The organism is Paraburkholderia sp. J63 (genome assembly GCF_905220245.1).
Lineage (GTDB): Bacteria > Pseudomonadota > Gammaproteobacteria > Burkholderiales > Burkholderiaceae > Paraburkholderia.
On record NZ_CAJMZF010000042.1, the window covers coordinates 1 to 56483 of the forward strand.

At 65.7% G+C, this 56483-nt stretch carries 50 protein-coding genes and 6 pseudogenes (1 of these 56 running past the window's edge); 31 read left to right on the forward strand and 25 right to left on the reverse strand.

Annotated features, from left to right (window positions below; all coding sequences use genetic code 11):
* Positions 1-607: 607 nt before the first annotated feature.
* From U5775_RS31075 to U5775_RS31095, 5 genes are all read left to right on the forward strand, one after another.
* Positions 608-1417, forward strand: a complete 810-nt coding sequence (locus U5775_RS31075) for a hypothetical protein (protein ID WP_322061960.1) — start codon at positions 608-610, stop codon at positions 1415-1417.
* A gap of 4 nt (positions 1418-1421) precedes the next feature.
* Positions 1422-2195, forward strand: a complete 774-nt coding sequence (locus U5775_RS31080) for a hypothetical protein (protein ID WP_322061961.1) — start codon at positions 1422-1424, stop codon at positions 2193-2195.
* Positions 2196-2458: 263 nt separating this feature from the next.
* Entirely contained in the window at positions 2459-2740 is a 282-nt protein-coding gene (locus U5775_RS31085) for a hypothetical protein (protein WP_322061962.1), read from the forward strand.
* Between the two features lie 53 nt (positions 2741-2793).
* Complete coding sequence (locus tag U5775_RS31090) at positions 2794-3048, forward strand: hypothetical protein (protein WP_322061963.1); 255 nt, start codon at positions 2794-2796, stop codon at positions 3046-3048.
* A gap of 123 nt (positions 3049-3171) precedes the next feature.
* A complete protein-coding gene (locus tag U5775_RS31095) occupies positions 3172-3510 on the forward strand; it encodes an H-NS histone family protein (protein ID WP_322061964.1) in 339 nt (112 codons plus the stop codon).
* A 61-nt stretch (positions 3511-3571) separates the two neighbouring features.
* Here U5775_RS31095 and glmS read toward each other — a convergent pair.
* From glmS to U5775_RS39570, 5 genes and pseudogenes are all read right to left on the reverse strand, one after another.
* Positions 3572-5253, reverse strand: a pseudogene (gene glmS / locus U5775_RS31100) (glutamine--fructose-6-phosphate transaminase (isomerizing)).
* Between the two features lie 11 nt (positions 5254-5264).
* Positions 5265-6589 (reverse strand): annotated as a pseudogene (locus U5775_RS31110) (hypothetical protein).
* Between the two features lie 330 nt (positions 6590-6919).
* Positions 6920-7957 (reverse strand): annotated as a pseudogene (locus U5775_RS31115) (glycosyltransferase); the annotation flags it as partial.
* A gap of 104 nt (positions 7958-8061) precedes the next feature.
* Positions 8062-9495 (reverse strand): annotated as a pseudogene (pgaB, locus tag U5775_RS31120) (poly-beta-1,6-N-acetyl-D-glucosamine N-deacetylase PgaB); the annotation flags it as partial.
* A gap of 36 nt (positions 9496-9531) precedes the next feature.
* Positions 9532-10128, reverse strand: a complete 597-nt coding sequence (locus U5775_RS39570) for a hypothetical protein (protein ID WP_415913691.1) — start codon at positions 10126-10128, stop codon at positions 9532-9534.
* Here U5775_RS39570 and U5775_RS39575 point away from each other — a divergent pair.
* The 7 genes and pseudogenes from U5775_RS39575 to U5775_RS31150 form a co-directional block, all read left to right on the forward strand.
* A complete protein-coding gene (locus U5775_RS39575) occupies positions 10121-10459 on the forward strand; it encodes a hypothetical protein (RefSeq protein ID WP_415913692.1) in 339 nt (112 codons plus the stop codon). The two genes, U5775_RS39570 and U5775_RS39575, sit on opposite strands and share 8 nt — an antisense overlap.
* A 3-nt stretch (positions 10460-10462) precedes the next feature.
* A complete protein-coding gene (locus U5775_RS39580) occupies positions 10463-11536 on the forward strand; it encodes a hypothetical protein (RefSeq protein ID WP_415913693.1) in 1074 nt (357 codons plus the stop codon).
* Between the two features lie 7 nt (positions 11537-11543).
* Positions 11544-11873: a hypothetical protein gene (locus tag U5775_RS31130; protein WP_322061968.1), complete on the forward strand. Its 330-nt coding sequence runs from the start codon at positions 11544-11546 to the stop codon at positions 11871-11873.
* Positions 11874-12026: 153 nt separating this feature from the next.
* Positions 12027-12350, forward strand: coding sequence for a metalloregulator ArsR/SmtB family transcription factor (locus U5775_RS31135; protein ID WP_322061969.1), 324 nt, complete (start codon positions 12027-12029; stop codon positions 12348-12350).
* An 89-nt stretch (positions 12351-12439) separates the two neighbouring features.
* Positions 12440-13501, forward strand: a complete 1062-nt coding sequence (locus U5775_RS31140) for an alkene reductase (RefSeq protein ID WP_322061970.1) — start codon at positions 12440-12442, stop codon at positions 13499-13501.
* Positions 13502-13731: 230 nt separating this feature from the next.
* Complete coding sequence (locus U5775_RS31145; RefSeq protein WP_322061971.1) at positions 13732-13929, forward strand: DUF3562 domain-containing protein; 198 nt, start codon at positions 13732-13734, stop codon at positions 13927-13929.
* 261 nt (positions 13930-14190) lie between these two features.
* Positions 14191-14400: pseudogene (locus U5775_RS31150) on the forward strand (DUF2866 domain-containing protein); the annotation flags it as partial.
* 204 nt (positions 14401-14604) lie between these two features.
* On the opposite strand, the pseudogene dapA reads toward U5775_RS31150, so the two are convergent.
* From dapA to U5775_RS31170, 4 genes and pseudogenes are all read right to left on the reverse strand, one after another.
* A pseudogene (gene dapA, locus U5775_RS31155) lies at positions 14605-15459 on the reverse strand (4-hydroxy-tetrahydrodipicolinate synthase).
* A gap of 354 nt (positions 15460-15813) precedes the next feature.
* Positions 15814-16242, reverse strand: a complete 429-nt coding sequence (locus tag U5775_RS31160; RefSeq protein WP_322061972.1) for a polymer-forming cytoskeletal protein — start codon at positions 16240-16242, stop codon at positions 15814-15816.
* Positions 16243-16309: 67 nt separating this feature from the next.
* The gene (locus U5775_RS31165) at positions 16310-16672 is read right to left on the reverse strand and encodes a hypothetical protein (protein WP_322061973.1); all 363 of its coding nucleotides are present in this window, start codon (positions 16670-16672) and stop codon (positions 16310-16312) included.
* The gene (locus tag U5775_RS31170) at positions 16665-17705 is read right to left on the reverse strand and encodes a M23 family metallopeptidase (protein ID WP_322061974.1); all 1041 of its coding nucleotides are present in this window, start codon (positions 17703-17705) and stop codon (positions 16665-16667) included. The genes U5775_RS31165 and U5775_RS31170 overlap by 8 nt, the downstream gene beginning before the upstream one ends.
* A 299-nt stretch (positions 17706-18004) precedes the next feature.
* Between U5775_RS31170 and U5775_RS31175 the strand changes: the two genes are divergently transcribed.
* On the forward strand, positions 18005-19297 hold the full coding sequence (locus U5775_RS31175) for an aspartate carbamoyltransferase (protein ID WP_322061975.1): 1293 nt from the start codon (positions 18005-18007) through the stop codon (positions 19295-19297).
* Between the two features lie 129 nt (positions 19298-19426).
* Here U5775_RS31175 and U5775_RS31180 read toward each other — a convergent pair whose 3' ends face one another.
* Positions 19427-20503 carry a zinc-binding dehydrogenase gene (locus U5775_RS31180; RefSeq protein WP_322061976.1) on the reverse strand — a complete coding sequence of 359 codons (1077 nt, stop codon included), beginning with the start codon at positions 20501-20503 and terminating at the stop codon, positions 19427-19429.
* 91 nt (positions 20504-20594) lie between these two features.
* Here U5775_RS31180 and U5775_RS31185 point away from each other — a divergent pair, with 91 nt between their 5' ends.
* The 5 genes from U5775_RS31185 (at position 20595) to U5775_RS31205 (ending at position 26584) form a co-directional block, all read left to right on the forward strand.
* On the forward strand, positions 20595-21548 hold the full coding sequence (locus U5775_RS31185) for a LysR family transcriptional regulator (RefSeq protein WP_322061977.1): 954 nt from the start codon (positions 20595-20597) through the stop codon (positions 21546-21548).
* Between the two features lie 382 nt (positions 21549-21930).
* Complete coding sequence (locus tag U5775_RS31190) at positions 21931-22635, forward strand: (2Fe-2S)-binding protein (RefSeq protein WP_322061978.1); 705 nt, start codon at positions 21931-21933, stop codon at positions 22633-22635.
* A 16-nt stretch (positions 22636-22651) separates the two neighbouring features.
* Positions 22652-23665 carry a xanthine dehydrogenase family protein subunit M gene (locus tag U5775_RS31195; RefSeq protein ID WP_322061979.1) on the forward strand — a complete coding sequence of 338 codons (1014 nt, stop codon included), beginning with the start codon at positions 22652-22654 and terminating at the stop codon, positions 23663-23665.
* Positions 23662-25893 carry a xanthine dehydrogenase family protein molybdopterin-binding subunit gene (locus U5775_RS31200; protein ID WP_322061980.1) on the forward strand — a complete coding sequence of 744 codons (2232 nt, stop codon included), beginning with the start codon at positions 23662-23664 and terminating at the stop codon, positions 25891-25893. Before U5775_RS31195 ends, U5775_RS31200 begins: the two co-directional genes overlap by 4 nt.
* Positions 25894-25996: 103 nt before the next feature.
* Positions 25997-26584 (forward strand): nucleotidyltransferase family protein, encoded by a 588-nt coding sequence (locus U5775_RS31205; RefSeq protein ID WP_322061981.1) that lies wholly within the window; start codon positions 25997-25999, stop codon positions 26582-26584.
* A 44-nt stretch (positions 26585-26628) separates the two neighbouring features.
* Here U5775_RS31205 and U5775_RS31210 read toward each other — a convergent pair whose 3' ends face one another.
* Both U5775_RS31210 and U5775_RS31215 read right to left on the reverse strand, forming a co-directional pair.
* On the reverse strand, positions 26629-26853 hold the full coding sequence (locus U5775_RS31210) for a hypothetical protein (protein WP_322061982.1): 225 nt from the start codon (positions 26851-26853) through the stop codon (positions 26629-26631).
* An 84-nt stretch (positions 26854-26937) separates the two neighbouring features.
* A complete protein-coding gene (locus tag U5775_RS31215; protein WP_322061983.1) occupies positions 26938-27102 on the reverse strand; it encodes a hypothetical protein in 165 nt (54 codons plus the stop codon).
* Positions 27103-27197: 95 nt separating this feature from the next.
* Between U5775_RS31215 and U5775_RS31220 the strand changes: the two genes are divergently transcribed.
* Positions 27198-27347: a hypothetical protein gene (locus U5775_RS31220; RefSeq protein ID WP_165976784.1), complete on the forward strand. Its 150-nt coding sequence runs from the start codon at positions 27198-27200 to the stop codon at positions 27345-27347.
* Between the two features lie 237 nt (positions 27348-27584).
* Positions 27585-28817 carry a PepSY-associated TM helix domain-containing protein gene (locus tag U5775_RS31225; RefSeq protein ID WP_322061984.1) on the forward strand — a complete coding sequence of 411 codons (1233 nt, stop codon included), beginning with the start codon at positions 27585-27587 and terminating at the stop codon, positions 28815-28817.
* 82 nt (positions 28818-28899) lie between these two features.
* Here the strand turns inward: U5775_RS31225 and U5775_RS31230 are convergent, their stop codons facing one another.
* The 6 genes from U5775_RS31230 to aepX all read right to left on the reverse strand — a co-directional run bounded on the left by U5775_RS31230 (position 28900) and on the right by aepX (position 35400).
* Entirely contained in the window at positions 28900-29607 is a 708-nt protein-coding gene (locus U5775_RS31230; protein WP_322061985.1) for a hypothetical protein, read from the reverse strand.
* Between the two features lie 4 nt (positions 29608-29611).
* A complete protein-coding gene (locus U5775_RS31235) occupies positions 29612-30049 on the reverse strand; it encodes a hypothetical protein (protein ID WP_322061986.1) in 438 nt (145 codons plus the stop codon).
* 64 nt (positions 30050-30113) lie between these two features.
* A complete protein-coding gene (locus U5775_RS31240) occupies positions 30114-30932 on the reverse strand; it encodes a TIGR04255 family protein (RefSeq protein WP_322061987.1) in 819 nt (272 codons plus the stop codon).
* A 445-nt stretch (positions 30933-31377) separates the two neighbouring features.
* Positions 31378-32445: a 2-aminoethylphosphonate aminotransferase gene (locus U5775_RS31245; protein WP_322061988.1), complete on the reverse strand. Its 1068-nt coding sequence runs from the start codon at positions 32443-32445 to the stop codon at positions 31378-31380.
* A 10-nt stretch (positions 32446-32455) separates the two neighbouring features.
* A complete protein-coding gene (gene aepY / locus U5775_RS31250; protein ID WP_322061989.1) occupies positions 32456-33664 on the reverse strand; it encodes a phosphonopyruvate decarboxylase in 1209 nt (402 codons plus the stop codon).
* Entirely contained in the window at positions 33661-35400 is a 1740-nt protein-coding gene (gene aepX, locus U5775_RS31255) for a phosphoenolpyruvate mutase (RefSeq protein WP_322061990.1), read from the reverse strand. Before aepX ends, aepY begins: the two co-directional genes overlap by 4 nt.
* 418 nt (positions 35401-35818) lie before the next feature.
* On the opposite strand from aepX, the gene U5775_RS31260 reads away from it, so the two are divergent.
* From U5775_RS31260 to U5775_RS31270, 3 genes are all read left to right on the forward strand, one after another.
* Positions 35819-37366 carry a methyl-accepting chemotaxis protein gene (locus tag U5775_RS31260; RefSeq protein WP_322061991.1) on the forward strand — a complete coding sequence of 516 codons (1548 nt, stop codon included), beginning with the start codon at positions 35819-35821 and terminating at the stop codon, positions 37364-37366.
* Positions 37367-37492: 126 nt separating this feature from the next.
* Positions 37493-39220 carry a penicillin-binding protein 2 gene (locus tag U5775_RS31265; protein ID WP_322061992.1) on the forward strand — a complete coding sequence of 576 codons (1728 nt, stop codon included), beginning with the start codon at positions 37493-37495 and terminating at the stop codon, positions 39218-39220.
* Between the two features lie 238 nt (positions 39221-39458).
* Positions 39459-40088: a LysE family translocator gene (locus tag U5775_RS31270; protein ID WP_322061993.1), complete on the forward strand. Its 630-nt coding sequence runs from the start codon at positions 39459-39461 to the stop codon at positions 40086-40088.
* A gap of 95 nt (positions 40089-40183) precedes the next feature.
* Here the strand turns inward: U5775_RS31270 and U5775_RS31275 are convergent, their stop codons facing one another.
* Together U5775_RS31275 and U5775_RS31280 are read right to left on the reverse strand one after the other, a co-directional pair.
* On the reverse strand, positions 40184-40537 hold the full coding sequence (locus U5775_RS31275; protein WP_322061994.1) for a DUF4148 domain-containing protein: 354 nt from the start codon (positions 40535-40537) through the stop codon (positions 40184-40186).
* 176 nt (positions 40538-40713) lie between these two features.
* Entirely contained in the window at positions 40714-41427 is a 714-nt protein-coding gene (locus U5775_RS31280) for a Crp/Fnr family transcriptional regulator (protein ID WP_322062020.1), read from the reverse strand.
* 246 nt (positions 41428-41673) lie between these two features.
* On the opposite strand from U5775_RS31280, the gene U5775_RS31285 reads away from it, so the two are divergent.
* Both U5775_RS31285 and U5775_RS31290 read left to right on the forward strand, forming a co-directional pair.
* The gene (locus U5775_RS31285) at positions 41674-43344 is read left to right on the forward strand and encodes an acyl-CoA synthetase (RefSeq protein WP_322061995.1); all 1671 of its coding nucleotides are present in this window, start codon (positions 41674-41676) and stop codon (positions 43342-43344) included.
* A gap of 322 nt (positions 43345-43666) precedes the next feature.
* On the forward strand, positions 43667-43987 hold the full coding sequence (locus tag U5775_RS31290; RefSeq protein ID WP_322061996.1) for a hypothetical protein: 321 nt from the start codon (positions 43667-43669) through the stop codon (positions 43985-43987).
* Positions 43988-44331: 344 nt separating this feature from the next.
* Here U5775_RS31290 and U5775_RS31295 read toward each other — a convergent pair whose 3' ends face one another.
* Positions 44332-44934, reverse strand: a complete 603-nt coding sequence (locus U5775_RS31295; RefSeq protein ID WP_322061997.1) for a response regulator transcription factor — start codon at positions 44932-44934, stop codon at positions 44332-44334.
* A 278-nt stretch (positions 44935-45212) separates the two neighbouring features.
* On the opposite strand from U5775_RS31295, the gene U5775_RS31300 reads away from it, so the two are divergent.
* From U5775_RS31300 to U5775_RS31325, 6 genes are all read left to right on the forward strand, one after another.
* The gene (locus tag U5775_RS31300; protein WP_322061998.1) at positions 45213-45893 is read left to right on the forward strand and encodes a TetR/AcrR family transcriptional regulator; all 681 of its coding nucleotides are present in this window, start codon (positions 45213-45215) and stop codon (positions 45891-45893) included.
* A 44-nt stretch (positions 45894-45937) separates the two neighbouring features.
* Entirely contained in the window at positions 45938-46942 is a 1005-nt protein-coding gene (locus U5775_RS31305) for an HlyD family secretion protein (RefSeq protein WP_415913695.1), read from the forward strand.
* A complete protein-coding gene (locus tag U5775_RS31310; protein ID WP_322062000.1) occupies positions 46939-47937 on the forward strand; it encodes an ABC transporter ATP-binding protein in 999 nt (332 codons plus the stop codon). The genes U5775_RS31305 and U5775_RS31310 overlap by 4 nt, the downstream gene beginning before the upstream one ends.
* Positions 47937-49082, forward strand: a complete 1146-nt coding sequence (locus U5775_RS31315; protein WP_322062001.1) for an ABC transporter permease — start codon at positions 47937-47939, stop codon at positions 49080-49082. The genes U5775_RS31310 and U5775_RS31315 overlap by 1 nt, the downstream gene beginning before the upstream one ends.
* A 10-nt stretch (positions 49083-49092) precedes the next feature.
* A complete protein-coding gene (locus U5775_RS31320; protein WP_322062002.1) occupies positions 49093-50622 on the forward strand; it encodes an efflux transporter outer membrane subunit in 1530 nt (509 codons plus the stop codon).
* Positions 50623-50858: 236 nt separating this feature from the next.
* A complete protein-coding gene (locus U5775_RS31325; RefSeq protein ID WP_322062003.1) occupies positions 50859-52361 on the forward strand; it encodes an amidase in 1503 nt (500 codons plus the stop codon).
* A gap of 90 nt (positions 52362-52451) precedes the next feature.
* On the opposite strand, the gene U5775_RS31330 is transcribed toward U5775_RS31325, so the two are convergent.
* The 4 genes from U5775_RS31330 to U5775_RS31345 form a co-directional block, all read right to left on the reverse strand.
* Positions 52452-53291: an ABC transporter permease gene (locus U5775_RS31330; protein ID WP_322062004.1), complete on the reverse strand. Its 840-nt coding sequence runs from the start codon at positions 53289-53291 to the stop codon at positions 52452-52454.
* Positions 53292-53305: 14 nt separating this feature from the next.
* Positions 53306-54583 carry an ABC transporter permease gene (locus U5775_RS31335; protein WP_322062021.1) on the reverse strand — a complete coding sequence of 426 codons (1278 nt, stop codon included), beginning with the start codon at positions 54581-54583 and terminating at the stop codon, positions 53306-53308.
* A gap of 118 nt (positions 54584-54701) precedes the next feature.
* Positions 54702-55745, reverse strand: a complete 1044-nt coding sequence (locus U5775_RS31340; RefSeq protein WP_322062005.1) for an ABC transporter substrate-binding protein — start codon at positions 55743-55745, stop codon at positions 54702-54704.
* A gap of 47 nt (positions 55746-55792) precedes the next feature.
* Positions 55793-56483, reverse strand: the 3' portion of a protein-coding gene (locus tag U5775_RS31345; protein ID WP_322062006.1) for an ABC transporter ATP-binding protein. Its footprint extends 422 nt past the window's final position; only the last 691 of its 1113 coding nucleotides appear in the window; its start codon lies beyond the right edge, outside the window; it ends in the stop codon at positions 55793-55795.

The window sequence follows — 56483 nt, forward strand, 5'->3', positions numbered from 1 at the left end:
GCAATTCGTCTTAATCGCTTCGTTTTCGTTCGCAGCGATCAGCGAAGGAGGCGAATTATGCGGGTCATTCCCGAAGCCGTCAAGCATCTTTGCGAAAATTTTTTCGGGCCATATTTTTGTGCTTGTTGCCCGCCCCCCGGAGCTAGTCCAGACCGCAGCCGGCGTCCGAGGTTAAAGGCTTGCTTCATGCACCCTGGCGCCAGGTAGCCAGGCGAGTTGCTGGACCACTTGGGCAGACAAGGCGCTCGATTCCCCACCATTCAATCAAGCTCCTGGCGTGGCGCATGGAGGCAAGTCCATGTTCGCCCGGGTATTCGTCCCGGAAGCGCCCCGTGTGACTTTCGACTTGTTGCCGGCCGCTCCGCCAGTTTGCGCAGCCGGCTCACGAGATAGTCGGCTTGATGCCCCGATTGCCCAGCAACTGAAAAACGTGGGGCTCAGACATTCACGATTGCACCCTGTCTATTGGCAGGGCGATCGGGACATCACTTGTCCCAACCGCCCCGTATCATGAGGCCCACGCCAGCACGCCATCGACAGAGTCCGGGAACACCACTCGACAGAAGCCACCTGATCAATACCAACTGAACAACGCAAAAGAAGAAATATGAAAACAAAGACCTTTAGCAACTCGGAACTTTCACGCTACTTCGCGTCTTTCTGCGGAATGGATGGCGGCAATCCGGAGGCAAAGCTGTGGATTTGCGGAATTGAGCATGGCTCCGATGCCGAGGAGTTGTGCAACATCGAGCCGGAAAACCAGCCTGGAGAGTGGAACGCCGAGAAGCGCAGCTCATACGCAGCAGAATATCGAAAGTGGCCGTACTGGCGAAATGCAGCCAAAATAGTCGTCGGCACTCAGCGAGCCGTGTTGGCTAAAGCCGGATTAACCTCGAAGAGCCCGGATTGGCGTGCGTATAGAGACGAATTCCTGTACACGCGCCACGGCTGGGACTTCAAGCTCAATCTCTTCCCCCTTTCTTCTCCCCGCGTCAGCAGTGACCAGTGGACGAAGGCCCACGGGCTCCAGCCCGCGCTTGTTGACAAGGAAACATACCGCACACTTTGCCGCGAAGGTGGCCGTTTCGCCTTCATGCGTCGGCTTCGGGCCGAACGTCAACCCAAGGTCATCCTCGCAACCGGCGTGGGAAGTCGTGGCGATTTCGTACACGCATTCGGGTTCGAAGGTTGCGAGGAGAAAGCGGTCGTCATTGGGCGCGAGGCCGCACAACGCCGACTGTATGTCTACGTAGACCGCTATGCGGACGACCGTCATAGCGTGCTCGTGGTTACGCCGTTTCCAGGCTCGCCCAGTGGCCTCAATTCGACGTCGCTCATCGGAGAACTCGCCGCTTACCTCGCTTCGTGGATGTCGCCATCGGACTTTCATGCACTATCCGGACGAGGCGCAGAGTAGAACGATGAAGCCACGCTTGTCTGACGAAACACTTTCAAGCCCGACTGGCGGCGCGCAGCCACGCCATCCATTTCCGGCCGTGCTCATCGATCCGCACGGCTTGTGGAGCGCGCCCCTTGATGTGCTGCCATCTTTCGACGGACGCGTCCAATGGCTAAGATCGACGACGCCCTGGCCGCCGGAGACGGATGGATTGAGTATCCGGCTTGCGAATAGTTCGGCCGAATGTCAGTCGGGTGCGGAACTGCGGACGGGCTGCGTCACGGTGCTCGTCGACGCGGCCGTTCCCATTGGTTTGCATGGATGCGGCGCTATCCTGGCCTGCTCCCACGACACGATGTCCACAGCCGTCGTAGCCATGGCAACCGCGATACTCACGGTCGCACTCGCAAATCACATCGCTCACTTCGGGTGGAGCGACGCGCGGGAAATCATTTCCCGCGACGTGCTGATGGTTGCCACCTCCATGCATGCCACTGACCCCGACACCATCTCCGGTTGTGCCGCCCGCACACTGGGTTATTTCCAGGGCACAAGTCGCATTGAACCTGAAGCCGTCATACTTGGTGTCATCGCCTCGGACAAGGAACCGCCATGCCTGCGCGACATGACAGACTTCGCATATTCCATACGGTCGATATCGGGCCTGAATTGTTATCAGATAGTGGCGTGCCACCTGTCAAAGCAGGCACACGCAACCGCTTTCCTGCTAGCGACTTTTCCCATCCCTGTTCTGCCGGGCCAACGCATCCGGACTCGAAGACGCTGGCCAACATGACGCGTCGCCTAACTTCTGCAATCCTGTCTAAATCACCGATTCGCTCGAGGCTAAACTAATACAGCTGCCCTAGCCCTCCCATTTGAATCCCAATGGCAAACGGCCGACAGCATCGACCGCTAATCCCCCCTCACCACGCATAGTTCCTAAATAACGCGCCGTTACCAATCTCGCATCGCCGTTGCACCTGTGTCCGAACTTGCCGCCTACACTCCGAACCGTACGCACCATGAACGCACGCAGTATGCGAAGGAGTAGCGGAAATGAACAAAACGATTCTCGGAATGATAGTGGGCGTAGCGGCACTGGCGGCGTCCACCGCGGCAAGCGCTCACGTGGATGTTGCCTTGGGAGTTGATGTTCCCGGCGTAGCCTGCGCCCCAGCTCAACCAGTATATGTCGCGCCGCCTGCGCCAGTCACAGTCGCGTGGCGCGGAGACGATGACTGGCGTGCGCGTGAATGGCGGGAACGCGAATGGCGAGAGCATGAGCGGCGCGAGCACCAACGGCGCGAATGGCACGACCATGACCGCTGGGACCATTGAATCAGTACCGATGCTCAACTCCGATACGCTCAACTATCACGCAGATGCCAGTCATGAACATTAATCGCCGAATCGGGATATTCGCTGCCGCCGTCACATTAAGCCTGGCGGCAGCCGGAACAGCAAATGCGGCCGGCTGCCTGAAAGGCGCAGTCGTGGGCGGTGTCGCCGGACACTACGCGGGCCACCACGCAGTCGTGGGTGCAGTCGGCGGCTGCATCGTCGGACATCACGTTGCCGCGAAGCATGCGGAGGAACGGGCCGCGCAACATCAAGCCATCCGCGAGCATCAGCTTGCCACGGGATAACCGGCTGGGCATGGGTATTTATCCGCGGCTATCAATAACGCCCATTCGAGCTGTGCTATTCTGGCGAAATGCAACTTGAACTTATCTGCTTACGGGTTGCATTCCTACCGAATGCATAACTAGATGGACGAAAGAAAACGCGACAGCATAGTGGCCTACCTGCGCCGCAGGATGGCTGAATTTGGAATCGAGCCGGACGATATCGCCGCGTCAATTGCAGCAGACCACGAGAAAACGCGAGCGGCACGATACCGCGACGCCAGCGGCAATACGTGGGACGGTAAAGGCGATGCTCCGCAATGGGTCATCCAGGCGACGAGCGCAGGACAATCGCTCGAGCATTTTGCAATTGGCGAAACGCCCGAGCAGCAGCCTGCCAAACACGCGAGTGTCGACTGGCGGCAGGACCCCTTCGCCGGCAGCCGTTTGGCAACTGTAAGAACCGAGCGCCCCGCCGCTTGACGGCATTATCGTTACGGGCGTTATTAACTATTAATTCTGCCGCCACTTACAACCCCCACCCCTATTCCACCGTAACCGACTTGGCAAGATTACGAGGCTTGTCGATATCGGTTCCGCGCAAGCACGCCACGTGATACGCGAGCAATTGCAGCGCCACCACGTGAAGCACCGGCGAAAGCGCTCCGAACCAGGCCGGCATGTGTATCAGGCGCAGGCCGGATTCCACCGTCAAGCCCGTGTCCGAATCGGCGAGCACGAAAAGGCGTCCGCCTCGCGCGCGCACTTCCTCCATATTCGATTTCAGCTTGTGCAGCAGCGTATCGTTGGGCGCCGTCACGATCACGGGCATCGCATCGGTCACGAGCGCGAGCGGCCCGTGCTTCAATTCGCCGGCGGGATACCCTTCCGCGTGGATATAGGAAATCTCCTTGAGCTTGAGCGCGCCTTCCAGTGCAATCGGATAATGCGTGCCGCGCCCGAGGAACAGCGCGTGATCGGATTGATAAAGCGCTTCGGCCCACGCCATGATTTCGGGCTCGCATGCCAGCACATTGCGCATCGCGTCCGGTAGCACAGCAAGCTGGCGCATGTAGCTTGCCGCTTCGCGCTCGCTCACGTGCCCGCGCTGCCTGCCCATCTGGATCGCGAGCAGAAAGAGCGCAACGAGCTGCGTCGTGAAGGCCTTGGTCGACGCCACGCCCACCTCGGGACCGGCCTGCGTGATGAACGCCCAGCGGCACAGCCTGACCATCGCGCTCGCCGCCACATTGCAGATCGCGAGGGTGCGCCGCTCGCCCATCGACTGCGTATAGCGCAGCGCGGCAAGCGTATCGGCCGTCTCGCCCGATTGCGAAACCGCGACGACCAGCGTATTGCCCGGCGCAACATAGTCGCGATAGCGATATTCGCTGGATATCTCCGCGCGCGCGGCCACGTTGGCAAAGCGCTCGAACCAGCCGCAAGCCGTCAATGCCGCGTAATGGCTCGTGCCGCAGCCGAGCATCAGCACGTTCGTCACGTCGGCCAGTTCTTCGGGCCGCGGCATGGCCGCTTGCTGCGATTCGCCGTCAGCGACCGTGCGCGCAACGGCAACCGGTTGCTCGAAGATTTCCTTCTGCATGAAGTGGCGATAAGCACCCAGCTCCGCATCGGACGCATGGCGCACGAAGGCAATCTCGCGGCACGTGACGGGCTGCCCGTCCTTGTCGATGATCTTGACGTCTTTGCCTTCGATATTGACGAGATCGCCTTCGTCGAGATAAACGAATCGCTCAGCGCTACCGGCAAGCGCGAACGTATCCGAGGCAAGAAAAACGCCTTCAGCGCCAAGACCCACGACGAGCGGCGAACCAGGTGCGCGATCACTTCGGTATCGGTCTGACTGGTGAACTCATAACCTTTCTCGCGCAGCGACTGGCGCAACTGCTCGTGATTCTCGATGATGCCGTTGTGCACGACGGCGATCTGCTCGCCGGAAAAGATCGGATGCGCATTGTCGATTACGGGCATGCCATGCGTCGCCCAGCGCGTATGCGCGATGCCGGTCGCGCCATCGAGGTCGACCGCGCGCGCATCAGCCTCCAGCGTGCACACGCGCGAAAGCGTGCGAACCCGGCGCGCTTCGCCGCGCTGGAGCACCGCAACGCCACAGGAGTCATACCCCCGGTACTCGAGCCGCTTTAATCCTTCCAGCAACGAAGGCACGATGTTGCGCTGGGACACGCCCGCTACGATTCCGCACATGATCGACTCCTTTAATCGTTCGCCGATACGTTCGCCTGCTTTTGTGCGCCTGCGACGCCACAGCGATCCGATGCGGAAGGCGGCACCTCGTTGCGCACGTTGAAGTTCGCCTCGCGCAAACCCACCGGCGAAAGCGAAACGAAATGAATGGCACCCGGACCATAAGGAATGCCGATCGCCCCCGTGTTGCCCCACGCGAACGGCGCGCGCATCAAGCCGCGCAGGTCGATCGAGTCGCCGGTCAGCGCCAGCGCCATCAAGCGGCCGTCGCGCGTGGACGCGTACGCGACGTTGTCATCCACGGCGATGCTCGACTCGCGCACGGAGGCCGGCAGACATTCGAGTTTCGCGGTGACGTGCCCCGCTTCGTCGACCTCATAGATCGAAGTGCGCTCGTTTTCCAGCGTCGCCTCGATCACGAAGCGGTTCACGGCCGGCACCCAGGCGGCCGCATAGGTGTAGTACTGCACGCGTCCAACATCGACGCCATCATCGGGCCGCTCGCGCTGGCCGCTCTCCGGATCGTACACGGCGAATTCCAGTTGCGCGACGAGCTGGCCGGGATGTACTTCTGCCAGACGAGCAGCGCCTTCGTCGACGAACCCGCCACCATGGGCCACCACTGCCGGTCGTGCGCCGCCACATCCGCGTGCCGAAGCAGCTTGCCCGAGCCGTCATAGACCTTCACATAGACGCCTTTTCCGCTGCCCAGGTTGCCGACGCCGCCGCCATCGACCCAGCCTTCCGAATAGAACACGACGAAGTGGTCGCCGACCGCGGCCACGTGACCGGAATGGCCGCCCGATAAAACATCGTTCGGATAGGGCTTGATGGGCGAGAGATTCGAACGATAGACGCCATAGCGCTGGCTCACTTCGTTCGGTGTATTCCAACCGTCTTCGAAGGTGACGAAGATATTGCCCACCGTATTCTGCGCAATGGAGACGGGCTCCTGCGCTTCCGGCCGCGTGATGAAAATGTGCACGTCGGACAGGCGCTGCTGCGTGGGCGACCATGCGCCGACATAAACGTCATGCGGCCAACTGCCGTCGCGATTCGCGCCGCGCGGCGGCAGACCCGAGCTGCTGAAGAAGACCCACCTCTTGTCGTCGCCGGCGCTCGCCCAGCCGATGCCGTGCATGAAGCGCCGCTCGTCGCCGAGACCGGGCGCGGGCACCGCCACAACGGCCGCTGGCGGCGCTTGATGGGCGTTGACCACCTCTGCACCGACGTCATCGCCGGAAGGCGGATACGCGGCGGCCGAGAGGAAAAGGCCCAGCGCCAGCAGCCAGCCGGATCGGCAGCGGCGCCCAGCATGCGCGATTGTGCGATTCATGTCGGCGTCCGCTTGGCCCGAGTATGGCGTCGGCCTGTCGACTCAATGCCGCGTCGTCGGGCGCGATGACGCGACCGGAGACGAATACATCATCTGCTTGCCGCTGCCGTAGGCACCGGCCGTGACCTTGGGCTCGCCCGCGCCGCCGCTGCTTGCCGGTCCCGTGACGGACAGCACCCGCAGCGCCGCGATCAGCCCATTGGCGTCATGCGAGGCCACGAACACCCGCGCCACGGCATTGAGTTCGCGAGACACGGCGCCCGCGAAGGGACCCGGCTCGACCGTCAGCCCCGCATTCCGGCGCAGCAGGCGCTGCGTACGCGACTTCGAAGCAAACGGGTGGGCCACGCGCGCGAGTATCATCCACATCGTCAAGACCGAGGCGATGGCGCCGATCACGCAACCGACGATGATCTGCAGCACGCAGGTCGCCACCAGCAGCATGCCGTGCCAATGCGGCAGCAACGAGACGTGCCAGTCCGGTGGCAACTTGTAGACCGCGTTGAGCAGCGCGAGCAGCAGAATGAACGCCATCGAATAGGCCCACGCGATGCCGAGCGCGTACTCGACGAAAAGCGGCCACATCACCAGGCGCGGCCCGAACAGCAGCCTGCCAGCGTATTTGAACAGCACCTGGATTCCGCCCTTGGCCCAGCGCAGACGCTGCCTGTAGAGGCCCTTGATCGTCTCGGGCATCAGGATCCAGCTCAGCGCATGCGGCTCGTAGGCGACACGCCAGTCGTTGCACTGGAGCTTCCAGCTAATGTCGATGTCCTCGGTCAGCATGTCGGAGCTCCGGTAGCCGACATCGGCGAGCGCACTCTTGCGAAACATCGTGATCACGCCGGAGACCGTGAAGATGCGCCCGTAGACCTGTTGCGTGCGCTTGATCAGTCCGACGATCGACGAAAATTCGCCCACCTGCATGCGCCCGAGCAGCGAATCGCCGTCGATGCACATGAGGTAGGGCGCATTCGTGAGCGCGGCGGCCGTGGTCAAGCCAATCGCCTTGCCCTCGTTCTTCGAATGATGAATCACGGTCAGGTGTGGAATTTCGGTGGCGAGCTGGTTCAGGACCTCGCCGGTGCGATCTCGGCTGCCGTCGTTGACCGCGATAATTTCATAATCAGGATACTTAAGTGTTGCAAGGTGATGAAACACGCGCCGCGCATTCATCTCTTCGTTGAAGCAGGGCACCACGACCGCCACCTTCGGCATCCCCGACATTCTCAATGCGCTCGGCGAGCGCGACCGTCCATGCTCCAGCGCGAGGAAATGGACCGTCCCCTCGATCATCCAGAGATACGACATGAAGAACGGGTAGAAGAAAATAAAGTCCTGCAGCCGGTTGATCACAATATGCATCATTACCGCACTCCTCCAGCTTGGGCGCCCTTGAGCAGCGCGGTGATCGATGCGGGATCGAGACGCTGACGCGTCGACATCACGTCGCGCAACGCGACCGCATCCGGCAAAGCGTGCTGCCCGTCGTCCTCGAAATCGCTGAGCGTCGCGTCCTCGCCAAACAACACACCGTTAAACGCGGAGTATTTGCCGAGGTCCTCATAGAGCTCGCGCACATAAGCGCGCGCGGCCGGATCGAAAGGACTGAGCCGCTGCACGCCCGATACACCGGGTGGCAAGGTGCTGCCCGCGGCGCCCGTGACGAACTCCACGCGCCCGTTGAGCTGCTCCGGCACCGCGAAGGCGAGCGCTGGCATCCACGCGTAGACTTCCACGTTCGCGCGCGTATTCAGTTGCCACGCCGCACGGCAGAACAGATCGGAACGCATCGGCGAATGGCGGTTCGGGAAATACAGCGCCCGCGCGACGCCGGAGCGCGAAGGGTCGGAGAACGCCTGCAGATAAACCGAGCTCGGCTTCAATCGATACATCCGTTCGATCAGCACGCCGAGTTTCTTTTCCTGCACGTCGGGCGAAGGATCGTAGACGTCGTCGAGCGACACCACGACGGCCCGCTCGACCGGATTGATCTGGCCGCGATTTTGCGCGGGCTCGCGCATCGAGCGCTCGAAATCGCCGACGTCGATGTCATAGGTCGCCAGAATGCGGCGCAGCCGATCGAGCGGAATGTCGGGCGTATTCGGTCCGGACTCGAGCGTGAACTGCGTGGGCATGCCAAGGCGCGACGAGACATTCCGCACGGTCAGATTCTGCGCCCCGTAAGGCCACACCATCGAGCGAATCGAAACGCCGGTCTGCTGCTTCACCTGACGCATGCAACTGGCCAGGTCGTTGTGCACGCGCGACTCGAATTCGGCATCGGTCTCGTAGCGTTGCTGGTCTTTCAGGTACAGATGCGAAGTGGCCGCGGGCAATTCGTTGCCTTGTGGATTGGCGACGGCGCCGTGATGCAGGTCGTGAGTATGGCACCCGAGCTCCACGAGACCCGAGGCGGCCACGTCGCGCACCTCGTTACACGACATGAACGTATCGCGCGGCACGACGAGCGAATCGGAAAGGCGAATGCGCTGCCCCGCCGGCGTATCGACCCATACGGTCACGATCCCCATGACAGCGGGATACTTGAATTGCTTGAGCAGCGGCAGCACCTTCGAATGATGGCTCATGAAGCCGTCGTCGAAGGTCAGCAGCACGGCACGCGGCGGCAGCAGCTTGCCACCATTGCGCGACGCGAGGATGGCACTGAACGGGACCGGGTTGTAGTGGTTGGTATCCAGCCACGAAAAAATCGACGTGAGCGTCCCGGTATCGATCGCATACGGATCGATCACGTTGTTCGTATTGAATTCAGCTCGCAGGTTATCGCGCACGTCATGACAGCAGAGCACGCGAAAAGTCTTGCCATCGGCCGGGTCGGCCGGCGGGAGGATGTCGATCAGCTTCGCGGGCGCAAGCGATGGAAACAGCGTACAGCCCGCCATCGCACCCAGACAGCTGCAAATAAAACTTCGACGAGATTACATCGCCCGCCTCCTCTCGGATTCAAGGTCAGAAGGGAACCGTGAGCGTGGCGTAAGCGAGCTCTGAAAATTCGCGCGATCCGTCGTACGCGTGGCTGAGCACACCAAAGCCATACTTGAGCGTGACGTCGTGACTGAACGTCCAGTTATGTTCGATGCGAGCCCCGAACTCGTACCAAAACCGCGCTCGTTATAGGCGCCCGCGGTCAAATAGAAACGCTGCACCAAAGACTTTTCTCCGCTGCGCCAGATCGACCATTGATGCATGGCGACCACTTCCGCGGTGTAATCGCGCGAAGGCGCGTAGTACGCCGCGTTGGTTATCGTGTTGCTGCCGGTATCCAGATTCAGCGAGATGTTCACCGCCTGATTCGCCGTGGTGAAGACGCGTTGCGTCCCGCTCAACGTAATATGGCGAATACAGCGTCGTGTCGATGCTGAACTCGTTGTCGGCCAATGCCGATGCGCCATGCTCGCCGTTGACGTCGACCGTGAGCACCGGCGCGAGATACGCCTTGTAGTCGCGCTCGAAGCTGCGCACGGAACTGTTCTCCGGAAACGTATCGTCGAATGCGGTGTTGATCCGGTGCGCATTCGGATCGTCTTCGAGCGCCAGCGACGCACGCCCGAGACCCGAAAGCGCCTCGAGGTTATCGGGGTGATCGGTCAAGGTCGCCACGTACATGTCGCGCGCCTGCCGCGTCTTGCCCATGCCGAGTGTCGCGTCGGCTTGCGCGTCGCGCACTTCGGCGCTGAACGGCACCTGCTCTTCAAGCCGCTTCAATCCCGCCATGCCCGTGCTCGTCTGACCGATGTAGATCTGGTATTGCGCGAGCAAACGGTAGTAGCGCAGATAGTCGTCGTTCGCGGCATCCCATGGATGAACCTCATTGGCGGGCGGCAACGCACTATGGATGCCCTCTAGCACATGATGGGCCTGCGTATATTTGTTCTGATCGGTGAGCGCATAGAACAGGCCTTCGCGCAGATCGATCAGACGCGTGTGCGAACCGTACTGGTATCCGAGCGTTGCGGCGTCGCTGGGCGCCGCGCGCGTTTCGTCGATGGCGCGTTGATAAACCTTCTCCGACTTGGCCGGCTGCTGCAAATACGAATAGGCGTCGCCCACTGCCGCGAGCGCTTTGGCCGACACCTCGGTATTTTGCGGAATGGTTTCGAACACGGCGACGGCGTCTTCCATCCGCCCGCGCGCCGTGTACGCAACGGTACGGTCGCCGGCAAGCGATGCGCGCACTTGCGCGTAGTCCGGTGTATTCGGCATGCGCTTGTCGAAATCTGCGGCATGACGAATGGCTGCATCGAGCGAATCGAAGCGGTCCGGGCTGCTCATCGCGCGAACCTTGGAACGGCCGCCGCGCACTTCTTGCCGGATCGCCAGTTCCTCGATCTCCGCGAGGTCGACTGGCGGGAACATATCGGGGCGCTTTTTGGCTTCTTCGAGCGCGCGATTCGCACCGCCGCTCGTTGCAAGACCAAAGATCTGATGGCGCAAGTCTTCACCGGGTTCAGGACCGTTGCCCGTGGTGGGCAACTGCATTTGCGGTGTAACGGGTGCGTTTGGGTCCGCGGGTTGCGTAGGGCTGCCTGGCTGCGCTGGTTGAGTCTGTTGCGCTTGCTGTACCGGCACGGGTGCCATCGTTGGCTCGGCCGTTGGCGCCGCAGCGGGTCTAGAAGGTGGCATCGCAGGCAGCGATGCAGACGTCGCTGGCGCCTGAGCAACCGTCTCGACCAGCGTGGGTGGCATATCGCTCGAAAGAGAGGACACCGGAACACCAGCAGCATCGCTCACGGTGTTTTGCGGCACGTCCGTCGACGCCGTGACCGCGTAAACCGTGCTACCCGAAACATCGGTCATCACGGGGTGTGCAACAGGATCGCTGTTCGCGGCGGCGTCGGCGAGCGCGACCATGAAAACTACGGGCTTTTCAGTGTTGGTTTCCTGCGCGAAACCATTCCTGCTTTCGAGCATTCCATAGGCTGACAACAGCATGACCGCCGCCGGCGCGCATGCACTGAGTGGGCGCCGCCGTGGCGACGCGTACAAACGCTTGCTCTCGACCATTTTTTGTTTGCGTCAACGCAAAGCACGGCCTGATGGTCCTTCGCTGCTCGCTCAGGCGAGCGCCAGCGAAACGAAGGGGACGTTTGCGCGGCCCGGCTACCACGATCATGGCGAACGCCTGAAAGTGGCCGACCATGTGAGAACGCCGCATGACAAGTGGCACCCCTATCGGCATACGGGCATGACGACCCTGGCAAGAAGGGCGACCGTGCGCCCGGCATCGCCCCAACTCCTCGCGGATCTGTACCGCCACTGAAAGCGACTTTCCCTGAACCCGAAGCGCGCGTATCGCGCGCTTTTTTTTGCGCGTCTTTTGATAACGAGTCGCACACTCCCCTATTGAAAACAGTGTCATCGCCCATATCGTTAAAATGCGATATATGATTCGCCAAGTCACGATGCAAACCCGATGAAGAAATCCCAACCGACCCCAACGCTGGACTTCGACGCGATCTACAAGGCGCTGGCCAATCCCGTACGGCGCGAGATCCTTGCGTGCCTGCGCGAGCCGCAGGCGCATTTCGCCGATCAGGAGCTCCCGCTCGAGCACGGCGTTTGTGCGGGCCGGATCGACGCGCACTGTGCGCTCTCGCAGTCCACGGTCTCGGCGCATCTGGCCGCGCTGCAGAAGGCGGGACTCGTCACGTCCAAACGCGTGGGCCAATGGGTGTTCTTCAAGCGCAACGAGCCCGTTATCGAGGCGTTTCTCGCCTACGTGAACAAGCAGTTGTGACCGCAAGCATCGTCGGAAACCGTCGAACCCCGGTTTCTTTTTCCGTATTGCTTCAAGGCCGCGGGCCGCGCCCGCAACAAGGAAAACCTATGGCAACGCTTTTCGACCCCATTCAGATCGGCGACCTCACGCTGCCGAACCGCATCATCATGGCGCCGCTCACGCGTCAGCGCGCGGGCGAGGCGCGCGTGCCCAACGCGCTGATGGCGAAGTACTATGCGGAGCGCGCATCGGCGGGCCTCATCATCAGCGAGGCGACGTCGGTTACGCCGCAAGGCGTGGGCTACGCGGAAACGCCGGGCATCTGGTCGCAAACGCAGGTCGAGGGCTGGAAGGCCGTGACCGAGGCCGTGCACGCTGCGGGCGGCCGCATCTTCCTGCAGCTATGGCACGTGGGCCGCATCTCGGACCCGATCTTTCTCGACGGCGATCTGCCCGTCGCGCCTAGCGCCATCGCGGCACAAGGCCACGTGAGCCACGTGCGTCCGCAACGCGCCTATGTCACGCCGCGCGCGCTCGCCACCGACGAGATCGCCGGTGTCATTGCCGCGTTCCGCCAGGGCGCGATCAACGCGAAAGCCGCGGGCTTCGACGGTGTCGAGGTTCACGGCGCGAACGGCTATCTGCTCGACCAGTTCCTGCAGGACAGCACGAACCAGCGCACCGACGCCTATGGCGGTTCGATTGAAAATCGTGCACGCCTGCTGCTAGAAATTACCGATGCGTGCATCGACGTCTGGGGGCCGAATCGCGTAGGTGTACATATCGCTCCGCGCGGCGACGCGCACACCATGGGCGATTCGAACCCCGCCACCACCTTCGGCTACGTCGCGCGCGAGCTCGGCAAGCGCAAGATCGCGTTCCTCTTCGCACGCGAGTCGCTCGGCGAAAACCGTTTCGGTCCGCAATTGAAGGCCGAATTCGGCGGCCCTTACATTGCGAACGAGAAGTTCACGCTCGAGTCGGCGCAACGCGTGCTCGCGGATGGCGAAGCCGACGCCGTCGCCTGGGGCCAACTGTTCATCGCGAATCCGGACCTGCCGCGCCGCTTCGAACTGAATGCGCCGCTCAATGCGCCGAATCCGTCGACCTATTACGCGCGCGGCGAAACGGGCTACACGGACTACCCGTCGCTCGAAAGCGTGGCGTAAGCCACGCGCGTGCACGTCACGCGCATCGCGCACAGCGTCACTCACTCGTCCCCGGCCAGGGCGCCATGTCCCGGCCGGGGACGTTTCACATTTGCGCAGCGCGTTTCTTGACGCTGCCGTTCTCCACCGTCTCACGCCCGATAGACCGATTCAATTGGCGGCGCGCGCGAGTTTGTCCTTGAATGGCAACTCCGCCTGCCCTGCCCACTCGCTGACTGGAGAAACCCGACATGCCCCAAGTCGCCGCCGAGCAAATTGTTCACAGCATTGCCGAAGAGACCAATACGCCCGAGGAAACGGTCGCCCGCATCTACGCCGACGCCATCGACAACTATCGCGCCGAGGCGCGCATCCTCGACTACGTCCCGCTCTTCGCCGCGCGCAAGGTCCGCGCGACCCTGCGACAAAACAGCGCAAAGCGGCGCTGATCGCGCGCCGCGCTCTCACCGATTCATTTCAGCCTCCCGCGCGAACCGTCGCTCGCGCGGGAGGCCTGCGCGCGCCCATGACGGCCATGCGTACACGCCCCCTGCGCCGCCCGCGCAAAGCGGGCGCCCCTCTTAAGTCTGGTTTAATTCTTGGCTGCAAATATATGCTCACCCCTGTTGAGCCGCCGGAACATCGGCGGCGTTTTTTTGCGCGGTTAGCCGAGGAGGAGCGAGGTCATGGTTGAAGACGACGATGTGCTGATGCACTTGCAGTCCCTGCTGCGCGACGGCTCGATTACACGTGTTGCGTCGTGCCGTGTCTCCATGCCGCTCCAGAATCCCTGGGGCCGCGCTTATCGGCTCGTCGAGTGGACCACGCTGCTCGACGACGGCGCGCGCCGCCAGGTCGTGCCCGCCGAAAGCTCGGCGCTCGAGATTGCGCGGCTCGTGGCGGAGCACGTGCCCGGCCGCCGCATTCTGCTCAACGGCGAAGCCGTGGACGCCGAGCGCCCCCGCACGCGGCGCCGTGCGCGCAGCACTGCACGCAGCACCGCGAACGCGGGCGCCGCGAGCTAAGGAGTCCGGCGCGTCCCATATTCCAGGACCGGCCTGGACGACGAGGACGCGCCGGCAACCCGCCCGGCGATTTTCTTCGCCCGACCTCCCCCCGCGATTTCACGCGACCATTCTTCCCAACGTCTCTTCCAGTGCCGCGCTCGCGCAGGTCATCGGCGCGCGCAGCTCGTTGCGAATGAGCCCACGCTGCGCGAGCGCCGCCTTCACGGGCGCCGGATTCGGCTCCGCGAACGCAGCGCGCACGAGCGGCACGAGCGCGTGCCAGAGCGCACGCGCATCGGCGAGACGCCCCTCGCGCAACGCGCGCTCCATCGCCACGAATCGCTCCGGCAGCAGATGCGCCGATGCCGCAATCGCGCCGCTCGCGCCCGCACACAGCGCGCCGAACATTTCGATGTCCTCGCCACAGAGCACCTCCAGGCGGCCGTCGAGAATCAGCGCGAGCGTCTTCGCGAGCGAGCCGCCGCAATCCTTCACCGCGACAATGCGCGCGTGGCCCGCCAGTTCGAGCAAGGTCGGCAATTCGAGCTGCACGCCGGTGCGCGCGGGAATGTCGTAGAGGATCACGGGCTTGCGGCTCGCGTCGGCGAGCGCCGCGAAGTGGCCGATCACACCCGCCTACGACGGGCGAATGTAGTACGGCGCCGCCGCGAGCACGCCCGCAACGGGCGTTTCGTTGAGCGTGGCGATCCGCTCGCATACCGACTGCGTGTGATTGCCGCTCACGCCCGCGACCACCGGCAGGCCGTCCGCGCTCGCGAGGACGGTGGCGAGCACGGCGTCCTGCTCGCGAGCGTCGAGCGCGGCCGGCTCGCCGGTCGTACCGAGCGCGACGAAGCCCGCTACGCCCGCCTGCGCGTAGTGGCGCACGAGCGCGTCGAGCGCCTCGTGATCGACGGCGCCGCGATTGAACGGCGTGACGAGCGGAATCCAGATACCCGAAAACGAAGACATGACTTTCCCTTGAACGCGACCGTATGAAAGGTCCGTCGATCCGTACGCGGGAGTCGGGCAAGCCAGGAGGGAGTAAGAGGCGGGGCGCCGCCGGCAGGCCGTTCCATCGCACATCCGACGGAACAGCATGCTCCGGTCAGATGAGCGGCTGTTTTTTGGCTTTGGCTTTCACGCCTGCGCACGAGGCCTGCGCGCACGTCGACATCGCGCGCGAAGCGGCGACGGCGAATGGCGTGGCGAAGGGACTCGGCTGACGTGACATGCCGTGCAGTGTAACGGAAAACCCGGGAAAACGCGGGAAAACTCAGGAAAGCACGCGCGAAAACGGCGAGCCTGCGCGCGCAGCGTCGAGAATCAGCTGCGCACCTCGACGTCCACGACGGACGTATCGAGCAGCAGGTTCGGCGCTTCGCCGGGATCGCGTTTCGTGAGCTTGCCGTCCACGCTCGCGCCGCAATCCATCTGCAATTGCTGGTAGTAGATGTTGCCGACCACGTGCGCGTTGGCCTGCAGCTCGACGAAATGATCGGCGATCACGTCGCCGACGATGCGCCCGTTGACCACGATGTCGTAGCCGTGCACGTTGCCCTGCACGGCGCTGCGATCGCTGAGCACGAGCAGCGTCTGCGCGCCGGCCTTGCTGCTGACGTTGCCGTTGACCTGGCCGTCGAGCCGCAGTCCGTCGGCGAATTCGAGGTTGCCCGTGATGTGGACGTCCTCGGCGATCAAGGTCGCGAGCTTGGTCTGGGCGATGCCCGGCTGGGGTTTCTTCCTTTTGAACATGGGTGCCACCGTTGTGCGTTGGGTCTGGGGTTGTCTTGCCGATGTCGGATCGAAGCACGCGCGCGGCTCAACGCGCGCTCGAGCGCGCGCCGTGGCCGCGCAGGAACAGCAGCTCGGCCTGCAGCTTCGCGGTCTCGGCCTGCGCCGCTTCCGCCGCCTTCTGCACAGCCGAGCGCGCCGCGCGCTCCTGCTCCAGCGCGAGCTCGGTGTTGGAGAGCCGCGTTTGCAGCAAGTCGGGTGCGACGACCGGGCAGCGTCCGGCGTCGCCGGCATGCAGCACCCACGCGGCGAGCCCCGCGCCGGCCGCGGATGCCGCCGCGGTCCATGCGAGCGCCACACCCCAGCGCCACGCGCGCGAGCGCACCGGCTTCAGCTCGAACGCGCGCTGAGCGTCGCTGCGCATGCGCGCGGAACGCCGCGCGTCAGCCATGGCGGCCTCCGGCGCCGTTGCCGCTTCCAGGCGCGCTTCCCGCTCCGTTTCCAGCCTCGGTTTCGGCACCGCCTGCGCCGCGATACGCGCTGAACAGCTCGAGATAATCCTCGGGATTGACCTGCACGCCTTGCACGATCACCTCGAAGTGCAGATGCGGGCCGGTCGAGCGCCCGGTCGAGCCGACTTCGGCGACAGGCTCACGCGGCAGCACGATCTGCCCGACCTGCACGTCGATCTTCGAAGCGTGTCCGTAACGCGTCACGAAGCCGTTGCCGTGATCGATTTCCACCGCGTTGCCATAGCCCGCCTTCTGCCCCGCGAAGATGACGCGGCCGCCCGCGGCGGCGAGAATCGGCGTGCCCGTGGACGCGACGATATCGAGCCCCGGATGAAAGCTCAGGCGCCTCGTGAACGGATCGACGCGGTTGCCGAACGGCGAGCCGGGCCGGCCCGCCACGGTGGGCCTGCGGCCCGGAAACGCATCCCACGCCGCCTCGTGCTGCGCCACGGCCTGCTCGAGCGCGGTGAGCGTGGCGGCCATGCAGTCGACTTCGCCGCTGATGGCGTGCGCGTTCGCGTGCGCGGCTGACGCCTCGACACAGTGCCGCGGCGCGAGGGCGGGACCGCCCTCGCCGCCATCATCGTCACCATCGCCGGAGCGCGTGGCGGGCGTAGCCGGAGCCGCTGCCGCTGCCCGCGGAGGTTGCGCGCGCAAGCGCTGATCGAACTGGCGCAGCTCGGCAAGCTGCGCGGCCAGACGCTCGATGCGCGGGTCGAGCAGCGCAAGCGAGGCATTCATGCGGCCGATCTCGCCCACCACATAGTGGTGCGTCTGCGCGCCGTCCTGGCCGGCTCCCGAGGGCGCCAGCGCGATGCCGCTATAGCGGCCGATGACGATGCCGCCCGCGAACGCGAGCGCCGCCGCCAGGCACGCGGCCGCCATCGCCGTGCGGCGCGCGGCGCGGTGCGTGACAAAGCGGGTCTCGCCGCTCGATAGCTCGTCGACCGAGCTCGACCACGGCATCTTCATGGCCGGCTCCGGCGGCGCCGTTTCGCGCGCATGCGCGAAGCGCACGACACCAGGGTGCAAAGCAATGCGTACATCTCGGGCTGCCGCGGCCGGCGCGCGCCGGTCCGTCCAGAATCAAAACCGCGATTATCCCGGCGCCTCAAAAATGCCCATCCCGATAAAAAGGGGCTCGCCAAGGCGGCCCGGCGCGCGCGTCGCGGGCGGCGGGAGGTGCGGGCGATGCAAAAGCCCTTGACTTCTCGCGCCGCCGCACTAATATACGCACCGCGTACATCAACCAGCCATCACAGGTGCCCAGCATGAGCGTTCCGCAACAAGCCTTCCTTCGCGACGCCATGCGGCGTCTGAACATGACCCGCGACGCCTTCGCGAGCCGCATCGGCGTGTCGCGCCGGGCGCTCGACACCTGGCTGCTGCCCGAGGAGTCGCAGGAATCGCGCGCCATGCCCGAGATCGTCGAGCGCTTCGTCTCGGAGATCGTGGGCGGCGGCGAGCCGCGCGAAAGCTATACGCAAAGCGTAGATCCGCGCTCGCTGGCCAGTCAGATGCAATTCGAAGGCAAGCCGCAACTGCTTTCGGTCGAGCAGTTCTCGCGCGACGCTGTGGAAGCCCTGTTCCGCGTGGCCGACATCATGCAGCCCATCGCGCGCCGCCGGAAAATCTCGCGCGTGCTCGAAGGCGCGGTGCTCGGCAATCTGTTCTTCGAGGCCAGCACGCGCACGCGCGTGAGCTTCGGCGCCGCGTTCTGCCGCCTCGGCGGATCGGTGTGCGACACCACAGGCTTCACGTTCTCGTCGATGGCCAAGGGCGAATCGATCTACGACACGAGCCGCGTGATGGCCGGCTATGTCGATGCGATGGTGATTCGGCATCCTGAACAAGGCTCGGTGGCAGAATTCGCGCGCGCCGTGAACATCCCCGTGATCAACGGCGGCGACGGCCCCGGCGAGCACCCGAGCCAGGCGCTGCTCGACCTCTACACGATCCAGCGCGAGTTCTCGCGCCTCGGCAAGATCGTCGACGGCGCGCACATCGCGCTCGTGGGCGACCTCAAGTACGGCCGCACGGTGCACTCGCTCGTGAAGCTGCTCGCGCTCTATCGCGGCATCAAGTTCACGCTGATCTCGCCGCCGCAGCTAGAAATGCCGGCCTACATCGTCGACAAGATCTCGACCAACGGCCACGTGGTCGAGCAGACGCACGACCTGCGCGAAGGCCTGCTCGGCGCGGACGTGGTGTACGCCACGCGCATCCAGAAAGAGCGCTTCGCCGACGAGTCGTTCGAGGGCTACACGCCCGAGTTCCAGATCAATCAGGCGCTGATGGACGAATGCTGCAGCCCCGAGACGCTCGTGATGCACCCGCTGCCGCGCGACAGCCGCCCGGGCGCGAACGATCTCTCGACCGACCTGAACCACGATCCGCGCCTCGCGATCTTCCGCCAGACCGACAACGGCATTCCGGTGCGCATGGCGATCTTCGCGGTGCTGCTCGGCGTGGAAAATCTCGTGCAGCATTCGATGCGCGATGCCGTGTGGCGTCCGCCTGCTTACCTCGGCCCGGATGACGCCGTGTTCCACGGCATCGACTAAAGTCCGCGAGCGGCGCGCAGCTCAAATGTGCAAGTGTGCGCGCGCCGCTGTGCTCATCGCCTGAACGGCCCGCAAGCTTCATCGTGCTTGCGGGCCAATTCGTTTTTCAGCGGTTTTGCGCACCTCAGTTCACGCAGCCCCCAAGCAAACCGTCACGCACGAGAGCCCCTGCGCCCGCTCGGCCGCGTCGATCGCCGCCTCCAACGCAACGAACGGATAGCGCTCGGTTTTTATCGCATCGAGCGACAACTGTCCCGCGCGCACGAGCGCGATCAGCGCCCGATAGTCTGCGCCGCTGTACATGAAGTGGCCCATCAGCTCCCAGTTGTTGATCAGCATCTCCCGATAGGCAATGGGCAGGTCCACCTCCATGCTGCCCATCAGCACCATGCGGCCGTTGCGGCGCAGGCTGCGCAGCGCGGCGAGCGTCGCGTTCGGATCGGTCGCATGGCCGACCATGTCGAAGGCGAGATCGGCGCCCCCTCCCGCAGCGGCCCGGATCGCCTCGCTGTCGCGCGCGCTGTCGCCGCTGAGCGTCACGGTCGCAACGCGTCCGCCGCCCAGTTCCGCGAGCGGCGCCAGCGCCGCGGCGCGCCGCCCGACTGCCACCACGCGGCTCGCCCCGAGCGCCAGCGCATCGAGCACCGCGGCCGAGCCGAACGCGCCGGCCGCGCCGTTCACCACCACGGTCTCGCCCGCCGCAAGCCGGCCGCGCCGCAGGCCGCCGAACGGCACCACGAGCTTGCCGAGCGCGGCGAGCTGCGCGGACGGCGCGTCGTCGAGACCGTCGAGCGGGAACACCGTCGAGGCCGGCAGCTCGACCGCCTCGCGCAGGGTGCCGTGCGGGAAGTCGGCGAGCATCGGCGCGCTGTCGGGGCTGATCGCGGTGAGCCCGAGCAGCGCCTGCGCGGGCTCGCGCAATGCCTCGTCGGCGACCCAGTAGGGACTCAGCGCGACGCGCTGTCCCGCGCGGTAGCCGTAGACGCCCTCGCCGATCGCGAGCACGCGGCCAATGCCGTTGGTGCCCGGCGAGAACGGTCCGGGCGGGTAGCCGTAGGGCAGCTTGCCCTCGACGTACTGGCGCGTGTAGCTCAGCAGCGGCACGGCCTCCACGCCGACCAGCAGCGCGCCGCGGCGCGGCTCGGGTTGCGGCACCTCGCGTAGCGCGAGCGGCTGGCCGGGGCGATCGAGCATCCAGGCTTTCATGGCTTCCTTCCTTGATCCGTTGGCTTGTTTCGTTCGTCTGACGGATTGAACTGTAGGCGAAGGCGACGTATTCTTGAAATCGATCCCCTGCATGGCACCCATCACCGTGATCGATCTCTCCGGCATCGACCTGAACTTGCTCGTCTCGCTCGACGCCCTGCTCGCGGAATCGAACGTGACGCGCGCCGCCGCGCGCCTGAATCTCACGCAATCCGCCGTTTCGTCCCAGCTCGCGCGGCTGCGCCAGTTGTTCGGCGACCCGCTGCTGATTCCCGCCGCCAATGGCCGCGGCATGACGCGCACGATGCGGGCGCTCGAACTGATGGAGCCACTGCACGCGGCGCTGCAAACGCTCGAAACGGTCGTGCGCCGCCAGCCGGCGTTCGATCCGCTCACCGGCACGCGGCGCTTCGTCGTCGCCGCGAGCGATCAGTGCGTGGCCGTGCTCGGCCTGCCGCTGATGATCGATTGGGCGCGCCTCGCCGGGCCCGGCGTGCAGCTCGCGTTCGTCGCCATCGAATCGGGCTCGCTCGCGCAACGCTTCGAGCGCGGCGAGATCGACCTGCTGCTCGGCTCCGCGCAGCAAGTGCCGCCGACGTTGAAAGCGAGAAAGCTCTACGACGAACGCTTCGTCGTGGCACAGCGCAAAGGACACCCTCGCGGCACCGCCGCCTTCGACCTCGACAGTTACTGCGCGCTCGAGCACGTGCTGGTCTCCACCAGCGGCGGCAGCTTCTTCGGCTTCATGGACGAACATCTGGAAGCGCTCGGGCGGCGCCGGCGCGTGGCGCTTTCGGTGCAGCACTTCACGCTCGTGCCCGCTGTGCTCGCGCATACCGACTACGTGGCGACGCTGCCTTACCGGCTCATCGCGCGCGCTCTGGCGCACGTGGACCTGTTCGAGTTGCCGTTCGAGGCGCGCGGCTTCTCGATGCATGCGGCCTGGCATCCGCGCAGCCACGCGGACCCGGCGCTCACGTGGCTGCGCGATACAGTGACCGCGCTCGCGTCGGGCGACGAAGTGGAGCGTAACGTCATCGATTAGCGGTCCTGTTTATCTTCGTCGCCAGCGTATCGGCAAATGCGTGACGGGCCTCGGTCCCGCTCATGCTGTCCGTGATGCCAGCTTCGCGACGGCCTCATGCCAGCCGCGCGACAGCGTTGCGCCAGCAAGCAATTCGCGCCGTAAAACCCGCGCGCAGGCGCTTTACTTTCGCGTTCGACAAGCGCAACGTGCAGTTCTGATCGCGGCGGCCGGGGCCCGCCGGGGCCACATGCCCGACCGGGTTCGCGGCATCGGATTTGCTGCATCCATACAGCCGCGCCACGCAATCGTGCGCGTCCCCGCGCCTTGCGTTTCTGCTTCGTTCCGCACCTTACGTTCCGCGCCTTTCGTCTTGCCTTCGTCCTGGAGTCTGTCGAACGCCATGTCCAACGAACGTCCCCTTGATGCGTCGCGCGAATGCGACGACGCGCCCCCCGCGCCCGCCGACCTCACGCGCCGCCGCTTCCTGCAATCGGCCGCCGCCGCTGCCGCGTTGGGCACCGTGCCGCATCTGCATGCGCAGAACGCGCCTCCCTCCACCGAGACCGCCGCGCCACCGCCCGCGCCGGCGCCCGCGCAGCCGGTCAAGCTCGATATCAACGGACGCGAATACGTGCTCCATATCGAGCCGCGCGTGACGCTGCTCGACGCGCTGCGCGATTACGCCGGCCTCACCGGCACGAAGAAAGGCTGCGACCGCGGCCAGTGCGGCGCCTGCACGGTGCTCGTGGAAGGCCGGCGCATCAATAGCTGCCTCACGCTCGCCGTAATGCACGAAGGCCAGCGCATCACCACGGTCGAAGGCCTCGCGAGCGCGGGCGCACCGAGCGCCGTGCAGCGCGCCTTCGTCGAACGCGACGCGCTGCAGTGCGGCTACTGCACACCGGGCCAGGTCTGCTCAGCGACCGCGTGCCTCACGGAATTCGCCGCCGGTGCGGCCAGCGCCGTCACCGCCGACGTGCGCACGCGGCCCATGCAACTGAGCGACGCCGAGATTCGCGAGCGCATGAGCGGCAACATCTGCCGCTGCGGCGCCTATGCCAACATCGTGGCCGCGGTGCGCGACGCGCACGCGGCCAGCGCCTGAGAGCAGGAGCCCTGTCATGGATGCTCTCTCCTACCAGCGCGCCGCCGACGTCGATGCCGCCGTTGCCGCCGCCCAGCAACCGGGCGCGGCCTTCATCGGCGGCGGCACCAATCTGCTCGATCTCATGAAAGGCGGCATCGCGCATCCGGTTGCGCTCATCGACATCACGCGCATTGCCGCGCTCGATAGCATCGATACGCTGCCCGATGGCGGCCTGCGCATCGGCGCGCTCGTGCGCAACAGCGACGCGGCCAATCATGCGCTCGTGCGCACGCACTATCCGCTGCTCACGCAGGCGCTGCTCGCGGGCGCGTCGCCGCAATTGCGCAATATGGCCACCGTGGGCGGCAATCTCATGCAGCGCACGCGTTGCGCCTACTTCTACGACACCGCGTTCGCCCAATGCAACAAGCGTGCCCCCGGCAGCGGCTGCGCCGCGCGCGAAGGCTTCAACCGCATGCACGCGATTCTCGGCGCGAGCGCGCAATGCGTGGCCGTGAATCCGTCCGATATGAACGTCGCGCTCGCGGCGCTCGACGCCACCGTGCAGGTGCGCGGCCCGCGCGGCGCACGCGCGATTCCAATCGCGCAGTTTCACCGGCTGCCCGGCGAGCGCCCCGATCTGGACACCACGCTCGCACCCGGCGAGCTGATCACGTCGGTGGACTTGCCGCCGCCCGCGTTCAGCGATCACACGCATTACCTGAAGCTGCGCGACCGCGCGAGCTACGCGTTCGCGCTCGTCTCCGTGGCCGTGGCGCTGCAGCTCGACGGCCAGCGCGTGCGTGCCGCGCGCATCGCGCTCGGCGGCGTCGCGCACAAGCCCTGGCGCGCGAGCCGTGCCGAACAGCATCTCACCGGGCGCATGCTCGACGCGGCCACGCTGCGTACCGCGGCCGCCGCCGAACTCGCGCAAGCGCACGCGCTCTCCGGCAACGCGTTCAAGGTCGAGCTCGCGCAGCGCGCGATCGTGCGCACGGCGCTGCTGGCCGCGGGCAGCGCGGCAACCGGCACGGGAGAACTCGCATGAATACGCTGATTGGACAGCCGCTCGACCGCATCGACGGTATGCTCAAGGTCACGGGCAGCGCGAACTATGCTGCGGATTTCCCCGAGGCGCGGCTCGCGCATGCCGTGCTGGTGACGAGCACCGTGGCGAGCGGCACGATCGCGTCGATCGATACGAGCCGCGCGCAGGCCATGCCGGGCGTGCTGCTCGTGATGACCTGGCAGAACGCCATGCGCCTGCCGAACGCGGGGCGCCCGCCGATCTCGCCGCCCGCGGTGCGGCGCCTCACGCTCTTGCAGGACAACGTCGTGCGCTATAGCAACGAGCCCGTCGCGGTCGTGGTGGCGGACACGCTCGAGCATGCGACCGACGCCGCGCAGCACGTGAGCGTGACCTATGCCGCCGCGCCGGCGACGCTCGACTTCGCGCGCGCGAAAACGCAGACGCACACGCCGCCCGGCATGCCCGGACGCCCGGTCGATTCGCAGCGCGGCAACGTGGAAGCGGGCCTGCACGAGGGCGCGGTGCGCATCGACGCGGTCTACACCACGCCCACGCAGTTCCACAACCCAATGGAGCCGCACGCGACGATGGCGCGCTGGGACGGCCCCGAACTCACGCTCTACGACGCGACCCAGGGCGTAACGAACGATCGCACCGCCGTGGCCGCCATGTTCGGCATACCGGCGGACAACATCCGCGTGATCTCGCCGTTCATCGGCGGAGGCTTCGGTTGTAAGGGCTCCTCATGGTCTCACGTGAGCCTGTGCGCGATGGCCGCGAAGCAGACGGGCCGCCCCGTGCGCCTCGCGCTCGCGCGGCCGCAGATGTTCGGGCCGGTGGGCTCGCGGCCGCACACGGAGCAGCATCTCTCGATTGCCGCGCGCGAGGACGGCACGCTCACGAGCGTGCGCCACGACACGCTCTCGCAGACCTCGACGTTCGAGGACTGGAGCGAAATGTCAGGACTCCTGACGCGCATGATGTACGCGAGCCCGAACCTGAGCACGAGCCATCGCGTCGTGCCGCTGAACGTCGGCACGCCCACTTTCATGCGCGCGCCCGGCGAGACGACGGGCTCGTTCGCGCTCGAATCGGCGATGGACGAGCTCGCGTGGCGCCTGAAAATGGACCCCGTCGCGCTGCGCCTGAAGAACTACGCCGAAGTGGAGCCGCAAGACGGCAAGCCGTGGTCGTCGAAGGCGTTGCGCGAGTGCTATACCGCGGGCGCGGAGCGCTTCGGCTGGACGCGCCGCGTGAACGCGCCGCGCGCGATGCGCGAGGGCAACACGCTGATCGGCCTCGGCATGGCGGGCGCGACCTATCCCGCGAACCGCAGCGAAGCGGCGGCCGTGGCGCGCATCCTGCCCGACGGCACCGCGATGGTGGCCTCGGGCACGCAGGACATCGGCACCGGCACCTATACCGTGATGACCCAGGTGGCCGCCGACGCGCTCGGCTTTCCGCCCGAGCGCATTCACTTCGCGCTCGGCGATTCGACGCTGCCGCACGCGCCGGTCTCGGGCGGCTCGCAATCGGCGGCGAGCGTCTCGCCTGCCGTGCAGGCGGCGGCGCGCGCCGCGCGCGACAAGCTGATCGCGCTTGCCATCGCCGACCCCGCGTCGCCCGTCCACGGCGCCGCGAGCAACGAGGTCACGGTCGCCGACGGCTGGGTCGTCTCGATGCGCGACACCTCGCGCCGCGACCCCGCCGCCGCCATCATCGCGCGCGCCGGAGGCAAGCCGATCGAGGCGCAGGCCTCGGAGAAGCCGGGCCAGGAGCGCCAGCAGTATGCGTTCCATTCGTTCGGCGCGGTGTTCGCCGAGGTGCACGTGGACGCCGAGCTCGGCACGCTGCGCGTGGCGCGCATCGTCGGCGCTTACGACGTGGGGCAGGTGCTCAACGAAAAGACGGCGCGCAGCCAGCTGATGGGCGGGATGGTGTGGGGCGTGGGCACGGCGCTGCACGAAAACGGCCTGCTCGACACGCGCATGGGCCGCTTCGCGAACGGCAATCTCGCCGATTACCACGTGCCCGTGAACGCCGATATCGGCGATCTCGACGTGCTGTTCGTGGGGCCGCCCGACTTGCATTTCAATCCGCTCGGCGTGCGCGGCATCGGCGAGATCGGCATCACGGGCGTGCCCGCGGCCATCGCCAATGCCGTCTATCACGCGACGGGCGTGCGCGTGCGTGACCTGCCGATCACGCTCGACAAGGTGATGCTGCCGCGCCACGCGCTGGCGTGACAGTTGCGTGACGACCTTCCGGCGCCGCGCGTCTTCCCGAGCTTGCCTCGCGCGCGGCTGCACCGCACAATCAACGCGTTCCCTTCTCGCGCGGCACCCTCCAATGGCCTATGCATCGCTCGCCACCGGCGTCCTGCTCGCCGCCGGCACAGGATCGCGCTTCGATCCCGACGGTTTGCGCAACAAACTCCTCGCGCCGCTGCCAAACGGCGTCAGCGTCGCCCATGAGGCCGCGCACAGGCTCTTGATGGTCACGCCGAAGGTGATCGCCGTCGTGCGCCCCGGCGCCGAAGCGCTCGCCCACGTCCTGAACGACGCGGGCTGCGATGTGGTGTTCGCCGCCGCCGCCGTGAGAGGCATGGGCGCGAGTCTCGCCGCCGCGATCGAGGCGGATACGGAAGGAGAAAGCTGGATCGTGGCGCTCGCGGACATGCCGCGCATCGCGAGCGCGACCATCGAGGCCGTCGCGCGCGAGCTCGATGCAGGCCAGCCGCTCGTCGCGCCGTTCTATCGCGAGCAACGCGGCCATCCGGTCGGTTTCGGCCTCATGCACCGCGCGGCGCTGCTCGCGCTCGACGGCGACACGGGCGCCCGCGCGCTGCTCAATTCACCGTCGCTCGCCCGCATCGACGTGGACGACCCCGGCATCCTGCGCGACGTCGATACGCCCGCCGATCTGAACGGGCTCTAACATCTTCGGTTCGAGTCTTTGGCGCGCCGGAAGGCGTGTAGCGCTCAGGGACGGTTCGCGTCGGCATCCGTCTCTACGGTGGCCGTATCCCCGGCGGCCGTATCGACATTTGCGCGCGCGGCGGTGTCGCCGGCCTGAGGCGTCGTCTGCGCCGAAGCCACCTGCTGTGTGCTGGCCGGTGGCTGCGCGTGGGACGCTCCGTGTCCGAACAGCGTGGGCACGCCGATCAAACCCGCAATGAACACCACCGCAATAACCGCCGCACCCATGACTACGTCCTCTACCGATATGCCGGGACGCCCTGGCGGCGTCCCAATTTTGAGAAAGACTGAAGTTTAAGCGCGCGCATACCGTCATGAAACGCCATTGAAAGACAAACTGCGTTTACGCTCGCGCAACAATGGCGCGGTGAAGCCGCAATAAATCAGCCAAATGATGACGGCCGGCGAAGAATCCACGAACCACCGACGCACCACCGACGCACCATCGGCGAGCGTGCCGTTCGCGGCCTCGCGCATGCGAAATTCCGCACGAGCAGCGACGATCGCCTACGCTATAAGGACGATCCACACGTCGTGCCCGATTGGCCACGCCTGCGCACGAGGTACTCGCGATGATCTGCTCGCACACCAACCCGCTGCCCGATCCGCTCGCCGATCCGACGCGCGATCCCGAGCGCGATCCGCTCACCCCTCCGCCGCCAGGACACCACGGCGAGGAGCCGCAACGCCCGGACGGTCCGCCGAACAAGGACCCGGTGTAGCGAGCCGCCGCGGCTCGCCGGCCGCCCTTCCCGCACACCGCCAGTCACCCTGCTTTCGTGAAGCTTGCATCTACGCTCGCGCGTCCGTAGAATGCAAACGATTCGCATTTGCAATCAAGCAATTGCGAGCCATTCATATTCAACCCGAACCCGATCCGACGCCGCCATCGTGACCGCCTTCCAGACCGCGCCCGTCCGCGCCGAGCGCCGCGCCCGCCCCAGCTCCGGCGGCGCCGCATGAGACCCCTGCTGGTCCGCCTGCACCGCTGGCTCGGCCTCGGGACGGCGGCGTTCCTGTTTCTCGCCGGTCTCACGGGCGCCGTGATCGCGTGGGACCACGAGCTCGACGCGGCGCTGAACCCCTCGTTCTACCGCGCCGCCACGGCGGGCGCGCCGCTGCCCGCGCTCACGCTCGCCGAGCGCCTCGAAGCCGCCGATCCGCGCGCGCAGGTCAGCTACATGCCGCTCTCGGTCGAGCCCGGCCACACCTTCGTCGTGCGCGTGGAGCCGCGCCTCGACCCGCGCACCGGCGAGCCGTTCCCGCTCGCCTACAACCAGGTCGCGCTGGACCCGGCCACGGGCGCCGTGCAGGGCCGCCGCATGTGGGGCGCGCCCTCGCTTGCGCGCCTGAACCTGATCCCGTTCCTCTACCAGCTCCACTACACGCTGTTCCTGCCGACGAAGATGGGCATCGACTTCAGCGTCTGGACGATGGGCGTCGTGGGCATGATCTGGCTGCTGGACGGCTTTATCGCCATCGTGCTCGCCTTTCCGAACCTCAAGAGCTGGCGCAAGTCGCTCGCCTTCCGCGTGAAGCGCGGCGGCTATGCGCTGACCTTCGACCTGCACCGTTCGGGCGGCGTCTGGCTCTGGGGGCTGCTGCTGATGGTCGCGCTCACGTCGATCTCGATGAATCTCGGCACCCAAGTCGTGCGCCCCCTGGTGTCGCTGTTCTCGACGCTCGCGCCGGACCCGTTCCGCACCGCCGCGCCCGGCCCCGCCCTCACGCCCGCCGAAACCGCGGCGGCGCGTGCGCGCGTCGTGGCCGAGGCGTCCGCGCTGGGTCGCCGCGAAGGCATCGCCGCGCCGCCGGGCGGCCTGTTCGCAATGCCCGCGCTGAGCGCGTATGGCGTGGGCTACTACGCGGCGGGCAACGATCACGGCGACGCCGGTCTCGGCAATCCCTGGCTCGTCGTGAGTGCGCGTACCGGCGAGATCGTCGGCAAACAGATTCCCGGACGCGGCAGCGCCGGCGACATCTTCATCCAGGCGCAGTTTCCGCTGCATTCGGGGCGTATCGCCGGATTGCCGGGACGCATCGCGGTCAGCTTCACGGGCGTGATGGTCGCGATGCTCAGCGTGACGGGCGTGCTGATCTGGCTGAAGAAGGCGCGGGCGCGCCGCAAGAGCGCATCGAAGCCCGCGAGAGACAACGCAGCGGTGCGCGCGCGAGAGCGCGCGGCGGGGTAAGCGAGCTCCGCACTCTTTAGGCGTGGGGTTCGGTTGGCTTCGTGCACATCCAAATATTGCGTTAGATGTGCACTGATGCGAACTAATGCATAGTGACGAGTAGGGGCGGTCGCGGGTTACGGGGGCATTGCTCAACTAAAGCCGCTTCGGCCGCTGTCGCGCCAGGCTGGGCCGCTTCATAGTCAGCTGGACGTTGTTTGGCGGGTAACATCGCTGCCCCAACCGCCTCATATGGTCTCAGGCGAAGCTTACCGACATTTTTACGTACTGCATCGACATGCTCATCCGGAACCCCATCTTTTTTTAGGGCATTACACACCGCTTCACCCCACGCCACATTTTCGGGATTATCTTTCCACGTTTCGTATTTCACCAATGGGATTCCCGCGTTCCGTAGTATCTCAACTACGAATGTGGCACAGGTGAGTCCGTCGCTACCCTTCGGCGCACGGTATACGCCGTTTCCCGTAAAAGATCCTTTTGCCGCAACCGCACCGATACCATAATTAATGAGCGGCTTCTTTTTAGATACAGAGCGCATTACCGCAACTGCCGCTTTTGATGCCAATGGCGGCAGTTCGACCGTTGTGCAGATCCAGCACTGCGTTATTTCGCTCGGAACGTTGTCAACCTTGAGCTGTTGATGCCAGGCAAGGTGTGTAAGTTGTACGCCATCCTTTGCAGAGTGGAACGCAACGCCAAGGTGTCCACCGCCCAGTGAGCTATGGGTAAGAGCGACTGCGATCTGGTCTCGTGTAAAGGAGGCATTCTGTAAGCGATCGAATGCCATTCGTCTAATTGTCAACTAGGCCATACAACGCGTCGTCGGGGTCGGCGCCAGCATAACCGAGCGCTTCGCGTGCGACTTCAAGTGCTTCGTCCCATCCGGTGACTTCGTGCCGCCATGGAAAGGTTGCGCGAAGAGTCGCCGCAAGGTGCTCGCCCTGAACGGAACGGGGGTCCAGATGAGCAAGCGAAATGAAGCTTGGACCGAAAATGTCGATTCCCTCATATACGGCATCGACCGTTTCTGAGAGATCATCCACATCCGCCGAGGCTTCAGGATTTAGCACGTTGTGCTGCCACTTCTCAGTAATTGAAAGCCGAGCAGGTACAGCCATCACCTCTTCGTAGGCGTAGGCGAACTCAAACGAATCTGTTGTGCCGCCTTCGTATATGACCAACCAATCTGCTTTGGCATTGGTGATCGGGGCAGTCACGAACTGATTCACTGCAAGGCATCCCGCATAGAGCCGATCGCTTTGCCTAGCCCGAACTGGCTGCAGCGGCTCATAGTCATGTAGATTCAGGGCTGAGAGCATTGTGTAGCTTCCCTGTAATGCACCGCTGAAATAAAGCGCCAGCGTTATTGTGCAGTTTATCCAATGCGCCCCGAAAAACGGTTGCATCGCGCAACATTTCTAGGCAGGTAGCGTCTTCTGTGAAGAAGTCACCGTCAATCAGAAAGGCTTGGCGACCGCCGTCAATGGACCGGAGGAGAGTGCTTTGCAGCAAAAGCATGCAATCTTCGAGCTTCAGTCGAGACTGGAGAAGAAGATTCCCGATTTCGCCCTCGTCGGGGGGCGAATCGTCTGACAGCGCACCCGGCGCAAGCGGTCCCAGCAAGAACGGCTTTACCAATTCATGCCAAGGGGTATCGGCGAGGCCCAAGCTCTCCCTTTCGATAACATCCTTATACCTCAGGCCGAGCCGTTTTGGCACGGCACCGGAGTAGCATTTCGCGAAGATTTCCACGAGTTCAAGCATGCGCGGTTGGAAATCGTCCCAGCTCTCGTAACGGTTGGTACTCAGTGCGACAAAATCAGAGCAAAGTGAAACTCGCCACGATGAGTCGGCAGCAGCGAACTGAAATACTCTAGCTGGCGGTGCCGGTAACTGAGGCACACTCACAGGACCGTTGGTCGCGACATGTAAGGAGATGCCAACTGGCTGTTCAACCGTGCGATTTGGATAGGTAGAGTTCGACAGCGCAGCTTGAAACTCGGCGGGCTCGCTAGAGTCTAGTTCGACCAGTCGGTCGAACCTCAACTGACATACAACCTCAGCAAGAGGGTTGTGCGCGTACTTGACCCTATTGGACGGAGCAATTTTCATTCTTGGGCGTACGAAAGCAGGAGGGACGCGACAGCCGCGCATTCACACCGCAGTCAACTTTGCGGAAAATGTAGCACATGTTTGCGGAAAATTTGGCTTATTTGCGCATGTTTACGGCCGTTCTTTGCTTGGACTACAGTAAATTTGCGTTCTTTGAGTCTGTCCTAGGTCCAAAGTTGGACTTTTCATGGACAAAGTGCATGTGTCCTTCTGTGCATTGACGTTCGCTGACATGCGGTAGCTTGAGTGCAGCTAAATTGCAGCTTGGCTGTTCCAGACTGCTCGCTTGACCTTGTATAGCCTTGGTTTTGGAGTTTGAGAATTGCGTAAGGCTTTGATTTATAAAAATATGCTGCGCGTCGACAAAGCTCAAGAAACAAGGGCCTCGCGGCGAGTAATCGCCGCGAGGCCCTTGTTTTACAGGCTCAACGCGAATCGCTGCGCGCTACTTCGCGACCTCGTCGAACGCCGCGAGCAAGCGCTCGACGTCGGCGGCGTGAATGTCGCCCATCGTCGAGATGCGGAACAGCTCCTTCGACAAGCCGCCCTGCCCCGCGTAGATCACGAAGCCGTGCGCCTTGAGCGCGTCGTGCAGCTTCGGATAATCGACGCCCGCGGGCAGGCAGAACGCGCGCAGCACCACCGACGATTCATCCTTCGGCAGCACGCTGTCCATCCCGCGCGCGGCGAGCCCCGCACGCACCTGCTCCGAGAGCGCCGCATAGTGCGCATGACGTGCCTGCCAGCCGCCTGCGTCGGCGAGCTCGCGCAGCGCTTCGACGAGCGCGTAGTACGCGTGCACCGAAGGCGTGAACGGCGTATTGCGCTGATCCTGGAGCGCGGCGAGGCGCTTGAGGTCGAGGTAGTAGGTGCGGCTCGACGCGTTCGCGAGCGCCGCGCGGCGCACCACGACGAAGGCCGCGCCCGGCACGCCGTGCAGGCACTTGTTCGCGGTCGCGGCCACGGCGGCAATGCTCGTGTCGGCGAAATCGATGGCTTCGGAGCCGAAGCTGCTCACGCCATCGACGAGCATCTGCACGCCGCGCGCGCGGCACGCCTCGCCCAGCGCGCGCAGATCGTTGAGGCGCCCCGTGGTGGTTTCGTGATGGATGATCGCGACGTGCGTGATCGATTTATCGGCGTCGAGCGCGGCGCAGATGCGCGCGAGATCGGGCGCCTGCATCCACTCGTGCTTCACCACTTCGTGCGCGATGTTGTATTGCACGGCGATCTGCGTGATGCGCTCGCCATAGACGCCGTTCTCGACGATCAGCAGCTTGCCGTTGGCGGGCACGAGCGAGGCGATCATGCTCTCGACCGCGGCCGTGCCCGAGCCGGTCATGAGCACGGCTTGCCATTGCGCGGGGTCGAGATCGTAGACACCCACGAGGCGCGTGCGCGCCTCTTCCTGCACGTCGAAGAATTCGCTTTCGCGATGGCACAGGTCCTCTTGCAACAGGCTGCGGCGCACGCGCTCGGTGAGCGTGACGGGGCCGGGATTGAGCAGCAGCATCGGCGATTCCTTATTGATCAACGGTATGAGCGGGCGCGCCGATGTGGCGCATGAGACGCGTCTTCACTTCGGGCGGCGTGATGGTCGGGCGCGGCAATCCGTCGGGCGTACCGCGGCGAATCGTCAGGCGTACGAAGCGTGTGCCTGCCACACCCGAAGCGCCCGTCTTTCCCTTCGCACCTTCCCGCGCGGCGGCGAGCACGGCGTCGAGCGCCGCGAGGTCGTCGCTTTCGACCGCATCCGCGTAACCGCAGGCGGCGGCCACGTTCGCAAACGACACCTGCGCCGAAACGGTCGCCTGGCCGCCCGTGGAATCGTGCGCGCCATTGTCGAGCAGCACGTGCGTGAGGTTCGGCGGGCCGTAGGCGCCGAGCGTCGCGAAGGCACCCATGCGCATGAGCGCCGCGCCGTCGCCGTCGAGCGCCACCACGTTCAGATCGGGGCGCGCGAGCGCGAGGCCGAGCGCGAACGGCGTGACGCAGCCCATCGAGCCCACCATGTAGAGCTGGTTCGCGCGGTCGTCAAGCGCGTAGAGCTCGCGGCCGCAAAAGCCGGTCGAGGCCAGCACGACCGTGGAGTCAACCGGCGTGGCCGCGATCACGCGTTCGAGCGCCTGCTGGCGCGTCGGCAATTGATCAGGAGTCCGTCCCGTCCGGTTCGTCTGGGCGATGGGCAGCGCGTGCTTCTGGGGCATCGCGCCGCTGCCCTTCAGCTCGTATGGCGCCACGCTGCCCTTTTGCATCACGAGCGCATAGGGGCGGCCCGTTTCGTCCATGTGCCTGATCGCGCGTTCGAGCGCCGGACCGATGGCGTCCGCTTCGGTGGGGAACAGCTCCCACGGAATCTCCATCGTGTCGAGCATCTGCGGCGTGATGGGGCCCATCAGCGCATGCTGCGGCTCGTCGGAGACGCCGGGCTGGCCGCGCCACGTCACGATCAAAAGCTGCGGCAGGCGGAAGGTCCACGTGAGCGAAGTGAGCGGGCTCACGGCGTTGCCGAGCCCGGAGTTCTGCATCATCGCAATGCCGCGCTTGCCCGCGAGCGCCGCGCCCGCGATCAGCGCGACGGCATCGCCCTCGTTCGCCGCTGACACGTAATGCAGCGATTCGTCCTGCAGCACGTAATTGATGAACGGCGTGAGAAACGAGCACGGCACGCCCGCATACCATTCGAAGCCGCGCGCACGCGCCGCCTCGACGAACTGTGCGGCTTCGATCATGCCTTGCCCTCCGCGGCCTTCACCTGGGCAGCGGAAGCCGGGTCGGCGCCGAGCGGCGTTTGCGCGTGCGCGAAATCGCCCGCGCGGCGGAAGTCTTCGAGATCGTTCACGCCGCGCCAGTGGCCATGCACGTATTGCACCTCGACCTTCTCGCCGTCGGCGATCAGCGCATTGAGGAGCGCGGGCATGTCGAGCGTGTCGAAGTCGGCGCGCGTCTGCAGTTGCGCGAGCTTGTTCGCGAGCTTCTCGCGGCCCGCGCCGCGCACGTTCATGAGGCCGATCCAGCGGCCGTGCGGCGCCGTGCCCGTCGCGCCCGTCGTGCTGCTTTCGGCCGGCTCGCTCGCGATGCGCTCGAGCACCACCTTGTTGCCGAACAGGCCGCGATCGTCGCCCGCCGAGCACCACGCGAAGTCGCGCGTGCTGCTGTTCTCCGTCTCCGGCGACGAATCGATCACCACGCTGAACTCCGCTTCGCTTTCCACCAGATCGCGCAGGATGTAGCTGCGGAACAGCAGGTCGCCGTACGAAATCACGGTGTCGTTCTTGAGCGTGTCGATGGCGCACGCGAGCGAGGCGAGCTCGTTGGTTTCGCCGTAGCGCTCGTTGCGCACGAGCTTGACGCCCGCGGTGTCGATGGCGTCGGCGCGATAGCCGCCCACCACCGTGATGTCGTTGACCGACTGCTTCTTGAACGCGTCGACGAGCCAGCGCAGCAGCGGCTTGCCCGCCACGGGCAGCATGACCTTGGGCTTGTCTTCGGTGAACGCATCGAGGCCCGAGCCGCGGCTCGCCGCGAGCACGATTGCCGAGCCCGCCGTGCGCGACGCGGACAGGTAGCGGTTTTCCGCTTCCGAATATTCATCGGCGTCCTGAAGACGGAAGATCTCGTTGACGGGCGCGATGCGGTCTTCCACGTCGACGAGCGTCTGCGTCTCGTGGATCGTCTTCGCCACGGCCTGCATGGCCGAAGCGGAAGCGCGCACGAGATGGTTCGCCCAGATCACGACGCTGATGCCGGCCTTGCGGAACACGTCGGTGGGCGTGCTGTAGTACTTGGTGGGCACGATCACTAGCGGGCCGCGGCCCGCCCACTCGCGCGCGAACGTGAGGATCTCATCGGGCTTCGAGAGCTTGCTGTGGATGAGGATCGCATCGGCGCCCGCGAGACGGTAGGCTTCGGCGCGTTTGAGCGCCTCGTCCATGCCCCAGCCCGCGATCAGCGCCTCGACGCGCGCGACGATCGAGAAATGCTCGTCGGTCTGCGAATCTTTACCGGCCTTGATCTTGCCGCAGAATTCGTCGATGTCGGCGAGCGGCTGCGCTTCGCCGCCGATGAAGCTATTGGTCTTCGGGAACTGCTTGTCTTCGATGCAGACGCCCGCGATGCCGCGCTGTTCGAGCTTCTTCACGAGACGGCGCACGTTGTTGAAGTTGCCGTAGCCGGTGTCGCCGTCGAGCAGGATGGGCAGGTCGCTCGCATCGGCCATGAATTCGAGGTTGTCGACCACCTGGGTCCAGCTCGCCTCGTTGTTGTCGCGCACGCCGAACTGCGCGGAGATCGAGAGGCCCGAGCCCCAGATCGCCTTGAAGCCCGCCTCGCGCGCGATACGCGCGGAGAGGCCGTTATGCGCCTCCATCAGGAATTCGAGTTCGTTGCTCACCAGCATCTGGCGCAGCCGTGCGCTGCGCGATGTGGAGACAGTGGCAGGAACCAGGGCGGATTCGCGTGCGTTCATCTTGTTGCTCCATTGGACACGGTCGCGTCTTCAGCCGGGGCTGCGCCGCGCGCGTCGCTTCGTTGGGAAAATCGGTTTCTGGCCCGCGAGCGGCAGAGATGCGCGCAGCAATGCGTCATGCCGCCAATGGCCTGTCGCGGCGGCATGGAGCCAAAGCCGGGACTATATCGGAAATGATTCGTATCCGCCTTCAATCCCGGCGAGAAGTGGCAAATCATGGTGTTGCTGTGAAATTTGTGGCCTTAAACGGCGTTTCCCGGCGTATTTTTGCCCATCACAGGGTTCGTCCTGGCTCGCGAGAACGTTTGCCGAAGCCGTAAACGCAGGCAGGCGAAACGTTCTTTTTCGCCGGATTGGCAACCCGATTCAAAGCCCACAAAAGAGCCTCCACAAAAGCCCTCGACCGACCAGACAGAAGATGACTCTCAACCAGAAACTCCGCTCGATGATCGCGATCCTCTGGATCGGCCTGCTCCTGATCGTAGCCTTCGGCGCGTGGCAAAGCCGCGACGGCATGATTCGCGAACGGCGCACGCAGCTCGTCACGCTCATCGACGAAGCCCAGAGCATCACCCAGTACTACTACACACTTTCGCAGCGCCATACGCTCACCGAAGCCGATGCGCAAAAGCAGGCGCTCGCCGTGCTCGGCTCGATCCGCTACGGCACCGACGGCTACCTCAGCGTCAACAATTCGCAGTCGGTCATGCTGATGCATCCCATCAAGCCCGAGCTCGACGGCAAGATGCTCGCCGACTTCACCGACCCCGCGGGCCGGCACCTGTTCGTCGAGCTCTCGCAGATCGCGAACCAGCCGGGCGGCGGCTTCGTCAACTACCTGTGGTCCAAGCCCGGCCACACCGAGCCGGTGCCGAAGCTGAGCTACGCGAAGCGCTTTGCGCCGTGGGACTGGGTAATCGTGACCGGCATGTACATGGACGACGTGCGCAGCGCGTTCTACGCGAACCTCGCGCGCTGGCTGCTCGTGACCTTCGTGCTCGGCGGCGCGGCCACGATCGTGATGGTGCTCGTGGTGCGCAGCGTGCGCGCGAGCATCGGCGGCGAGCTCGAAGTCGCCGTCGAAGCGGCCAACCGCATCGCTCACGGCGACCTCACCTCGCAGGTGCAGACGCAGGGCGCCGATGCAAAAAGCCTGATGCGTGCGCTCGCCACCATGCAGGGCGCGCTCGTGCAAACGGTCGCGCGCGTGCGCAGCGGCGCCGAGAACATCAACGTGGGCGCCAACGAGATTGCCGCGGGCAACACCGACCTTTCGCAGCGCACCGAGGAGCAGGCGGCGGCGCTCGTGCAGACCGCATCGAGCATGGACCAGATGACCGCCAACGTGCGCCAGAACGCGGACAGCGCGCAGCACGCGGCAACGCTCGCGAGCGAGGCCGCCGAAGTCGCCACGCGCGGCAACGCCGTCGTGGGCGACGTGGTGCGCACGATGGGCGACATCACGACGAGCTCGCAGCAGATCGGCGACATCATCGGCGTGATCGACGGGATTGCTTTCCAGACGAATATCCTCGCGCTCAACGCGGCCGTGGAAGCCGCGCGCGCGGGCGAGCAGGGCCGCGGCTTCGCGGTGGTCGCGGCGGAGGTGCGCAGCCTCGCGCAGCGCTCGGCAGCGGCGGCCAAGGAGATCAAGGCGCTGATCGAAAAGTCGACGGGCACGGTGGCCGAGGGCCAGCAGCTCGTGAGCAGCGCGGGCTCGACGATGAGCGAGATCGTGCAGTCGGTGCGGCGCGTGCACGAGATTCTCGAAGAGATCAGCCATGCGTCGCGCGAGCAGAGCGCGGGCATCGAGCAGGTGAACCGCGCCGTGGGCGAGATGGACCAGGTGACGCAGCAGAACGCGGCGCTCGTCGAGGAAGCCGCGGCGGCCGCGCATTCGCTCAAGGACCAGGTGACGGGACTGCGCGAGTCGATTTCGAGCTTCAGGCTGCCGATGCACGCCTGAAACCGCTTCAGGAGACGCCGTGGGCTGCGTGCGGGCAAGCCTGCGGCATTCAAAATTTCAATTTAATTACACTATGTTTACAATAATGCGCTATTGAATCCCTGCGGAATCCCCCGCCCCACCCCGATGATCCGCTCCAGGAAACCGCCGCGCGACCCGCACGCCACGGCGACCCGCCATCCGATGCTGTCGCCGCGGCTGCCCGCGTGGCGCTCGAAGTTCATCGTGTTCGTCACCTTCGCAGCCTTCGCCGCGCTCGCGGGGCGCGCGCTCTGGGTCCAGGTCGTCAATCACGACTTCTACGTCAAGCAAGGCCAGAAGCGCTATCAGCGCACGCTCGAACTCGACGCCATGCGCGGGCGCATCGTCGACCGCAACGGCGCGCTGCTCGCCGTGAGCCTCGAAACCTTCGAGATCTGGGCCAATCCGCGGCTGCTCGACGAAGCCGCCTATGCGCCGCTCGCGAAGCTGCTCGACATGCCGCTCGCGGAGCTGCGCCGGCGCCTGCCGCGCGAGCGCTCGTTCGTGCTGCTCAAGCGCCAGGTCGACGCCGACACCGCGGCCCATATCGACGAAATGGCCACCGGCGGCATCACGCTGATCGCCGACTCGAAGCGCTTCTATCCCGAGGGCGAATCGGCGGCGCACGTGGTGGGCTTCACCGATATCGAGGACAGCGGCCAGGAAGGCGTCGAGCTCGCGGCCAACGCGCGCCTGCGCGGCACGCCCGGCCAGCGCGAGGTGATCCGCGACCGGCTCGGCCGCGTGATCTCGGAGCCGAGCGAACGTGTGCTGCCGAAGAACGGCGACACGGTGCAGCTCACCGTCGACCGCCGCATCCAGCAGCTCGCCTATACGCAACTGAAGGCGGCCGTCACGAAGAACCGCGCGGAAGCCGGCAGCGTCGTGGTGCTCGACGCCCAGAGCGGGGAAATCCTCGCGCTCGCCAACTGGCCGTCGTTCGATCCCAACAACCGCGCGCGCCTGACGGGCCGCCAGTTGCGCAACCGCGCCGTGATCGACACCTTCGAGCCAGGCTCGACCATCAAGCCGCTCGTCGCGGCGCTCTCGATGGACCTGCACAGGGTCAACGCCAATACGATCATCGACACCTCGCCGGGCACGTATCGCATCGGGCCCGCCGTGATCCACGACACCTCGAACCACGGCCGCATCACGGTGGCGCAAGCCATCCAGATGTCGAGCAACATCGCGCTCGCGAAGCTCGCGCTGAACCTGCCCGCGCAGACCATCTGGAACAAGTACCAGGAATATGGCCTCGGCATGCGGCCCGAAGTGACCTTCCCCGGCGCCGCCGCGGGCCGCGTGCGGCCCTGGGCGCGCTGGCGTCCGATCGAGCAGGCGACCATGGCCTACGGCTACGGCCTCTCGGCCTCGCTGCTGCAGATCGCGCAGGTCTACACCGCCTATGCCGGCGACGGCACGATGTACCCCGCGAAGCTGCTGCGCGAGACGCCGGGCCCACAGGGCACCGTCGCCGCGGGTGTCGCGCCGCGCGCCGTGACGACGCCCGCCACGGCGGCGTCCATGCGCCGGATGCTGGAAATGGCGACGAGCCAAGGCGGCACCGGCCGCGCCGCGAACGTCGAGGGCTACCGGATCGGCGGCAAGACCGGCACCGCGCGCAAGCAGATCGGCTCGGGTTACGCGAAGAACCGCTATCGCGCGCTGTTCGTCGGCATGGCGCCGATGAGCGCGCCGCGCGTGATCGTCGCGGTGATGATCGACGACCCCGCGGGCGGCTCGTTCTATGGCGGGACCGTCGCGGGGCCCGTATTCTCGGGCGTGATGCAGGGCTCGCTGCAATTGCTCGGCGTTCCCCCGGATGCCTGATTTTGCCTGGGCCCGCCCGGGCCCGCCTGGGGCTGCCTGGGGCTGCCTGGTCCCTGCTTGATCTCGCTCGATCGCGCCGCCCCGCTCAGGCAACGGCTCCCCGCCTCGCGCGCAAAGGCCTGACAACGCCAGCCGACACCCGGCCCGCTCCGGCGCGGCGCCTGCTTTCACGGTATGCTCGCAGCTTTCCCCCGGCGCGAGCGCGCCGCACGTCAGCGCCACCCATCTGGACATCGTCATGAGCTACCTGCCCCAACTGGCCGGCATCGCCGGCGTCATGCTGCTCGCATGCGCGAGCCCCGGTCCCGACATGCTCGCCGTCACCTCGCATGCGTTCGCACGCCGCCGCGCGGGTCTGTTCGTGGCCGCCGGCATTTCGACGTCGCATGCGCTCTGGGCGACGCTCGCCGTATTCGGACTCGGGCTGATCCTCGCGCAACTCGCGTGGCTCTATGAGGGCATCCGCATCGCGGGCGCGGTCTATCTGCTGTATCTCGGCGCGCGCACGCTCATGAGCCTGCGCCAATCGCCGGGCGCGGCGGCAGCGCCCGCGCTGGCCGCAACGAAGGCCGCGAGCGGCGCGCAGGCGTATCGGCGCGGTTTGCTGGTCGGGCTCACGAACCCGAAGGCCGCGGCGTTCTTCGGCAGCCTGTTCGTCACGCTGCTGCCCGGCCATGCGCCGATGTGGGTACACGCCGCCACGGTGGTCACGGTCGCCGCCGTGTCGATCATGTGGTTCAGCGGCATGGCGCTGTTGTTCTCGACCGGCCGCGTGCAGCGCGGCTATCAGAAGCTGCGCCGCCCCGTCGATGCGGTGATGGGCAGCGTGCTCGTCGCGCTCGGCGCGCGGCTCGCGCTCGATCATTGAGTTGAGCTGAGCTGAGCAAAGTTTCAACCGGGGGGCAAGACCGACGCTCGCCGCTGCGCTGCCATGTCACCATGGCGGCGCGCTCGCCAACATCCTTAGTGATGCAGATAAACTGCCGGGCCGCCGCTACGCACCGGCGCGGGACCGCCGGCCTCGCCCGTCTGCACGGGTTGGGCGCCGTAGCCCGATTGCGCGAGATCCTGCTGCTGCACGATCCGCGCTGCGTCGGCGCGCCGTGCCTCGAGGCGCCGCATCGCGGCCTGCACGTTCTCGGGATAGTTGACCTCGTTGGCCATCGCGGGGCGGTAGCCCACCGATTCCAGATCGACCAGTTCCTGTAGCACCTGTGCGCGCGTCACCGGGCCGTTGTGGATGGACTGACCGAACGAGATCGCGGGCGCTATCGCGATCATCGAAACCAGTGCCGTGCGTAGTATTGCGTTCTTCACCGTATTCTCCGAGGGTCTGGGCGGACTCGCTGCGTGGGCCGTCTTGCACAAGCAACCGGCGAGTCGATGTGACCAGTCTACGCAGCAGGCCCACGCGTAAAAATGGGCCCCGGAGGGAAAGATATTTGCTGAGCGCGGAAAATTGGTGAGGACTTCTGCGCAGGGCGCACAGCCCCTCAAATCTGATCGCGCCCGAACGCGCGCAGCGCGCCGAGATCCACCACATCCACTCGGTTGTACGAGAGCGTGACGAGCCCTGCGCGCTCGAGCGTCTGCAGCGCCTGATTCACGCGCTGCCGCGACGCGCCCGCCAGCATGCCGATCTCCTCCTGCGAGATCTCCAGTGCGTTGCCCGTCTCCGGATACAGGTCGGGATTGAACATCTGCGCGAGCGCCTGGGCCACGCGCGCATCGACGTCGAGCAGGCGGCTGTTCTGGATCAGCGCGATGAACTCGCCCATGCGGTTATTCAACTGATGGATCACGAAGCGGTTGAACGGCAGGCTGCTGTCCATGAGCCGATGAAACGTATCGGCGGGCACGGCCATCACCAACGAGGGCTGCAGCGCGATCACGTCGTATTTGCGCGGCTCGCGCTTGATCACGCTGCCCTCGCCGAACCAGCCGCCGTGCGGCACGCCCGAGAAGGTGCAGCCGCGCCCCGACGCATTGAAGATCGCGAGCTTCACGAGCCCGCTGCTCACGCCCAGCCAGTACGCGGAGGGCGCCTCGCGCGCCGCCACGATCGCACCTGCGGCCCACGCCTGCGCATGCGACGTTTCGAGCACCCAGGCGCGATGCTCGGGCGCGAGCGCGCGAAACCACGCGCAGCGCTCGAAGAGCGCCGCGAGGCGCGCCGCGTCGCGCGCATCGATGCGGCCTTGGGCCATCCAGCCCGGAGCAAGCGGGTCAAGCGGGTCAAGCGGCTCAGACGGCTCTTTATCCGGGGGCATAATGGGCTGCGTCATAGCGCTTACCTCGATGTGGGGCGTGCGTGGCGCCAGAAAGGGCGGCTCTGTCGCGCCGGCGACAGACTCTTGCGCGCCGTCCTGCTACGGTAGCGCGAATCATACCGATAAACCGGCAACCGGCCCGCCCCGGGCCCCCGCATGGGAAACGCATCAGGAGACAGCGCCATGTCGCACCCGTACGAAGAAGGGCTCGCGCAATGCGAAGCCAATTACGTCCCGCTCACGCCCATCGACTTCATCGCGCGCGCCGCCGAAGTCTACGGCGAGCGTCCCGCGATGGTCTACGGCGACGTGCGCCGCAACTGGCGCGAGACCTACGCGCGCACGCGCCGCCTCGCGAGCGCGCTCGCGCGTGCGGGCATCGCGCGCGGCGACACCGTCGCGGTGCTGCTCCCCAACATCCCGGCGATGGTCGAAGCGCACTTCGGCGTGCCGATGGCCGGCGCCGTGCTCAACACGCTCAATACGCGGCTCGACGTCGCGACCATGCTGTTCATGCTGCGTCACGGCGAAGCCAAAGCGCTCATCGTCGACACCGAATTCGCCGCGCTCGCGCAACGTGCGGCGCTCGAATTTCCGGAGCTGAAGATCGTCACCGTGGCCGACGTCGCGCCCGCGGACCCGGAACACTTCCCGCGCGGCATCGACTATGAGGCGTTTCTCGAACAGGGTGACCCCGAGTTCGCATGGCAACCGCCCGCGAACGAGTGGGACGCCATTGCGCTCAACTACACCTCGGGCACCACCGGCGACCCGAAGGGCGTCGTCTATCACCATCGCGGCGCGTATCTGAACGCGGTGAGCAATATCCTCGAATGGGATCTGCCCAAGCACGCGGTGTATCTGTGGACGCTACCGCTCTTTCATTGCAACGGCTGGTGCTTCGCATGGACCGTGGCGGCGCGCGCGGGCGTGAACGTGTGCCTGCGCAAATTCGATGCAAAGCTCGTGTTCGCGCTGATCCGCAACGAAGGCGTCACGCACTATTGCGGCGCGCCCATCGTGCAGGGCGCGCTCGCCGACGCGCCCGCCGAATACCGCGCGGGCATCGCGCACACGGTGCGCACGATGGTCGCGGGCGCGCCGCCCGCGCCCGCCGTGATCGCGAAGATGAAGGCGATCGGCATCGAGCTCACGCACGTCTACGGGCTCACCGAGGTCTATGGCCCGGCTTCGGTGTGCGCGGTCCAGGACAGCTGGAAGACGCTGCCCGAGGACGAGCAGGCGCGCCTCGCCGCGCGCCAGGGCGTGCGCTATCACTTGCAGAGCGGCATCAGCGTGCGCAATCCCGCGACGATGGAACCCGTGCCGAACGACGGCGCCACGCTCGGCGAAATCATGTTCCGCGGCAACATCTGCATGAAGGGCTATCTGAAGAACGAGCGCGCGACCGAAGAAGCATTTCGCGGCGGCTGGTTCCATACCGGCGATCTCGGCGTGATGACCCCCGACGGCTACGTGCGCATCACCGACCGCAGCAAGGACATCATCATCTCGGGCGGCGAGAACATTTCGAGCATCGAAGTGGAGGACACGCTGTATCGCCATCCCGCGGTCGCGCTCGCGGCCGTCGTGGCGATGCCCGATGCAAAGTGGGGCGAAGTGCCGTGCGCATTCGTCGAGCTGCGTGAAGGTGCGAGCGCAACGGCCGAGGAGATCATCGCGCATTGCCGGCTCTTCCTCGCGCATTACAAGGTGCCGCGCGTCGTGAAGTTCGGCGAATTGCCGCGCACGGCCACGGGGAAAATCCAGAAATACGAATTGCGCATGCAAGTGGGTTCGCAAAGCGCAATCGATCTGGGCAAATCGGAAAATACGTCCAAACTCTCGAAATGAAGGGTATTTGAATGTTTAACGATTTAAAAATGAAAGATTATCCCGTGGCAGCCGGCGGTCTCGCGCAGCCGCCGGCACGCTAATGTTACGGCTTCTGACAACCCGACCCTTTGAAATTTCACGGGAAATATTCAGAAAGCGTCTGTAATCCGTTATGCGTCAAGGGTCAACTGTCAAATGCGTAATTTTTGGGCGGTGTTCAGCCCGAAATGAAAGATTACAAGTAGTCACGTATTTGAAGTCTTGCTCTCGGTAAGCTTGATCTCGTGGTCGGGCGCAACGCAATGCGTGACGACAACAAACCCGAAGAGGAGGAACGAACATGAATACGAAGAGCTGGAAGACCCCCGCACGTGCGCTTGCCGCTGCGCTGCTGGCCGGTGGTGCGCTGATGGGTGCCTCGAGCGCCTTCGCCCAGTCCGCGCCGTACGCACTGCGCGCCGACTCGACGCCGCAGTACGGCGAAGCGCACATGATTCCGGTGGGCGTGCAGTTGTCGATCGGCTGGCACGACAATCGTTACTGGGACGGCCACCGCTATTGGGAACGTGACGAGTGGATGCATCATCATCCGCACGATCCGGGCCCTCCGGGCTGGCACGACCATCGCGACGACCATCGCCCGCCGCCGCCCCATTACTGATCGAGGCGTAGCCACGCCGCCGCGCTTCGCGGCGGTCCAGCCGAGGCCGCTTTCCCCCGAAGGGAAACCGGCCTCGCTGCATTTTCTCCCAATTGATTCGATATCCGAATCAATTGCAAGGTAGATGAATGCAGGGAGAGCCCAGGTAATCAAGCTAGATTGAAAGCCGTCGGAAGCCCGCGGAAACCCGTCGAAAGCGCGTCGACAGTAATGGCTGGTAATGGCCGGTGCGTTGCCTCTTGCGCGGCACGGAGGTAACGTTAGCGGGCGTTTCGTTCCCCGGAGCGCACGGTGTATTCTCATTGCCCCGGCCGGTTGCGGCTGGGGCTTTTTTTCGGCCTGATTCAGTCGATGAGCTTGTTCAGCGTGGCGAATTCAATGAGCGCCGCCAGCGACGAAACGCCAAGCTTGTCGAGCACGCGCGTCTTGTAAGTGCTGACCGTCTTGTCGGAGAGACCGAGCCGCGCCGCCACGCCCTTGTTGCTCATGCCGCGCGCGAGATATTGCAGCACCTCCACCTCGCGCGGCGAGAGCCCGTTGAGCGCCACGTCGCGGCCGCCGCCGCAACTGCCCGCCGGAAAGCAGTCGTAGCCCAGCAGCACCGCCTTCACCACGCCGCACAGCTCTTCCACGCCGCGGCTCTTGCTCACGTAGCCGTTTGCGCCCGCGATGCGGGTATGGTTCGCCATGACCTGCTCCGGCTTCGCCGAGAGCACGAGGATGCGCGTGGCGGCCTGCCGCGCGCGGATGCCACGAATGACCGAAAGGCCGTCCAGCTTCGGCAATTCGAGATCGAGAATAACGAGATCGGGCTGCAATTCGTGCACGACGCGCAGGCCCTCTTCGCCGTCGCTGCATTCGCCCACCAGTTCGTATTCGGTATGCAGGACGTTGGCGAGCATCTTGAGGACGATGGGATGATCATCGATAACCACGATGCGCTTCATTTTTTGTTCCATTTTTCCGGGCGTGAGCTGATGTGCCTTTCGGCACGAGAATGACAAGCCTGAACGACACCCCTACCTTTGTGTATAAGAAAGATCTGAAACGAAGCCAGCCAATTGACAAGGGTTAACCCGCAGCGCGGTCATTTGAAACTAACTAACGCGTGAATTAGACTGGGGCGATGAACGCGCGTCGGACCACCGCTGAATCGCCACCTCAAGCCTCCGCGACCGGAGCCAGCAAACCTCGCGGGCGTCGTCGCGCCGGCGACGATCTCGACATGCGCGAGCGGTTGCTCGCCTGCGCGACGCAGCTCTTCGCCGAGCAGGGCATCGCCGCCACGACCATGGCGCAGATCGCCGCCGCCGCGGGCGTCACGGCGGCCATGGTCCACTACTACTTCACCAATCGCGAGAAGTTGCTCGACGCCGTGGTCGAGGAGCGCATCGCGCGCTCCATCGCCTATGTATGGGCCAGCGCGGACAGCGACGCCGCCGACCCGCATGCACTCGTCCAGGAGCTCGTGGCGAGGCTCTTCGAAGTCACTGAGCGGCAGCCGTGGCTGCCGCCGCTCTGGCTGCGCGAAATCGTCAACGAAGGCGGCCTGCTGCGCGAACGCATGCTCAAGCGCCTGCCCATCGAGCAACTGCAGCGGTTCGTCGTTCATGTCGGCGCCGCGCAGCGCGAGGGCACCGTCAATCCCGATCTGGAGGCGCCGTTGCTCTTCATGTCGATCCTCGCGCTCGTCATGCTGCCGCTCGCGACCTCGAAGCTCTGGCAGAGCACGCGCGGCCTGCCCAGGGTCGAGCGCAACGCGCTGCGTCGTCACGTCACTGCGCTGCTGGCGGGCGCCATGCGCGTGCCAGCGGCCGCCGCCGGCGAGACGCGTGATGCCAGCGCCGCGCCCGAGAGTCCGCCCGCACAGACGCGCAAGCGTCCCACTTCCGGGAGCGCGCCATGAGCCGGTTCCAGCGTTCGTTAGCCGCCCGCCAGGCTCACGCCCCTATGCGCCGCAAGGCTTCGTCCGGGCGCGCCGCCGCCCCGCGTGCGATCGGCGCCGCCACCCGGGCGACGCTCGTAGCACTCGCCGCCGTGGCCGCGCTCGGCGCGTGCTCGCGTCAGGAGCCGCCCGTCTGGCAGGGCTATGTCGAAGGCGAGTACGTCTATCTCGCGTCGTCGCAATCCGGCACGCTGACCGAGCTCGACGTCCAGCGCGGCCAGACGGTCGCCGCCTCGGCTCCCGTCTTCGCGCTCGAAGCCGTCGACGAGACCGCCGCGCGCGACGAGGCGCGCCATCGTCTCGCCGCCGCGCAGGCGCAGCTTGCCGACCTGCAGACCGGCAAGCGCCCGCCCGAGGTGCGCGTGACCGAAGCGCAGCTCGCGCAGGCCGAGGCCACCGCGCGCAAGGCCGCGCTCCAGCTCACGCGCGACGAGGCGCAATTGCGCGCGGGCGGCATCGCGCAGGCGCAGCTCGACGACTCGCGCGCGCAGGCTGCATCGAGCACGGCGCAGGTGCGCGAGTTGCAGAATCAGGTCCGCGTCGCGAATCTGCCCGGGCGCGTGGCGCAGATCGCGGCTCAGGCCGCCGATGTCGACGCCGCGCAAGCGACGCTCGCCCAGGCGCAATGGAAGCTCGATCAGAAGCGCGTGGCCGCGCCGGCCAGGGGGCTCGTCTACGACACGCTCTATCGCGTGGGCGAATGGGTGCAGGCCGGCAGCCCGGTCGTGCAGATGCTGCCGCCGCAGAACGTCAAGTTGCGCTTTTTCGTGCCCGAAACCGTGGTCGGCTCGCTCGCGCCGGGGCGCAAGATTCTCGTGCACTGCGACGGCTGCGCCGCCGACGTGCCCGCGACCATCAGCTGGGTCTCGAACGCCGCCGAGTACACGCCGCCCGTCATCTACAGCAACGAGCAGCGTGCGAAGCTCGTATTCATGATCGAGGCGCACCCCGCCGGAGAGGACGCCGCGAAGCTCCATCCAGGCCAGCCGGTGGAGGTGCGGCTGCAATGAGCGCAACGGGCGCCGACAAAGGCAATGGCAATGCTCCGCCGCACGGCACGCACGAGCACGGCGACCTGCGCTACGCGATCGACGTGCACAACCTCAACAAGCATTTCGGCGACAAGCACGTGGTCAACGACGTCTCGCTGCGCGTCGCGCCCGGCGAGATCTTCGGCTTTCTCGGGCCGAACGGCAGCGGCAAGACCACCTCGATTCGCCTCATGTGCGGCCTGCTCACGCCCGATTCGGGCTCGGGCACCTGCCTCGGCTACGACATCGTGCGCGAGAGCGCGCAGATCAAGCGGCGCGTGGGCTACATGACACAGCGCTTCTCGTACTGGGACGACCTCACGATCCGCGAGAATCTCGACTTCGTCGCGCGCATCTACCGCATGCCGCGGCGGCGCGAATGCGTCGATCGCGCGCTCGAATCGCTCGGTCTCGCGAGCCGCGCGAACCAGCTCACGGGCGCGCTCTCGGGCGGATGGAAGCAGCGTCTCGCGCTCGCCGCGTGCATGCTGCACGAGCCGCGCCTGCTGCTGCTCGACGAGCCCACCGCGGGCGTCGATCCCAACGCGCGGCGCGACTTCTGGGAGGAACTGCACCGGCTCGCCGCGCTCGGCATCTCGGTGCTCGTGAGCACGCACTACATGGACGAGGCCGAGCGCTGCCACAAGCTCGCGTATATCGCCTGGGGCAAGCTGCTCGCCCAAGGCACCGCCGCCGAGGTGATCGCTTCGCAAAACCTCGAAACGTGGGCGATCCACGGCGGGCAGCTCACGGCGCTCTCGACGCAACTGCGCGCCATGCCGGGCGTCGAGCAGACGGTGGTGTTCGGCGCCGTGCTCCATGCGAGCGGCAGCGATCACGCGGCGCTCGCGGCCAGCATCGAACGCGCGGTAGCGGGCACTTCGTTGCGCGCGCAACGTATCGACACGGGTCTGGAAGACGTGTTCATTCATCTGATGAGCAGCACCCGCGACAACTACGGAGGCACAGCCTGATGTTCAAGCTGAACCTCGCGTTCTCCGTGTCGCGCTGGTGGAGCATCGTGCTCAAGGAGTTCCTGCAGCTCAAGCGCGACCGCGTGACGTTCGCGATGATCGTCGGCTTGCCGATCGTCCAGCTCACGCTGTTCGGCTACGCGATCAACACCGATCCGAAGCACCTGCCCACGGCCATCGTCGTCGGCGAGGACAGCCCTTTTTCGCGCAGCTTCGTGGCGGGTATGAAGAATTCGGCCTATTTCGACGTGATCGAGACGCTGCCCGACGAAGCCTCGGCGCGGCATGCGCTCGCGCGCGGCAGCGTGCAGTTCGTGCTGAGCATTCCCGTGGACTTCTCGCGGCGCCTGCTGCGCGGCGAGCGGCCTTCGCTACTGGTCGAGGCGGACGCGACCGATCCCACCGCCATCACCACGGCGCTCGCCGCGTTGCCGGGACTCGTCGCGCCCGTGGCCGCGAAGGACCTGACCGGGCCGCTCGCGCATCTGAACGGCGCGCCCGCCGCCTTCGACGTGCAGGTCCACCGTCTCTACAACCCCGAAGGCATCACGCAGTACAACGTCGTGCCGGGCCTCATGGGCGTGATCCTCACGCTGACGATGGTGATGATGACGGGCCTCGCCATCACGCGCGAGCGCGAGCGGGGCACGATGGAAAACCTGCTCGCGATGCCCGTGCTGCCGATCGAGGTCATGACCGGCAAGATCGTGCCCTACGTGGCGATCGGCCTCGTGCAGGCAACGATCATCGTGGTCGCCGCGCGCTTCGTGTTCGATGTGCCGTTCGCGGGCAGCCTCGTGGCGCTCTATCTCTCCGCGCTGCTGTTCATCGCCGCGAATCTCACCGTGGGCATCACGCTCTCCTCGCTCGCGCAGAACCAGTTGCAGGCGATGCAGCTCGCCGTGTTCTACTTCCTGCCGAATCTGCTGCTCTCGGGCTTCATGTTTCCGTTCGCGGGGATGCCGCGCTGGGCGCAGCGGATCGGCGACCTGCTGCCGCTCACCTACTTCAACCGGCTCGTGCGCGGCATCCTGCTCAAGGGCAACGGCTGGACCGACCTGTGGCCCTCCGTGTGGCCGCTCGCCGTGTTCGCGGCGGTCGTGATGGCGATCGCGGTGCGCTTCTACCGGCGCACGCTGGATTAGGACCGCGATCATGAAACCGGTCATGAAACGTTACGCGCCGCCGCTCGTGTCCCTTGCCTCCGTCACCGTGCGGGCGCCGTTGCTCACGTGGCTACTTGCTACAGCGCTCGCGGGCTGCACCGTCGGCCCGGACTTCCATGCGCCAGCCGCACCGCAGGCGCCCAACTACACGCGCGCGCCGCTGCCCGACGCCACGGCGTCGGCGCCGGGACCGGGCGGCGCCGCGCAAACCTTCACGGCGGCCGCGCACGCGCCGCGCGCATGGTGGAAGCAGTTCGGCAACCCGGCGCTCGATACGCTCGTGGACCAGGCGCTAGATTCGAGCCCGACGCTCGATTCCGCGCGCGCGAAGCTCATTGAGGCGCGCGAAAACTACAACGCGCAGGCGGGCGCGACGCTCTTTCCCTCCGTCGATCTGAAGCTCTCCGGCACGCGCCAGAAGATCGACCTGGCCGCGTTCGGCATCACCCAGGTGCCGAATCCGGCGCCGTTCACGCTTTACGATGCCTCGGTCAGCGTCTCCTATGTGTTCGACCTGTTCGGCGCCAACCGGCGCGCGCTCGAAGCCACGCTCGCGCAAGTCAATTATCAGGAATACGAACTGGAGGCGGCACAGCTCACCGTAGCAGGCAACGTGGTCGCCACGGCAATCCGCCGTGCGGCGCTGAAAAGCGAGATCGAGCTCACGCAACGCCTGATCGACGCACAGACGCAGCAGCTATCGATCATGGAAGCGCGGCTCGCGGCAGGCGGCATTGCGCGGCTCGACGTCCACAGCCAGCGCACGCTGCTCGCGCAAACGCGCGCCACGCTGCCGCCGCTCACCACGCAGCTCGCGCAGACCGACCATCAGCTTTCGATCCTGCTGGGCGTGGAGCCCTCCAGCCCGGCCTTGTCCGCACAGCTCGATGCGCTCACGCTCGACGCGCTGCCGCTGCCCGATACGCTCGCGCTCACGCTGCCTTCCACGCTCGCGCGCGAGCGGCCCGACATTCGCGCAGCCATTGCGCTGCTCCATCAGGCGAGCGCGAACGTCGGCGTGGCGACGGCCAATCTCTTTCCGCAGATTTCGCTTTCGGCGAGCGTGGGCTCGGAGCGCACGCGCGTCGAGGACGTGATCAGCGGCCTGAACATCTGGAACGTGGGCCTCGGCCTCGCGCAGCCGGTCTTTCACGGCGGCGAATTGCGCGCGAAGCGGCGCGCGGCTCAGGCCGCTTACGAGGCCGCGTTGGCCGACTACAAGCAGACGGTGCTGCAGGCGCTCCAGCAAGTCGCCGACACGCTGCACGCCTTGCAGGACGACGCGCTGGAATTGCAGACCCGCGACGACGCCGCGCGCGAAGCACAAGCCAGCGCCGCGATCGCGCACGATCGCTACGCGGCGGGCGGCGTGAGCGAATTCGATCTGATCGACGCGCAACGCCAGGCGCTGCAAAGCGCGCTCGACCGCACACGCGCGCAGGCCACGCGGCTCGCGGACACGGCCGCGCTCTATCAGGCGCTAGGCGGCGCGGCGTTGCCGGGCGTGGCCGCGCGCTAGCGCCAGTGCCGCGCACCGGCGCGCGATGGCCGGCTGCCGGCTGCACCATTACAAATGGCAAACGGCGGGCGATCCGTTCGCCGCTCCCCGCCCGCGCGGGCGCGAAAACACCGCTTGCCAGGCGGCAACCGTTGATTCACGCGGCAACTGTCCGTTTGCTTTCGCTTGCAGGCGCGCTGCGCGACAATGACCCTCCCCCTGCTCCATCCGCAATCATCCGTCCACGAGAGTCACGCATGAATCAGGCATCGCATTCCCCCGCCCAGCCCACGCCCACGCCCACGCATAGCGAGATCGTCGCCGCCGGCGCGCTCGAGCTCTCGCAATGGATCCGCCTGCGCAAGGTCTCCTGCCGCGAAGTGATGAGCGCCTTCCTCGACCACATCGAGCGCGTGAACACGCCGGCCAACGCGATCGTCTCGCTGCGCGAGCGCGCCACGCTGCTGGCCGAAGCCGACGAACGCGACGCCCAACTCGCGCGCGGCGAATACCTCGGCTGGCTCCATGGCATCCCGCAGGCGCCCAAGGATCTCACGGCGACGGCGGGCATCCCCTCCACGCAGTGCTCGCCGATCTTCCGCGACGAAGTGCCAAAGGCCGACGCGCTCGTGGCCGCGCGCATGCGCGCGCAAGGCGCCATCTTCATCGGCAAGACCAATTCGCCTGAGTTCGGCCTGGGCTCGCACACTTACAACACGGTGTTCGGCACCACGCTCAACGCTTATGACCCCACGCGCAGCGCGGGCGGCAGCAGCGGCGGCACGGCCGTGGCGCTCGCGCTGCGCATGCTGCCCGTCGCCGACGGCAGCGACATGATGGGGTCGCTGCGCAATCCGGCGGGCTGGAACAACATCTTCGGCTTCCGGCCTTCGCAAGGGCGCGTGCCTTCGGTGCCCGCCATCGACGTGTTCTACAACCAGCTCGGCTGTGCCGGGCCGATGGGCCGCAACGTCCCCGACCTGGCCATGCTGCTCGCCACCCAGGCCGGCTATGATGCACGCGCCCCGCTTTCGATCGCCGACGATCCGGCGCAGTTCACAGGCCCGCTCGCGCGCGATTTCAGCGGCGCGCCCTCTGGCGGGGCGCGCATTGGCTGGCTCGGCAACTACGACGGCTATCTGCCGATGGAAGACGGCGTGCTCACGCTCTGCGAAGCGGCTCTCAAGGACTTCGAAGCAATTGGCTGCAAGGTCGACGCCACGCGTCCCGACTACGCGATGGACAAGCTCTGGGACTGCTGGTGCACGCTGCGTCACTTCTCGGTGGCGGGCACGCTGGGCGCGCTCTGGCGCGATCCCGCGAAGCGCGCGCTGCTCAAGCCCGAGGCGCAATGGGAAGTGGAAGGCGGCCTGAAGCTCTCCGGCGAAGACGTGTGGAATGCAACGGTGGCGCGCACGCAGTGGTACAACGCGTTGCTCGCGCTGTTCGAGCACTATGACTATCTCGTGCTGCCGAGCGCGCAGATTTTCCCGTTCGACGCGAAGGAGCACTGGCCGAAATCCGTCGCGGGCCGCACGATGGATACCTATCACCGCTGGATGGAAGTGGTGATCGGCGGCACGCTCGCGGGGCTGCCCGTGATGTGCGTGCCGGCGGGCTTCAATGCGCAAGGGCTGCCGATGGGGCTGCAGGTGATCGGCAAGCCGCAAGCCGATCTTTCGGTGCTGCAGCTCGGGCATGCCTACGATCAGGCCACGCAGTGGGTGAAGCGGCGTCTGCCCGCGGTGCTCGGGGCGTGAACGACGCTTGATCGACGCCTGATCGATACCTGATCGACGTTCGAGGCAAAAGCGGCGCGCAAGCGCCGCTTTGCATTTCAGGGCTGCATTTCAGCCCTTCACCGCACGCGCCGCATTCCTGCCGCGCAGCCATTCGAGCGCCAGCAGCAGGCAGGTCGAGAACACGATCAGGATCGTTGCGAGCGCAGCGATCGTCGGGCTGATGTTCTCGCGGATGCCCGTAAACATCTGGCGCGGCAGCGTCGTCTGGTCGGCGCCTGCGAGAAACAGCGTCACCACCACCTCGTCGAACGAGGTCGCGAACGCGAACAGCGCGCCCGAGATCACACCGGGCGCGATCACGGGCAGCGTGATGCGAAAGAACGTCGTAACCGGATTCGCGCCGAGCGAAAGGCTCGCGCGCACGAGGTTGTAGTTGAAGCCCTGCAGCGTGGCCGACACCGTGGTCACCACGAACGGCACGCCCAGCGCCGCGTGCGCGAGGATCAGCCCCAGATAGGTATTGGCGAGCCCGAGCGGCGCGAAGAACAGATACATGCCCACGCCCACCACGACCACGGGCACGATCATCGGCGAAATGAGCACGGCCATGAGCAGCGCCTTGCCGCGGAAGTCGGCCTTGGTGATGCCGATGGCCGCGAGCGTGCCCAGCACCGTCGCCACGAGCGTCGCCGCGGGCCCCACGATGAAGCTGTTCTTCGCGGCCATGCGCCACTCGTCGGACATCACGAGGTTCTGATACCAGCGCAGCGACCAGCCCGGAATCGGGTAGACGAGAAACGTGCTCGACGAAAACGAGAGCGGCACGATCGCGAGCACGGGCAGCACCAGATAGAGCAGCGTGAGCACGGCGAGCCCGCGCAGCACGAAATACCAGATGCGTTCGATGCCCGAGGTATGCGGCGCAAACAGCGGTTTCGCGAATTTCATGTCAAATGCCTCCGTTAGCCGAGGCTCAGTTGCGTGCGCGTGAAGCGCCCGTAGACGAAGTACAGCACGGTGGTCGCCACGAGCAGCAGCGCGCCGAGCGAGCACGCCATGCCCCAGTTGATCGACACGTTCGTGAAGTACGCCACGTAGTAGCTCACCATCTGGTCGGCGGGACCGCCCAGCAGCGCGGGCGTGATGTAGTAGCCGATCGAGAGGATGAAGACGAGCAGCACGCCCGCGCCGATGCCCGGATACGTCTGCGGCACGTACACGCGCCAGAAGGCCGCGAACGGATGGCTGCCGAGCGAGACGGCCGCGCGCTGGTAGGTGGGCGGGATCGACTTCATCACGCTATAGAGCGGCAGCACCATGAACGGCAGCAGGATGTGCGTCATCGAGATGTAGACGCCCACACGGTTGAACAGCAGCGTGAGCGGCGTGGAAATGATCCCGGTGCCCATCAACGCCTTGTTGACCAATCCTTCGCTCTGCAGAATAACGATCCACGCGGCCACGCGCACGAGAATCGAAGTCCAGAACGGAATCAGCACGAGGATCATCACGAGATTGGCGCGGCGCTCGGGGAGCGTCGAAATCCAGTACGCGAGCGGATAGCCGAGCGCGAGCGCGAACAGCGTGACGAAGACGCTGATCACGAAGGTGCGGCCGAACACGGCGATATAGATCTGCTGGTCGGGGTCGGCGGCAATGATGTGGCCGAAGGCATCCTGCCGATGATCGAGCGACGCGAGCAGATAGAACGGCGAGTAGCGGCCGCTGTTCTTCGCAATGGCCTGCCAGTACGTCACGTCGTTCCAGCGGTCGTCGAGCTCGACGATTTTGGCGCGCGTTTGCGCGGGCGTGAGCTTGAGCGGATGCCCGTCGTCGTCGGCGAGCGGCATCGCGCGCGCGGTCTTGGCCACGAGCGAGCGATAGCCCGCGATCTCCACGTTCAGGCGGCGCGCGAGCGCGCCCATGGCGTCGCCGTCCTGCACCGCCGCGAGATCCTGCGCGAGCGCGGCAAACGCCGCGTCGGGCGGCGCGCTCTTGCGGTCCCAGCCGCTCAACGCGGCCACGGTATGCGGCAACGCGCTCGCCACTTCGGGATTCTGCACGGCACGCGTGAGCAGCGCCGCAATCGGCACGACGAAAATCAGCAGCAGAAAGATCGCCAGCGGCGCAATCAGCAAGAGCGCCATCGTGCGCTTCTTTGCCTGCGCGAGCCGCAGTTCGCGCTTCAGGCGCGCAACCGATTCGCCTGCGTTGTCGGTCGCGTTACCGGCTGTCGTTATAGATGTCAACTCAGTCTCCCGCACTCGCCTCGAAGGCCCTCGCCCCGAAGCGGCAGGCCGCGTGCGCCCCGTGCTGCGCAGCGCATGCGGCCCTCCTCCGTTATCGCGCGAGCGCCGCTTACTTCGCAGCCCACGAGGCGAAGCGCTGCTCGAGCTCGTCGCCGTGATCGGTCCAGAACGTGAGGTTCTGCTGCACCGCGTTCTTGCCGTTCTTCGGCGAATTCGGCAGGTTTTCGAGCGTCTTCTCGTCGAGCGCCTTGATCGCCGCTTCATTCACGGGGCCGTAGGCGATGTGCTGCGCGTAGACCTGCTGCGGCTTGGGCGAAAGCGTGTACGCGATGTACTGGAGCGCCTGCGCCTTGTTCGGCGTGCCCTTCGGAATCGCCCAGTAATCGAGGTCGTAGATGCTGCCGTTCCATACGACCTTGAGGTTCTTGCCTTCGCGCTGCGCGGCGTCGATGCGGCCGTTATAGGCCGTCGACATCACCACGTCGCCGGCCACGAGGAATTGCGGCGGCTGCGCACCCGCCTCCCACCACTGGATGTTGGGCTTGAGTTCGTCGAGCTTCTTGAACGCGCGGTCCTGGCCCGCCTTCGTCGAGAGCACCTTGTAGACGTCCTGCGGCGCGACGCCATCGGCCATCAGCGCGAATTCGAGGTTGTACTGCGCGCCCTTGCGCATGCCGCGCTTGCCCGGGAATTTCTTCACGTCCCAGAAGTCGGCCCAGCTCGTGGGCGGCGTCTTGAGCTTGTCGGCGTTATAGGCGAGCGCCGTCGACCACACGAAGAAGCCCGCGCCGCAAGGCTGCTGCGCGGCCTTGAGGAAGTCGGCCTTGTTGCCGAGCCTGGACCAGTCGAGCTTCTCGTAGAGGCCTTCGTCGCAGCCGCGCGCGATGTCGCCGGTCTCCACTTCCACGACGTCCCAGTTCACGTGCTTCGCTTCGACCATCGCCTTGACCTTGGCCTGCTCGCCGTTGTACTCGACGGCCGTGACCTTCGTGCCGCTCTGCGCCTGGAACGGTTCGTTGAAGGCGACCTTCTGCGCGTCGCCGTTCGCGCCGCCGAAGTTCACGACCGTCAGTTCCCCGGCGTGCGCCACGCCGCACGAGAGTGCGAGCGCTGCCGCGAGCGCCCCAACGCGCAAGTTGCCGATCTGCTTCATGGTGTAGTCCCCTTCTCCTTGGTGGTTTGTTTTCGCGCTTGAGTGCGTCATGCGAAGACACGCAGATGCTCGGGCGCGAACTCGAGCGCGACCGGCTGGCCGGGCGCGAAGGCTTCGAGCGCCTCGGTGCCGAGCGGCACCTTCACGAAGCACTCGTCCTGATGGGGCAGACCGCAGCGCATGCGCACGTGGTCGCCGAAGTAGATGAGACCGCGCGCCTCGCCCGCCAGCGCGTTCGCGCCATGGCGCGCCCGCCCGTTTGCGGCATCGGCGCCGTGCGCCGCGAGCTTCATGCGCTCGGGCCGGATGCAGGCGATGGCATCGGCGCCCGCCTGCGCGCCGGCCACGTTGCGGCCTTTGAGGCGCGAGCCGTCGGCGAGGTGGAGCTCGCAGAATTCGCCGTCGACGGCCGCGATCTTGCCGCGCAGCCGGTTGCTGTCGCCGATGAAGTTCGCCACGAACTCGTTGCACGGCGATTCGTAGAGCCGGTCCACGCTGTCGAGCTGCTGCACGATGCCCTTGTCGAACACCGCCACGCGGTCCGACATCGTGAGCGCCTCGCCCTGGTCGTGCGTGACGTAGACGAACGTGACGCCGAGTTTTTCGTGCAAGGACTTTAGTTCGTACTGCATATGTTCGCGCAGTTGCTTGTCGAGCGCGCCGAGCGGCTCGTCCATGAGCACGAGCTTGGGCTGGAACACGAGCGCGCGGGCGAGCGCGATACGCTGCTGCTGGCCG

Excerpts from the sequence above, each read along its gene's own strand:
- U5775_RS31095 (WP_322061964.1), top strand. The coding sequence starts at position 3,172 with ATGGACGAAAGAAAACGCGACAGCATAGTGGCCTACCTGCGCCGCAGG.
- U5775_RS39570 (WP_415913691.1), bottom strand. The coding sequence starts at position 10,128 with ATGCGCACCGGATCAACACCGCATTCGACGATACGTTTCCGGAGAACA.
- U5775_RS31315 (WP_322062001.1), top strand. The coding sequence starts at position 47,937 with ATGTTCAAGCTGAACCTCGCGTTCTCCGTGTCGCGCTGGTGGAGCATC.
- U5775_RS39580 (WP_415913693.1), top strand. The coding sequence starts at position 10,463 with ATGATGGGCCTGCGTATATTTGTTCTGATCGGTGAGCGCATAGAACAG.
- aepX (WP_322061990.1), bottom strand. The coding sequence starts at position 35,400 with ATGAACGCACGCGAATCCGCCCTGGTTCCTGCCACTGTCTCCACATCG.
- U5775_RS31320 (WP_322062002.1), top strand. The coding sequence starts at position 49,093 with ATGAAACCGGTCATGAAACGTTACGCGCCGCCGCTCGTGTCCCTTGCC.
- U5775_RS31170 (WP_322061974.1), bottom strand. The coding sequence starts at position 17,705 with ATGAAGATGCCGTGGTCGAGCTCGGTCGACGAGCTATCGAGCGGCGAG.
- U5775_RS31270 (WP_322061993.1), top strand. The coding sequence starts at position 39,459 with ATGAGCTACCTGCCCCAACTGGCCGGCATCGCCGGCGTCATGCTGCTC.
- U5775_RS31300 (WP_322061998.1), top strand. The coding sequence starts at position 45,213 with ATGCGCGAGCGGTTGCTCGCCTGCGCGACGCAGCTCTTCGCCGAGCAG.
- U5775_RS31075 (WP_322061960.1), top strand. The coding sequence starts at position 608 with ATGAAAACAAAGACCTTTAGCAACTCGGAACTTTCACGCTACTTCGCG.
- U5775_RS31195 (WP_322061979.1), top strand. The coding sequence starts at position 22,652 with ATGGATGCTCTCTCCTACCAGCGCGCCGCCGACGTCGATGCCGCCGTT.
- U5775_RS31310 (WP_322062000.1), top strand. The coding sequence starts at position 46,939 with ATGAGCGCAACGGGCGCCGACAAAGGCAATGGCAATGCTCCGCCGCAC.
- U5775_RS31340 (WP_322062005.1), bottom strand. The coding sequence starts at position 55,745 with ATGAAGCAGATCGGCAACTTGCGCGTTGGGGCGCTCGCGGCAGCGCTC.
- U5775_RS31325 (WP_322062003.1), top strand. The coding sequence starts at position 50,859 with ATGAATCAGGCATCGCATTCCCCCGCCCAGCCCACGCCCACGCCCACG.
- U5775_RS31215 (WP_322061983.1), bottom strand. The coding sequence starts at position 27,102 with ATGCGCGAGGCCGCGAACGGCACGCTCGCCGATGGTGCGTCGGTGGTG.
- U5775_RS31080 (WP_322061961.1), top strand. The coding sequence starts at position 1,422 with ATGAAGCCACGCTTGTCTGACGAAACACTTTCAAGCCCGACTGGCGGC.
- U5775_RS31290 (WP_322061996.1), top strand. The coding sequence starts at position 43,667 with ATGAATACGAAGAGCTGGAAGACCCCCGCACGTGCGCTTGCCGCTGCG.
- U5775_RS31165 (WP_322061973.1), bottom strand. The coding sequence starts at position 16,672 with ATGGCTGACGCGCGGCGTTCCGCGCGCATGCGCAGCGACGCTCAGCGC.
- U5775_RS31240 (WP_322061987.1), bottom strand. The coding sequence starts at position 30,932 with ATGAAAATTGCTCCGTCCAATAGGGTCAAGTACGCGCACAACCCTCTT.
- U5775_RS31085 (WP_322061962.1), top strand. The coding sequence starts at position 2,459 with ATGAACAAAACGATTCTCGGAATGATAGTGGGCGTAGCGGCACTGGCG.
- U5775_RS31265 (WP_322061992.1), top strand. The coding sequence starts at position 37,493 with ATGATCCGCTCCAGGAAACCGCCGCGCGACCCGCACGCCACGGCGACC.
- U5775_RS31245 (WP_322061988.1), bottom strand. The coding sequence starts at position 32,445 with ATGCTGCTGCTCAATCCCGGCCCCGTCACGCTCACCGAGCGCGTGCGC.
- U5775_RS31090 (WP_322061963.1), top strand. The coding sequence starts at position 2,794 with ATGAACATTAATCGCCGAATCGGGATATTCGCTGCCGCCGTCACATTA.
- U5775_RS31295 (WP_322061997.1), bottom strand. The coding sequence starts at position 44,934 with ATGAAGCGCATCGTGGTTATCGATGATCATCCCATCGTCCTCAAGATG.
- U5775_RS31160 (WP_322061972.1), bottom strand. The coding sequence starts at position 16,242 with ATGTTCAAAAGGAAGAAACCCCAGCCGGGCATCGCCCAGACCAAGCTC.
- U5775_RS31210 (WP_322061982.1), bottom strand. The coding sequence starts at position 26,853 with ATGGGTGCGGCGGTTATTGCGGTGGTGTTCATTGCGGGTTTGATCGGC.
- U5775_RS31145 (WP_322061971.1), top strand. The coding sequence starts at position 13,732 with ATGCCCCAAGTCGCCGCCGAGCAAATTGTTCACAGCATTGCCGAAGAG.
- U5775_RS31185 (WP_322061977.1), top strand. The coding sequence starts at position 20,595 with ATGGCACCCATCACCGTGATCGATCTCTCCGGCATCGACCTGAACTTG.
- U5775_RS31130 (WP_322061968.1), top strand. The coding sequence starts at position 11,544 with ATGACCGCCGCCGGCGCGCATGCACTGAGTGGGCGCCGCCGTGGCGAC.
- U5775_RS31180 (WP_322061976.1), bottom strand. The coding sequence starts at position 20,503 with ATGAAAGCCTGGATGCTCGATCGCCCCGGCCAGCCGCTCGCGCTACGC.
- U5775_RS31280 (WP_322062020.1), bottom strand. The coding sequence starts at position 41,427 with ATGGCCCAAGGCCGCATCGATGCGCGCGACGCGGCGCGCCTCGCGGCG.
- aepY (WP_322061989.1), bottom strand. The coding sequence starts at position 33,664 with ATGATCGAAGCCGCACAGTTCGTCGAGGCGGCGCGTGCGCGCGGCTTC.
- U5775_RS31135 (WP_322061969.1), top strand. The coding sequence starts at position 12,027 with ATGAAGAAATCCCAACCGACCCCAACGCTGGACTTCGACGCGATCTAC.
- U5775_RS31225 (WP_322061984.1), top strand. The coding sequence starts at position 27,585 with ATGAGACCCCTGCTGGTCCGCCTGCACCGCTGGCTCGGCCTCGGGACG.
- U5775_RS31230 (WP_322061985.1), bottom strand. The coding sequence starts at position 29,607 with ATGGCATTCGATCGCTTACAGAATGCCTCCTTTACACGAGACCAGATC.
- U5775_RS31220 (WP_165976784.1), top strand. The coding sequence starts at position 27,198 with ATGATCTGCTCGCACACCAACCCGCTGCCCGATCCGCTCGCCGATCCG.
- U5775_RS31175 (WP_322061975.1), top strand. The coding sequence starts at position 18,005 with ATGAGCGTTCCGCAACAAGCCTTCCTTCGCGACGCCATGCGGCGTCTG.
- U5775_RS31305 (WP_415913695.1), top strand. The coding sequence starts at position 45,938 with ATGCGCCGCAAGGCTTCGTCCGGGCGCGCCGCCGCCCCGCGTGCGATC.
- U5775_RS31140 (WP_322061970.1), top strand. The coding sequence starts at position 12,440 with ATGGCAACGCTTTTCGACCCCATTCAGATCGGCGACCTCACGCTGCCG.
- U5775_RS31285 (WP_322061995.1), top strand. The coding sequence starts at position 41,674 with ATGTCGCACCCGTACGAAGAAGGGCTCGCGCAATGCGAAGCCAATTAC.
- U5775_RS31260 (WP_322061991.1), top strand. The coding sequence starts at position 35,819 with ATGACTCTCAACCAGAAACTCCGCTCGATGATCGCGATCCTCTGGATC.
- U5775_RS31205 (WP_322061981.1), top strand. The coding sequence starts at position 25,997 with ATGGCCTATGCATCGCTCGCCACCGGCGTCCTGCTCGCCGCCGGCACA.
- U5775_RS31190 (WP_322061978.1), top strand. The coding sequence starts at position 21,931 with ATGTCCAACGAACGTCCCCTTGATGCGTCGCGCGAATGCGACGACGCG.
- U5775_RS31200 (WP_322061980.1), top strand. The coding sequence starts at position 23,662 with ATGAATACGCTGATTGGACAGCCGCTCGACCGCATCGACGGTATGCTC.
- U5775_RS31330 (WP_322062004.1), bottom strand. The coding sequence starts at position 53,291 with ATGAAATTCGCGAAACCGCTGTTTGCGCCGCATACCTCGGGCATCGAA.